This window comes from Cyclobacterium plantarum (assembly GCF_011290685.1).
Taxonomy (GTDB): Bacteria; Bacteroidota; Bacteroidia; order Cytophagales; family Cyclobacteriaceae; genus Cyclobacterium; species Cyclobacterium plantarum.
This window is the reverse complement of the sequence record NZ_JAANYN010000008.1, coordinates 165,449-223,119: the sequence shown is the minus strand read 5'-3', so window position 1 is coordinate 223,119 and position 57,671 is coordinate 165,449. Positions and strand designations below refer to the sequence as shown.

The 57,671-nt window shown below is 41.8% G+C and carries 51 protein-coding genes and 1 pseudogene (2 of these 52 running past the window's edge); 22 read left to right on the top strand and 30 right to left on the bottom strand.

The features are described 5' to 3' along the window. The 4 genes from G9Q97_RS18410 to G9Q97_RS18395 all read left to right on the top strand — a co-directional run. Nucleotides 1-809, top strand: the 3' portion of a protein-coding gene (locus tag G9Q97_RS18410) for a fibronectin type III domain-containing protein (RefSeq protein WP_166149501.1). Its footprint begins 517 nt before the window's first position; 809 of the gene's 1,326 nt are visible here — the last part of the coding sequence; the start codon falls outside the window, past its left edge; it ends in the stop codon at nucleotides 807-809. Between the two features lie 808 nt (nucleotides 810-1,617). Further along, complete coding sequence (locus G9Q97_RS18405) at nucleotides 1,618-3,033, top strand: sensor histidine kinase (RefSeq protein ID WP_166149499.1); 1,416 nt, start codon at nucleotides 1,618-1,620, stop codon at nucleotides 3,031-3,033. A 110-nt stretch (nucleotides 3,034-3,143) separates the two neighbouring features. Next, a complete protein-coding gene (locus G9Q97_RS18400; RefSeq protein ID WP_166149497.1) occupies nucleotides 3,144-4,286 on the top strand; it encodes a 6-bladed beta-propeller in 1,143 nt (380 codons plus the stop codon). A gap of 1 nt (nucleotide 4,287) precedes the next feature. Beyond that, nucleotides 4,288-4,947: a LytR/AlgR family response regulator transcription factor gene (locus G9Q97_RS18395; protein WP_166149495.1), complete on the top strand. Its 660-nt coding sequence runs from the start codon at nucleotides 4,288-4,290 to the stop codon at nucleotides 4,945-4,947. A 116-nt stretch (nucleotides 4,948-5,063) separates the two neighbouring features. On the opposite strand, the gene G9Q97_RS18390 is transcribed toward G9Q97_RS18395, so the two are convergent. Beyond that, nucleotides 5,064-8,285 (bottom strand): PVC-type heme-binding CxxCH protein, encoded by a 3,222-nt coding sequence (locus tag G9Q97_RS18390; protein WP_166149635.1) that lies wholly within the window; start codon nucleotides 8,283-8,285, stop codon nucleotides 5,064-5,066. A 240-nt stretch (nucleotides 8,286-8,525) separates the two neighbouring features. On the opposite strand from G9Q97_RS18390, the gene G9Q97_RS18385 reads away from it, so the two are divergent. Beyond that, complete coding sequence (locus G9Q97_RS18385; RefSeq protein WP_166149493.1) at nucleotides 8,526-9,986, top strand: SLC13 family permease; 1,461 nt, start codon at nucleotides 8,526-8,528, stop codon at nucleotides 9,984-9,986. Between the two features lie 55 nt (nucleotides 9,987-10,041). On the opposite strand, the gene G9Q97_RS18380 is transcribed toward G9Q97_RS18385, so the two are convergent. From G9Q97_RS18380 to G9Q97_RS18350, 7 genes are all read right to left on the bottom strand, one after another. Next, nucleotides 10,042-11,253: a tetratricopeptide repeat protein gene (locus G9Q97_RS18380; RefSeq protein WP_166149491.1), complete on the bottom strand. Its 1,212-nt coding sequence runs from the start codon at nucleotides 11,251-11,253 to the stop codon at nucleotides 10,042-10,044. 34 nt (nucleotides 11,254-11,287) lie between these two features. After that, on the bottom strand, nucleotides 11,288-13,801 hold the full coding sequence (gene gyrA / locus G9Q97_RS18375; RefSeq protein ID WP_166149489.1) for a DNA gyrase subunit A: 2,514 nt from the start codon (nucleotides 13,799-13,801) through the stop codon (nucleotides 11,288-11,290). Between the two features lie 175 nt (nucleotides 13,802-13,976). Next, on the bottom strand, nucleotides 13,977-14,966 hold the full coding sequence (locus G9Q97_RS18370) for a hypothetical protein (RefSeq protein ID WP_246255776.1): 990 nt from the start codon (nucleotides 14,964-14,966) through the stop codon (nucleotides 13,977-13,979). Between the two features lie 94 nt (nucleotides 14,967-15,060). Next, nucleotides 15,061-15,576: a hypothetical protein gene (locus G9Q97_RS18365; protein ID WP_166149487.1), complete on the bottom strand. Its 516-nt coding sequence runs from the start codon at nucleotides 15,574-15,576 to the stop codon at nucleotides 15,061-15,063. 120 nt (nucleotides 15,577-15,696) lie between these two features. Then, nucleotides 15,697-16,350, bottom strand: a complete 654-nt coding sequence (gene rpe, locus G9Q97_RS18360; protein WP_166149485.1) for a ribulose-phosphate 3-epimerase — start codon at nucleotides 16,348-16,350, stop codon at nucleotides 15,697-15,699. A gap of 207 nt (nucleotides 16,351-16,557) precedes the next feature. Continuing rightward, nucleotides 16,558-18,189 (bottom strand): S8 family peptidase, encoded by a 1,632-nt coding sequence (locus tag G9Q97_RS18355; protein ID WP_166149483.1) that lies wholly within the window; start codon nucleotides 18,187-18,189, stop codon nucleotides 16,558-16,560. Next, nucleotides 18,176-18,751, bottom strand: coding sequence for a hypothetical protein (locus tag G9Q97_RS18350; protein WP_166149482.1), 576 nt, complete (start codon nucleotides 18,749-18,751; stop codon nucleotides 18,176-18,178). Before G9Q97_RS18350 ends, G9Q97_RS18355 begins: the two co-directional genes overlap by 14 nt. A 166-nt stretch (nucleotides 18,752-18,917) precedes the next feature. Here G9Q97_RS18350 and trpF point away from each other — a divergent pair, with 166 nt between their 5' ends. Beyond that, a complete protein-coding gene (gene trpF / locus G9Q97_RS18345; protein ID WP_166149481.1) occupies nucleotides 18,918-19,547 on the top strand; it encodes a phosphoribosylanthranilate isomerase in 630 nt (209 codons plus the stop codon). On the opposite strand, the gene trmB is transcribed toward trpF, so the two are convergent. From trmB to holA, 9 genes are all read right to left on the bottom strand, one after another. Next, entirely contained in the window at nucleotides 19,544-20,209 is a 666-nt protein-coding gene (trmB, locus tag G9Q97_RS18340) for a tRNA (guanosine(46)-N7)-methyltransferase TrmB (RefSeq protein WP_166149479.1), read from the bottom strand. The two genes, trpF and trmB, sit on opposite strands and share 4 nt — an antisense overlap. Before the next feature lie 5 nt (nucleotides 20,210-20,214). Beyond that, complete coding sequence (locus tag G9Q97_RS18335) at nucleotides 20,215-21,519, bottom strand: bifunctional folylpolyglutamate synthase/dihydrofolate synthase (RefSeq protein WP_166149477.1); 1,305 nt, start codon at nucleotides 21,517-21,519, stop codon at nucleotides 20,215-20,217. 9 nt (nucleotides 21,520-21,528) lie between these two features. Further along, complete coding sequence (locus G9Q97_RS18330) at nucleotides 21,529-22,482, bottom strand: energy transducer TonB (protein ID WP_166149475.1); 954 nt, start codon at nucleotides 22,480-22,482, stop codon at nucleotides 21,529-21,531. A 3-nt stretch (nucleotides 22,483-22,485) separates the two neighbouring features. Beyond that, a complete protein-coding gene (locus tag G9Q97_RS18325; RefSeq protein ID WP_166149473.1) occupies nucleotides 22,486-22,878 on the bottom strand; it encodes an ExbD/TolR family protein in 393 nt (130 codons plus the stop codon). Nucleotide 22,879: 1 nt separating this feature from the next. Next, nucleotides 22,880-23,581, bottom strand: a complete 702-nt coding sequence (locus G9Q97_RS18320; RefSeq protein ID WP_166149471.1) for a MotA/TolQ/ExbB proton channel family protein — start codon at nucleotides 23,579-23,581, stop codon at nucleotides 22,880-22,882. A 1-nt stretch (nucleotide 23,582) separates the two neighbouring features. Next, a complete protein-coding gene (locus tag G9Q97_RS18315; RefSeq protein ID WP_166149469.1) occupies nucleotides 23,583-24,263 on the bottom strand; it encodes an SPOR domain-containing protein in 681 nt (226 codons plus the stop codon). A gap of 134 nt (nucleotides 24,264-24,397) precedes the next feature. Continuing rightward, nucleotides 24,398-26,077, bottom strand: a complete 1,680-nt coding sequence (locus G9Q97_RS18310; RefSeq protein WP_246255775.1) for a porin family protein — start codon at nucleotides 26,075-26,077, stop codon at nucleotides 24,398-24,400. Further along, complete coding sequence (locus G9Q97_RS18305; RefSeq protein WP_246255774.1) at nucleotides 26,074-29,073, bottom strand: tetratricopeptide repeat protein; 3,000 nt, start codon at nucleotides 29,071-29,073, stop codon at nucleotides 26,074-26,076. The genes G9Q97_RS18310 and G9Q97_RS18305 overlap by 4 nt, the downstream gene beginning before the upstream one ends. Before the next feature lie 14 nt (nucleotides 29,074-29,087). Next, the gene (holA, locus tag G9Q97_RS18300) at nucleotides 29,088-30,110 is read right to left on the bottom strand and encodes a DNA polymerase III subunit delta (protein WP_166149465.1); all 1,023 of its coding nucleotides are present in this window, start codon (nucleotides 30,108-30,110) and stop codon (nucleotides 29,088-29,090) included. Nucleotides 30,111-30,230: 120 nt separating this feature from the next. Here holA and G9Q97_RS18295 point away from each other — a divergent pair, with 120 nt between their 5' ends. Continuing rightward, nucleotides 30,231-30,929 carry a tetratricopeptide repeat protein gene (locus G9Q97_RS18295; protein WP_166149629.1) on the top strand — a complete coding sequence of 233 codons (699 nt, stop codon included), beginning with the start codon at nucleotides 30,231-30,233 and terminating at the stop codon, nucleotides 30,927-30,929. Here the strand turns inward: G9Q97_RS18295 and G9Q97_RS18290 are convergent. Continuing rightward, nucleotides 30,916-31,752 carry a universal stress protein gene (locus tag G9Q97_RS18290; RefSeq protein WP_166149463.1) on the bottom strand — a complete coding sequence of 279 codons (837 nt, stop codon included), beginning with the start codon at nucleotides 31,750-31,752 and terminating at the stop codon, nucleotides 30,916-30,918. The two genes, G9Q97_RS18295 and G9Q97_RS18290, sit on opposite strands and share 14 nt — an antisense overlap. Before the next feature lie 15 nt (nucleotides 31,753-31,767). Next, nucleotides 31,768-32,694, bottom strand: a complete 927-nt coding sequence (locus tag G9Q97_RS18285; RefSeq protein WP_166149461.1) for a 2-hydroxyacid dehydrogenase — start codon at nucleotides 32,692-32,694, stop codon at nucleotides 31,768-31,770. A gap of 235 nt (nucleotides 32,695-32,929) precedes the next feature. Between G9Q97_RS18285 and G9Q97_RS18280 the strand changes: the two genes are divergently transcribed. Further along, nucleotides 32,930-33,778, top strand: coding sequence for a DUF2911 domain-containing protein (locus tag G9Q97_RS18280; protein ID WP_166149459.1), 849 nt, complete (start codon nucleotides 32,930-32,932; stop codon nucleotides 33,776-33,778). Between the two features lie 230 nt (nucleotides 33,779-34,008). Here G9Q97_RS18280 and G9Q97_RS18275 read toward each other — a convergent pair whose 3' ends face one another. After that, complete coding sequence (locus G9Q97_RS18275) at nucleotides 34,009-35,724, bottom strand: sodium:solute symporter (RefSeq protein ID WP_166149457.1); 1,716 nt, start codon at nucleotides 35,722-35,724, stop codon at nucleotides 34,009-34,011. A gap of 72 nt (nucleotides 35,725-35,796) precedes the next feature. Further along, the gene (locus tag G9Q97_RS18270) at nucleotides 35,797-38,301 is read right to left on the bottom strand and encodes a PIG-L family deacetylase (RefSeq protein ID WP_166149455.1); all 2,505 of its coding nucleotides are present in this window, start codon (nucleotides 38,299-38,301) and stop codon (nucleotides 35,797-35,799) included. 174 nt (nucleotides 38,302-38,475) lie between these two features. On the opposite strand from G9Q97_RS18270, the gene G9Q97_RS18265 reads away from it, so the two are divergent. After that, nucleotides 38,476-39,444, top strand: coding sequence for a phytanoyl-CoA dioxygenase family protein (locus G9Q97_RS18265; RefSeq protein WP_166149453.1), 969 nt, complete (start codon nucleotides 38,476-38,478; stop codon nucleotides 39,442-39,444). Here G9Q97_RS18265 and G9Q97_RS18260 read toward each other — a convergent pair. Both G9Q97_RS18260 and G9Q97_RS18255 read right to left on the bottom strand, forming a co-directional pair. Beyond that, nucleotides 39,422-41,632, bottom strand: coding sequence for a DUF5916 domain-containing protein (locus G9Q97_RS18260; protein WP_166149451.1), 2,211 nt, complete (start codon nucleotides 41,630-41,632; stop codon nucleotides 39,422-39,424). The genes G9Q97_RS18265 and G9Q97_RS18260 overlap by 23 nt on opposite strands. A 144-nt stretch (nucleotides 41,633-41,776) precedes the next feature. Next, nucleotides 41,777-42,970 (bottom strand): Gfo/Idh/MocA family protein, encoded by a 1,194-nt coding sequence (locus G9Q97_RS18255; protein ID WP_166149449.1) that lies wholly within the window; start codon nucleotides 42,968-42,970, stop codon nucleotides 41,777-41,779. Nucleotides 42,971-43,148: 178 nt separating this feature from the next. Between G9Q97_RS18255 and G9Q97_RS18250 the strand changes: the two genes are divergently transcribed. Beyond that, a complete protein-coding gene (locus G9Q97_RS18250) occupies nucleotides 43,149-43,841 on the top strand; it encodes a hypothetical protein (protein ID WP_166149447.1) in 693 nt (230 codons plus the stop codon). Nucleotides 43,842-43,947: 106 nt separating this feature from the next. After that, nucleotides 43,948-45,147: an L-2-hydroxyglutarate oxidase gene (gene lhgO / locus G9Q97_RS18245; protein ID WP_166149445.1), complete on the top strand. Its 1,200-nt coding sequence runs from the start codon at nucleotides 43,948-43,950 to the stop codon at nucleotides 45,145-45,147. A gap of 11 nt (nucleotides 45,148-45,158) precedes the next feature. On the opposite strand, the gene G9Q97_RS18240 is transcribed toward lhgO, so the two are convergent. The 3 genes from G9Q97_RS18240 to G9Q97_RS18230 form a co-directional block, all read right to left on the bottom strand. Next, nucleotides 45,159-45,575, bottom strand: a complete 417-nt coding sequence (locus G9Q97_RS18240; RefSeq protein ID WP_166149443.1) for a response regulator — start codon at nucleotides 45,573-45,575, stop codon at nucleotides 45,159-45,161. Nucleotides 45,576-45,771: 196 nt separating this feature from the next. Next, a complete protein-coding gene (locus G9Q97_RS18235) occupies nucleotides 45,772-46,119 on the bottom strand; it encodes a hypothetical protein (protein WP_166149441.1) in 348 nt (115 codons plus the stop codon). 2 nt (nucleotides 46,120-46,121) lie between these two features. Beyond that, complete coding sequence (locus G9Q97_RS18230) at nucleotides 46,122-47,330, bottom strand: BaiN/RdsA family NAD(P)/FAD-dependent oxidoreductase (protein ID WP_166149439.1); 1,209 nt, start codon at nucleotides 47,328-47,330, stop codon at nucleotides 46,122-46,124. 58 nt (nucleotides 47,331-47,388) lie between these two features. On the opposite strand from G9Q97_RS18230, the gene G9Q97_RS18225 reads away from it, so the two are divergent. Together G9Q97_RS18225 and G9Q97_RS18220 are read left to right on the top strand one after the other, a co-directional pair. Next, nucleotides 47,389-48,348 (top strand): DNA/RNA non-specific endonuclease, encoded by a 960-nt coding sequence (locus G9Q97_RS18225; RefSeq protein WP_166149437.1) that lies wholly within the window; start codon nucleotides 47,389-47,391, stop codon nucleotides 48,346-48,348. 94 nt (nucleotides 48,349-48,442) lie between these two features. Continuing rightward, nucleotides 48,443-49,021 carry a molecular chaperone DnaJ gene (locus G9Q97_RS18220; RefSeq protein ID WP_246255772.1) on the top strand — a complete coding sequence of 193 codons (579 nt, stop codon included), beginning with the start codon at nucleotides 48,443-48,445 and terminating at the stop codon, nucleotides 49,019-49,021. 33 nt (nucleotides 49,022-49,054) lie between these two features. Here the strand turns inward: G9Q97_RS18220 and G9Q97_RS18215 are convergent, their stop codons facing one another. Together G9Q97_RS18215 and G9Q97_RS18210 are read right to left on the bottom strand one after the other, a co-directional pair. Further along, a complete protein-coding gene (locus G9Q97_RS18215; RefSeq protein WP_246255771.1) occupies nucleotides 49,055-49,621 on the bottom strand; it encodes a tetratricopeptide repeat protein in 567 nt (188 codons plus the stop codon). 50 nt (nucleotides 49,622-49,671) lie between these two features. Then, nucleotides 49,672-50,487: a 2,3,4,5-tetrahydropyridine-2,6-dicarboxylate N-succinyltransferase gene (locus G9Q97_RS18210; RefSeq protein WP_166149431.1), complete on the bottom strand. Its 816-nt coding sequence runs from the start codon at nucleotides 50,485-50,487 to the stop codon at nucleotides 49,672-49,674. 38 nt (nucleotides 50,488-50,525) lie between these two features. Here G9Q97_RS18210 and G9Q97_RS18205 point away from each other — a divergent pair, with 38 nt between their 5' ends. From G9Q97_RS18205 to G9Q97_RS18175, 9 genes and pseudogenes are all read left to right on the top strand, one after another. Continuing rightward, nucleotides 50,526-51,647 (top strand): glycosyltransferase, encoded by a 1,122-nt coding sequence (locus G9Q97_RS18205; protein WP_166149429.1) that lies wholly within the window; start codon nucleotides 50,526-50,528, stop codon nucleotides 51,645-51,647. Nucleotides 51,648-51,899: 252 nt separating this feature from the next. Then, a complete protein-coding gene (locus G9Q97_RS18200; RefSeq protein ID WP_166149427.1) occupies nucleotides 51,900-52,571 on the top strand; it encodes a metal-dependent transcriptional regulator in 672 nt (223 codons plus the stop codon). Between the two features lie 101 nt (nucleotides 52,572-52,672). After that, the gene (locus tag G9Q97_RS18195; protein WP_166149425.1) at nucleotides 52,673-53,125 is read left to right on the top strand and encodes a thioredoxin family protein; all 453 of its coding nucleotides are present in this window, start codon (nucleotides 52,673-52,675) and stop codon (nucleotides 53,123-53,125) included. Continuing rightward, nucleotides 53,126-54,508, top strand: coding sequence for a tRNA uridine-5-carboxymethylaminomethyl(34) synthesis GTPase MnmE (gene mnmE / locus G9Q97_RS18190; protein ID WP_166149423.1), 1,383 nt, complete (start codon nucleotides 53,126-53,128; stop codon nucleotides 54,506-54,508). Between the two features lie 76 nt (nucleotides 54,509-54,584). Further along, a complete protein-coding gene (locus G9Q97_RS18185) occupies nucleotides 54,585-55,052 on the top strand; it encodes a hypothetical protein (protein ID WP_166149421.1) in 468 nt (155 codons plus the stop codon). A gap of 290 nt (nucleotides 55,053-55,342) precedes the next feature. Continuing rightward, a complete protein-coding gene (locus tag G9Q97_RS25085; protein ID WP_246255770.1) occupies nucleotides 55,343-55,609 on the top strand; it encodes a hypothetical protein in 267 nt (88 codons plus the stop codon). A gap of 5 nt (nucleotides 55,610-55,614) precedes the next feature. Then, nucleotides 55,615-55,692: pseudogene (rhuM, locus tag G9Q97_RS25305) on the top strand (RhuM family protein); the annotation flags it as partial. A gap of 6 nt (nucleotides 55,693-55,698) precedes the next feature. After that, entirely contained in the window at nucleotides 55,699-56,325 is a 627-nt protein-coding gene (locus G9Q97_RS25300) for a type II toxin-antitoxin system death-on-curing family toxin (RefSeq protein ID WP_317168780.1), read from the top strand. Continuing rightward, nucleotides 56,322-56,969, top strand: coding sequence for a hypothetical protein (locus tag G9Q97_RS18175; RefSeq protein ID WP_166149419.1), 648 nt, complete (start codon nucleotides 56,322-56,324; stop codon nucleotides 56,967-56,969). The genes G9Q97_RS25300 and G9Q97_RS18175 overlap by 4 nt, the downstream gene beginning before the upstream one ends. A gap of 409 nt (nucleotides 56,970-57,378) precedes the next feature. Here the strand turns inward: G9Q97_RS18175 and G9Q97_RS25235 are convergent, their stop codons facing one another. Together G9Q97_RS25235 and G9Q97_RS18165 are read right to left on the bottom strand one after the other, a co-directional pair. Then, complete coding sequence (locus tag G9Q97_RS25235) at nucleotides 57,379-57,534, bottom strand: type II toxin-antitoxin system RelE/ParE family toxin (RefSeq protein WP_166149417.1); 156 nt, start codon at nucleotides 57,532-57,534, stop codon at nucleotides 57,379-57,381. Next, nucleotides 57,531-57,671, bottom strand: the 3' portion of a protein-coding gene (locus tag G9Q97_RS18165) for a hypothetical protein (RefSeq protein ID WP_166149415.1). 93 nt of this gene lie beyond the right edge of the window; only the last 141 of its 234 coding nucleotides appear in the window; the start codon falls outside the window, past its right edge; its stop codon occupies nucleotides 57,531-57,533. The genes G9Q97_RS25235 and G9Q97_RS18165 overlap by 4 nt, the downstream gene beginning before the upstream one ends.

The following is a 57,671-nucleotide window of genomic DNA, read 5'->3' as shown; positions in this document are numbered from 1 at the left end:
ACGTGGACCTATGGTATCAGTGGTTTGATGGGATCCGGGAAACGCTTATCTCCGAAGAAGGACGTGTCGTTCCGGTCATTGTAGGCCTGGGCAACCACGATGTCATCAATCACCATTACCCGGCATCGGAAAGTGTGATCAATGCGGAGATGGGCATGCCGGCCTTTATCGCAAAGGTGAAAGAAGGCGAAATGGAGGAACCCACCGATGCCATGCGCCTGGCCAAAGGACCCTTTTTCTATCCCCTGTTCGCTTTTCCCGGCCAGCCGGGCTACGGAGTACTGGATATCGGGGATTACCTGAGCCTGATCATCCTGGACAGTTCCCATAGTAACCTGATCAGCGGTACCCAAACGGACTGGCTGGAAAAAACCCTGCAAAGCAGGCAAGGCCGGCCTCACCTGATTCCCGTTTACCATAAACCGGCATATCCCTCAGGTCGGGTGGAGCCTGGAGGAAAGCGACTTCAATTCTGGTCAGAGGAAGTACTTGATAACTGGATTCCACTCTTCGAGGAGTATGATGTTCGGGTAGCCCTGGAAAACGACGACCATACCTATAAGCGAAGCTACCCGGTAAAAAACAATGCCATCCACCCCAATGGAATTGTGTACCTGGGTGATGGTTCCTGGGGAGTGGAGAAAAAGAAGCCCAAAACCCCGGAAGAAGTCTGGTACCTGACAAAATCCGCGGAAGAAAATTCCGCCATCATCGTCACCCTGCAGGGCCCCCACCAGCACTTCCTGATGATCAATGAAAATGGTAAAATTATCGACGAATATCCGGAAACCTTAAAGGTCAGTCCCTAAATTGGTCGCTGTTCAACCCCTCCCGGGGTTGGAAATTTTTTAGGACTTTGCCAGCCCTGGGTTGACACCCAGGGTTTTTATTGTTCAGGCCCTTCAGGCCTGGTAATATGCTACCACCTTTTCTCAGGAGCCAGTGGTGGGTTTGCGGGGAGATGGATTTTTTTGTCTTGAATTTCCTGCCCTCCGGGAGGCGGGTTTGTTTCTTTTTGTTTCAAAGCCTTTCCCGAATAGCGAAGCGAATCGGGAACAAAAAGAAAGAGAACATAACTTTAAACACTGAAAATAGGGCTAATATAAAAAAGCATTATCCCTATATTTACTTGTACCTTGCATTAGATCTATACCCAGCGTTATTATTTGTCAGGTCCTCGATTTTAAAAAATTATGCTACTTTTAAACTTGAAAAAAATCAAATTTAACGCTTAAAACCAACTAAAGAAAATCAATAAGTTTTAAATGAGTTAGATCGATTACCTACCCTAAATAGTTAACCCCTTAATTTCCATCCCAACTTTCCACCATTTCGTCACATTAATTTGATTAAAGTTTCATCGCAGTTTATTCTTGTGTCATGATTAATGCTTCCGGATACTGGACAAAAAGAAATGACCAAATCCCGAGGTATTTTACCCTGATAATCACCATGACTAAAGCTACAAAGAGAACCTATATTGCGCTTATCCTCGCCGGTTTGTTATACAATATCTATTTGACTTGTGGGGCATGTGAAGCTACAAATCAAAAAATCCCAATTCAAACTGAGTACAGGGTATTCGGAATAAATTTTAATTTTTAATTAGCATATAAAATGAAAAACAAACCGTTAGCGTTTCAGGAAATCGAATGGTGGACAGTCACTTTTGTTTTTTTGATCACTGTTCTGGTCAATATTCTCAGTACAGGCAATATACACCAGCCATATAACTATGGTCCTGCTGCCGGGAATTTTGCCAAGGTGATTATTCCTATAATCTTATTTGTCGTCTTTTACCTGATGCACCGGGTGCTGATTCCCAGGTACCGGCAAGATTCTCGTAAAGGTCCGTTTATCGGATATAGCTTGTTGATTTTTCTGGTCTCCTATGTGCTTGTCACATTGGTGGCTGCCGGCACCGGCATTATCCAGCCCCCATTTACCCCATTCTATTTTACCATCATGGCCCTTTACCTGAGTTACCTGGTTTGGGTGCTGATGATAAAGCAGGTTTTTCTACCTCCAAAAATGAATGATTACCTCACCTATAACTTGTTGAGGCTGTGTAGCATCTTTTTCTTTGTGATCCTGCTACTATTTCAATTTGATTTTTTGGTTTCACAAGATATTTCTGTAGCCCTGGCCCTATTTCTGCCCGCCTCCATTCTGGTAATTCTGTATAATTATTTTTTGATTTACAGGAAGCGTTTGCGAGGGAAAAAGCGGGCTGCCCTATGGTTCAATATCCTTTTAATTCTTATTTTTCCCGGCTTTCTGCTATTTGCCGGGCTCATGGACCAGGAAGCGGTTTTGGTTTTCCTTGGTTTGGGTACGGGTTTGGTCATCCAGTTGGTGGCCCTCCCCCTTTCCGACCTTGCTTTCGAAAAGTACTTTGGAATGAAAGACAAGATTGAAAACCTCAGCCATCAGGTGGACCGGGGATCGGCCGACCTCCGATTTCTCAAATCCCAAATCAACCCTCATTTTCTGTTCAATGCCTTAAATACGCTGTATGGTGCTGCATTGATGGAAAATGCCGAAAAGACCTCGGATGGGATCCAAAAACTGGGGGACATGATGCGCTTTATGCTGCACGAAAACCAACTGGACAAAATCCCCCTACGCCGGGAAATCGAATACCTGCGCAATTACCTGGATCTGCAGATGCTGCGCTTTAAAAAGGAGGATAATTTAGAAATTAGCATTAAATTGAACGAAGAACACTGTGAAGGAACCATTGCGCCCATGCTGCTTATCCCTTTCGTAGAAAATGCTTTTAAACACGGCATCAGCACAAAAAATAAATCATGGATCCGAATTAACCTGCGTTGCCTTGCCGGTTCGGTACACCTGGATGTGGTCAATTCCCTGCATCCGCCGAAGGCCCTGAAAGACCCTACCGATGAATCCGGTATCGGTTTGGACAATGTGCGCAAGCGATTGCAGGTACTGTATTCCGACCGGCATGACTTAACGATTGTTTCCAACGATACGGAGCATTTTGTCCATTTTTCGGTCCAAATAGACTAACCTGAAATCGACCATGACGAGAAAGTCACACCGTGGGATGATTATCAATTGCGAAATTTCCCGTCCGACTGGCTTCATCCGGGCGGGCATCTGACAGTTAAAAAACAAAAATGATGAATCAACGCCAATTACTCTATCTGATCTGCCTATTTATTGGAGGAACTTCTTGTCAAGGACCGAAAAACAAATCCGACATATCCCATGTAACGATCTATTCATTCGATGAAGCGTTACCTTTGGACACCAAGGATTTCGTTGAGAAACAACGGTACGTTCTATTGAGCATGGAAGAGGAGGCTTTGTTTAAGCGGGTGGATAAGTTATTGGCGATGAATGATCAGTTTTACCTTTTTGACCATATCAATAACTCAGGGGTATTGGTCTTTGATGAGCAAGGACAGTTTATACGTAAAATTGGTGATTTCGGTCAAGGTCCCAATCAAATAAATGGCATTGAAGATTTCCAGGTCAGGAAAAACGGTGAAGTTTTGGTTTTAGATGCACTTGAAAATAGAATCATTGTCTATTCTCCAGAAGGAAACTGGGTCGAAAATATTTCCATTCCTGTTAATGCAGGAGGTTTTATAGAAACAGAGACCGGCTGGCTATTTGCTATTAACAATGACAATCAAAATGATGCCATTGCGAATTATCCCAAAGTTGGGAGTTTTGATACTTCTTTCAAGCTAGATAGTTTGTATTTTGGCTACACAGCTATCGGAGGGAATACCAATGTATATTACCATGCAGGTTTGTTGTCTCAAACTTCTGGCATTGTTTATAATCGTCCTCCTGATGATACCGTGCGCCTTTTTTCGAGTGCAGGAAACCTAGAAAAACAAATTTTAATAGACTTTGGAGACAGTAAATTGCCTGAGCACGTTGTCAATGATATTACACTTGCTGATGAATTGAAAGAAAAAGGGCTAAATCACCAGTACCTTCAATTACCTGTTAAGATTACCAATAATTTGATTTTGGGCGTAATTGTTAGTACGAAAAATGATTTCTGGACATTTGCCATTAATTTAAAGACCGATAAATTACATGTTAATAAAATTGACTTTTCCGACGTTCATTTTCCTTCTTTGATGCTTCCCACAGCGATTACTCCCACTGGCGAAGTGGTCACATTGATCGAACCCATTTCATTCGTGTCAGATGCTCAGCCAGAAAACTATCCGGAAGAAGTAATCAATCATTTTGAAAATGACGGTTCCGTGTTGTTACTGCACAAATTGAAACCTAATTGATATGCTCACAGCAATAGCAATAGATGATGAACACATGGCACTTGAAGTCATCAAATCACATGCGGCGAAGGTGCCCTTTCTGGAATTGGAGGCTGTTTTTTCCGATGCCATCAGGGGCTTTGACTACCACAAAACCCAACCCGTTGACCTGATATTTCTAGATATCAACATGCCGGATATTTCCGGAATAGACCTGGCGGGCATGTTACAAACCGAGACAATGGTGGTTTTTACCACGGCCTATTCAGCGTATGCTGTCAAGGGATTTGAACTCAATGCGCTGGACTACCTGCTCAAGCCTTTTTCGCTGAGCCGTTTCCTACAAGCCTGTCAAAAAGCACGGGACTGGAAAGAGTTGCAGCCGGCGGAAACAAACGGCCACGTATTTATTAAAACCTCAGAGGGCCAAATTAAGGTGAATTTTTCAGACCTGTTGTTTTGTGAAGCCACGGGTAACTACGTCACCTTGTATCTGGAAGGGGAAAAGGTCATTACCCGAATGACTTTCAAGGAACTGGAAAAGCTGCTTCCCTCCTTTTTTATCCGGACTCACCGTTCTTTTTTGGTCAATAAAAACCGAATTGAAAAGATTGAAAAACACCAGGTGCAGATCAGAGAACACAGAATCCCCATTAGTCAGTCTTATTCCGGTTTTTTGTAATGGGTTTAACTTTTCCAAAGTTCTAAACTTTGGAAAAGTTTGATTTTGCAACCTTCCGGTTAAATCAAAAAAAACAGCCAGCCCCAATAATGAGCTGGCTGCTTATATACTTTTTACTATTCTCCCGCCTCCATGGGATGCTCCTGGAGCAATTCCGCCGGCGAATAAAATCCTTGTTTTGCTTTGGTAGCTTCCCGTACCTCAGCCACTTTTTCGGGTTTGATAGGGGAAGATTCGTTGCCAAAGCTGTTCCTCACATAGGTTGCCACAGCGGCCACTTCCTTGTCATTCAGCATACCAGCATAAGGAGTCATGGGAACCTGGCCGGGATAATCTTTTCCTAGCACTTCAATGGGGCCCATCAAGCCATTGAGAATGATTTTCACCAGGCGCTCTTCGCTGCCATTTACCCATTTGGTGCCGGCCAGCGGTGGAAAACCGGAAGCACTCAGCCCCTTACCATCTGGCTGATGGCAGGTAATACAAAAACCTTCTCTGCTGTAGATGGCTTTTCCCATTTGAAAAAGCGTCAATTCCTCTCCTTTTAAGCGGCTGTTGGATGGTTTTTCTTCTTGTGGAGCTTCCTGAAAGACGATACTGCCATCTGCATTAACCACCATATTGGTCACAGACATGCCGTTGAGGTGTGCCAATGCGGTTTCAAAGGGTTTTTGCATCCACATATCTTTCGGATGCTCATCGGCTACTTCCAATATGGCCAGGCCATCTTCTTTATCCAGCCAGGAAGCTGCCACAATGGCTTCCAGCCGAACCCTTCCGTGGGGGTCTGCAGCTGCTTTTTTCAGCATTTCTACCTGATCAGGTACCTGATGTCCGGTATAACGAAGAATTCTGGCTACTGCTGCTCTTACCCTGTGGTCATCAGAAGCAAACAGGGTTTTCATCAAATCCTGATCTACCTGATTCAAACCCCAACTCACCCAAAGTGCTTCCAGCAGGTGGTGTTCGTAGCGGGGATCATTGGCATCCAGGTTAGCGACCCACTGCTGCATTTTGTCCAGCACCTCTCCTTTATCCCTACCACGCAATTCGGCACGGGTGCGGTACCTGGCCCGGAATTCGGGTAGTTTCAAATTGTCCAGTAAGGTTTCAACGCTTGCCCCATCAATTTTTGGAGGGCTGACCAAAGGCCTCGAGGGGTAAGTAATCCTGTAAATCCTACCATGCACATGATCTCTCAATGGATCACGCGCATTGTGTTGCATGTGGCCTACCAGGATATTGTGCCAATCTACAAAATACAGGGAACCATCCGGAGCGAATTCCATATCTACCGGACGGAAGTTCCTGTCATCGCTGCGGATCAGGTCTACCCGGTGTTCGCTGTCATATCCCGTCCCGTCTTCCATCATTTTATGCATCTTCATCCCCAGAAACCCAATTGTATTGTTGATCAGCAGGTCTCCCTGAACTTCCTCCGGAAAATGCCTGCTGGACACAAATTCAAGGCCTGAAGTGGGTCGAACACGATGGGCATCTTCGATCAGATTGGGTCCTTTGTGGGTACCTTCGCCATATCTGGGTTTGATGGATCCTGGCATCATCCAACGTACGTCAGGTCCGGAGGTCTCTGCAAAGAAATTTTGCCCCCAATCGTCAAAGGCAATTCCCCATGGATTGGGAATAGGCAATTGAGCAGTTCTTTCCAGGTGCTTCCTTGCGGGATTGTATCGATAAAAACCACCGTTGGTCGCTCGTACCGGTCCGTAGGGGGTTTCCACGTTGGTATGTAAAAATACGCCTTCACCCATGTAGATGGCACCGGATGGATCGGCAACGAAGGCAGAAATATTGTGGTGCGTATCGTGGTCGTCAAAACCGCTGAGCAGGATCTCACGCTCTTCGGCATAATCGTCTCCGTCCTTGTCCCGGAGTATAATGAGGTTTGTACCCTGCGACAAATAAACACCTTCCTCTGCAATTTCCATCCCGATAGGCAGGTGCAGGCTATCTGCAAATACAATTTGCTTGTCTGCTTTGCCATCGTTATTGGTATCTTCAAGGATAAGGATCTTATCGTTGGGTTTGGGGTCTCCCGGTTTGTAATGCGGATAGCTGGGCATTACAGCCACCCAAAGTCTCCCCTTGGTATCAAAGGTCATTTGCACCGGGTTGGCCAGGTCGGGAAATTCCGACTCGGAAGCGAAAAGTTCCACTTTATAGCCTTCGGCCACTTCAAATTTTTCCAGGGCCTCTTCCCCGTAAAGGTATTCCAAATCACCATTTTTCTCCGGGTTGTAATTCGTTTCTACCTGAGGTAGCTCGATGGTGTTCTCGTCAGCAGCTGCCAGGTCAAACGATTGCCCCTGACTCACACTCCAGATGGCCTGGTCCCTGTTATCCGTCATTTGACGGATCTTTTTTAATTCGTAAGGATAATTATCCGGACCAAAGGGGTTGTACCGCCTTCCAAATACATGCACCCCATTGGGGATTTTGTAGTCATTGTGCCACATCCAGTTTTTTTCCAATACGGCAGCATGGATGGCGGCTCTCCTTTCTTCCGCTATGGCATCATCCTCGCCAAACACCTTGTCCGTCAGAAACTGGGAAAACTTTTTATACCCCTCCTCGGTAAGCTGAAATCCATCTATGGTCAGGTAATCATCCGTTGACGCATACCAGGATTGTGAGGGTTCGAAAGCATCGACAAACAAAACCTGATTGGCCTCGGCCACTTCTTTCATGGCCTGGGTGTACATTTCAAGGTTTTGGTTTTCCTTTTCTCCATTTGGAAGATCATAGTCTGCACTTAAATTCTCAAAGGCAATGGGCGATACCAGAGCCAGTTGCGGAGCTGCCTCACCATTATAAATGGTATTTTGGGTATGGTTGATAAAAGCCTCCAGCTCATTTTTATAATTCTCCAGCCCTTCTTCTCCCTGAAAAGATTCATTGTAGCCAAAAAAAGCAATGATGATGTCTGCCTCGTGATTTTTTATCCATTCATCAGGCGATTCAAAATGACCCTCGCTACCGGATTTGGTAGCCAATTCATCCTGAAACTCCTCCGCACCGGGAAAAGCCCAGGGAGACACCCTGCCTGAATGAGGCCTGAAACCTGGTGTATCGCCTGCATCACTCATGTTCCGGATATACAATAAGGAATCCGGGTAGCGAACATGCATTTCTGTTTCAAAATGACCATAATTCATCATTCTGGATCCAAGATTGTTTCCGATTAAGATAATGTGGTCTCCTTTATTCAAGTCCAATTTCGGGCCTTCAGGGCCACATTGAAAAGCAAAAAATGAAATGAATAACAGGATAAATAGCGTTAAGTTTCGTTTTATGAAGTTTATATTGGGTTGGACCATTTGTGTTTTATTAGGTGTGATGTGCTGTATCTTAATGCTCAATATTACTATAATTTTCCAATTAATCTTAAATAAAGTATATAAAATGGTTTATTCTATCCTGCACTGTCCTGTAACATCCATAAATGGAAACCCAAAGAGAAAAACTAATTTTTCTTGTTAAGGTGTTTACGCCCAATTATGGCTAAAATATTTTTGATTTCCATGTTTTATGGTTATTCTTAAGGATTAATATATATTATGCAAACACAAAAAATCGGCTTATTCTTAGGCCCTTTGGTTTTTTTTGGAATTTATTTGACGGCAACGCCCGAAGGTTTATCTGCTTCCGGAGTTGCTTTATTAGCCATCACTTTTTGGATCGGGATATGGTGGGTTACGGAGGCAATACCCATTGCGGCCACGGCATTACTTCCTTTGGTAATGTTTCCCTTTACCGGAGTGATGGATATCAAACCCACAGCAATACCCTACTCAGACCCTATGGTTTTATTGTATATGGGAGGGTTTATGATTGCCGTATGTATTGAAAAATGGAACCTGCACAAAAGGATTGCCCTGAAAATCATTTCCTACCTCGGAACAAACCTTAAAAGAATTATTTTGGGCTTTATGGTGGCCACTGCTTTCCTGTCGATGTGGATATCCAACACAGCGACCTCACTCATGATGCTACCCATCGCCATTGCAGTAGTGGTACAGGTCAGCCAATCCAATGATACCATCAAAACTACATTGGGTCAATCACTGATGTTGGGAATAGCTTATAGTGCTTCCATCGGTGGCTTGTCTACCATTATCGGAACCCCTACCAATATCATTTTGGTGGGCGTGTTAAAGAATACTTATGGGATAGAGATCAGTTTTGGGGAGTGGATGCTTGTGGGGTTACCAATTTCTCTGGGATTATTATTCATTTGCTGGTATTATTTGGTGAATTGGGCATTCGTGTTTCCTAAGACCCTTAAGATAGCAGGTGGAAAAGAGGAGATCAACAGGCAACTTGAGCTACTTGGACCAATAAGCAAGCAGGAAAAGCGTGTTTTGTGGGTGTTTTTGGCTGTCAGTTTCTCCTGGATCAGCCGTAGCTTTATATTACAGGATTTGATTCCATCCCTTGACGATACTATTATCGCACTGACCGGTGTTTTGCTGTTGTTTGTAATTCCTGCTGGAAATGAAAATAAGGAGCAACTACTGGATTGGAAAGTAGCAGAAAAGATACCCTGGGGTATTTTGATATTGTTTGGTGGTGGATTGGCTCTGGCAAAGGGTTTTCAGGAAACAGGATTGGCCAACTGGATTGGCGAACAATTCATTTTGTTACAAAATGTACCTTTTTGGTTGTTTTTGTTTTTCATCATCGCTGCCGTTAATTTTCTTACAGAAATCACCTCAAATGTGGCAACTGCCTCCATGTTATTGCCCATATTGTCAGCTGTAGCATTGGCCATGGGAGTTCACCCTTACGGATTGATGGTGGCAGCCACCATGTCAGCCTCTTGCGCCTTTATGTTACCTGTGGCCACACCTCCCAATGCGGTGGTATTTGGTTCCGGTTATTTGACCATCCCTGTAATGATGAAAACAGGTTTTGCCCTCAACCTCTTATCGATCCTGTTTATATTGATCTTAACTTTATTTTATATTCCCTGGGCCTGGGATTTTAACCTGCTTTCTTTTCCTGACGGCTGGAAATAAAAAAGGCTCTCCGCATTAGCGGAAAGCCCTTAATAAAAATATAAATTTTATAATATTATCGGGTCAACCAATCCTCCCCTAATATTTCAGATAGCATTTGATTGTATTCTTCTGCCTTGGCTTCGTTTTTCAACTGGCTATGGATCCGGAAAAGGATTTCCATAATGTCCGTATTCTCCGGTTGTAATTCAGATGCTTTTGTAAAATAAGGCAATGCCTCTTCATACAGCCCATCTGCTTCGGCCAGCATGCTATCTGATTTTGCTTCCCATTCCTCATCAGAAAGGTTGTTTACCTCGTTGATGATATTTCTGGCCTTGTCCAGATAGATGGCTCCCGCATAGTAATTGCCCTCAAAGAATTCGGGATCAGCTTCCACTGTCCTTTTGTATTCTTTTAGCGCTCCTTCCATATCACCGGATTTTTCTTTCAAATAACCATATCTCAAACGGATCGCGGGGTTATCCGGGTCAGTTTCCAGCGCTTTCTCTATAGATGTCATGGCTTCTTCCATTTTATCCAATTGCAATAACAATTGGATTTCGAATTCTGCCAACCCTTTGTCTTCAGGATAAAGCTCACGGGCCTCTTTCGCCCAACGATATGCTTCCTCAGGATCTTTCTCTTCTGCACTGGCAATCTGAATGAGAAAATAATAGGCATTTAATTTGTTGTATTCTTCAATATCCAACAATTGGGTGAAATACTTTTTTGCTGCTTCGGTATTTCCAATCGAGTTGGCAGTATAGCCTGCATTGAATACCATGGAAGTATCTTTTGGATCAAGGTCAGCTGCCAAAGAGAAAAATTCAAAGGCGCTTTCCATATCATCCGCATCATACCTTTCTGCTCCTTTATTTAATGCAGCATTCTTTAATCGGTAAACACCTTCGCCTTGCATGCTTGCAGGCAATTCAGGAACGACCTCCTTAAAAAGATCCTCACTTACCTTACTGGTAGAATCCATTTCTTCCATTTCGAAGGTAGTCATAAAACTGCTTTCTGCTTCCCTGCCTATTGCAACAGTTTCTTCGTTATTGGAAGAATCAGCTTCAAACATTTGTGTTTCTATTTTACCTTTGATAAAATAAGTTTCTGATTCGCTACCGGTTTCTTCATCATTCACGGCAGCTTTAATATCTGAATAGGCTTCTTCAATATTTCCCTTTCTTAAGTTCCTTTCCGCTGAGCGGACGACCTTTTTCTGGCCAAAGGCAATTGTAGCAGCAATGCTCACCAAAGCCAACGATAAAATTAACTTTTTCATTTTTCGAGTGTGGTTCTTATTTGGTTATAAACTATTATTCTAAATCTGGGTTGATGTCATTTTCCGAATCTTGGGAATCATTATTTTCGGGTTCTTCCTCCAGGATATTCTCTATTTTTTCTACTGAAGAGATTTTATCCGTATCGTTTAGCCTGATTAGCCTGACTCCCTGAGTTGCTCTTCCCATTACTCTGACACCAGCCGCCGGGGTTCTGATAATGATCCCTGACCTGTTGATAATCATGAGGTCATCGGTATCTACTACCTCTTTGATGGCTACCAATCCACCTGTTTTTTCGGTGATATTCATGGCTTTAACTCCTTTGCCACCTCTTTTGGTAATCCTGTATTCAGACAGGAAGGAACGTTTTCCATAGCCTTTTTCTGTCACCACTAGAAGGGTTGCATCTTCTCTTTGAACACAAACCATGCCAATTACATGATTATCTCCCTCCCCTAAATTGATGGCCTTGACTCCTGTGGCTGTCCTGCCCATTGGTCTAACGTCTGATTCATGAAAATGAACCGCTCTTCCTGAGCTGGAGGCAATGACAACATGTGCATCTCCATTGGTCAATTCCACATTCAACAATTGGTCATCCTCTCTGATATTCAAGGCAATAATTCCATTTGTCCTGGGTCTGGAGTATTGTTCCAGGGTGGTTTTCTTGATGATTCCATTGCGGGTTACCATCACGATATTGTTGTTATTAATATAATCCACATCCGTCAGATCAGTCACCTGAATGATGGACCTGATTTTATCTCCACTCTGAATATTGATCAGGTTTTGGATGGGCCTTCCCTTGGAGGTTTTACTGCCCTCAGGTATGGCATAGGTTTTCAACCAAAAAAGCTTCCCCTGATCGGTGAATATCAAAAGATAATTGTGAGTAAGGGCAGTAAACAAGTATTCGGTATAATCGTCTTCCTTGGTGCTTACTCCTCTGGATCCTACTCCTCCCCTGCTTTGTGATTTGTACTCCGTTAGGACTGTTCTTTTGATATAACCCTGATGAGAAACGGTAATGACCACTTCCTCATTGGGAATCATGTCCTCATAATTGAAGTCTTCAGCATTGTGTTCTATCTCCGTTCTTCTTTCATCCGAATAACGGGTTTTCATTTCCACCAGCTCATCTTTGATGATCTCCATACGTTTGTCTTCATTCGCCAAAATTTCTTTCAGCTCCTCAATGAGTTTCATCAGCTCATCGTATTCCTGCTGGATTTTCTCCCTTTCCATACCGGTAAGGCGCTGAAGCCTCATGTCCAATATGGCTCTGGCCTGGATTTCGGAAAGGTCGAACTTCTCCATCAGTCCGTTTCTTGCTGTTTCAGGATCTCTGGAATCCCTGATCAACTGAATGACTTCATCCAGGTTATCCAGGGCTACCAGGTAGCCTTCTAATATATGTGCTCTTTTTTCCGCCTCCCTGAGTTCATACTGGGTCCTTCTGATGACCACCTCATGCCGGTGATTCACATAATGGACGATTAGCTCTTTTAAATTCAGGGTAAAGGGTCTGCCCTTTACCAGCGCCACATTATTGACACTGAAAGAGGTCTGTAGCTGGGTATGCTTGTAAAGGTTGTTCAGGATAACATTCGGAACAGCATCTTTTTTCAATTCATAGACAATCCGCATGCCTTGCCTGTCGGATTCATCCCTGATAGCGGAAATTCCATCCAGTTTCTTCTCATTGATCAACTGAGCGGTTTTCTCCACCATGGATGCTTTGTTGACCTGATAGGGAATTTCGCTGATGATGATCATCTCCCTTCCATTGGATTTGGTTTCAATGGTCGCTTTTCCGCGCATGATCACCCTTCCCCTACCGGTTTCAAAGGCTGCTTTGACGCCATTGTAACCGTATATGATCCCACCTGTAGGGAAATCAGGAGCTATGATGTGCTCCATCAGCTCAGGAATAGTAATCTCATTGTTATCAATATAGGCAATAATCCCATTGATGACCTCTCCCAAATTATGAGGAGCCATGTTTGTAGCCATTCCCACTGCAATTCCTGAAGCTCCATTTAACAATAAAGCTGGAATTTTTGCAGGTAAAACTACAGGTTCTTTTAGCGTATCGTCAAAATTCAATTGAAAATCAACGGTTTCTTTGTTGATGTCAATCAATAATTCCTCTGCGATCCTCCGTAGCCTTGCTTCCGTATACCTCATGGCCGCCGGATTATCTCCGTCAACCGAGCCGAAATTTCCCTGTGGATCCACAAGCGGATACCGCAATGACCAATGCTGTGCCATTCTGACCAGGGTTTCATACACGGCTGAATCTCCGTGGGGATGGTACTTACCCAGAACCTCGCCTACTATTCTGGCAGATTTTTTATAAGGTTTATTGTGGGTGACACCCAACTCCTGCATGCCATACAAAATTCTGCGGTGAACTGGCTTTAAACCGTCTCTTACGTCGGGTAAAGCCCTGGAAACAATTACCGACATCGAATAATCGATGTAGGCACCACGCATTTCTTCCTCAATATTGATTGGGATGATGTTCTCGTTCTCTCCTTGAGCCATATTTAAAATTTCTCGCTAATAACCTGCAAGATAGCAAAAAGAACAGGTTTTGAAAAATATAATTTTTCTAATATTTTAATTTAAAGGTATTCAATTTATTCTCATGGAGTTATTTTATTGATTTTTCAAAAAAATTTGGAATGCACCAGGTTGCATTAGTGGAATTATTCGCATTTTACCATTGACCGACTTTCCTGTTTTGTCTGTGCCAGATGGAACTTCCCCGGTATTCAACCCCATTGTGCAGGTGTTTCATGACTACCCGGCACCCGGGTACCTTGCATTTTTTAGTTCCCGGCAAACTTACGGAAACCCCTACCTGCAAGGAATAAACATGCTGATTGAGGGTTTGAAGTTCCTGCACTTCGGGCAAACCATAGGCATAGGAACGTAACTCAACGGCGGGTCTGACAAATGCTCTGCTGTATTCTGAAAAATCATACTCCAACCTTAATCCTATTCCATAGTAAGGATCTGGAGCAGTGAGATTTTGATCAGGAGATTTTCGGAGCATCATTGATCCAAATTCTCCCTCTGCCACCAACCTCCATGGGTAAATCTGTCTTGCCCGCTGCTTCAGTTCAGACTGCATATAAATATTGTTTCCAGAGAATTTTCTGTAACGCCATCTGAGAAATGAATTTCTTTTGCCTGCATCCCAAAGCACAATTCCCAGGGTGCCATAAAATTTATCATAAATAAAACTTTCTTCCTGAAATTCAAAAACACGTCCTTCTCCGGTCAAGGAAGGTAATTTCCCCCATTCTCTACCGTAACCCGCTCCTAATGTGATGAAATTAAAGACATTGATCCGGACACCCAGGTTCAAAGGATAAGCCATGTTTCCATTTCCAAATGACAATGTATCGCCTGCCTGAATTTCCCCTGCACCATCGATTCCCCTACTTTGAATCGGATAATCCGCCGGCATATCACTGAAAAAAAGCATACTATTGTCCTGGTAAGCAGCCCCGGTAGAAATTTCAAAAGAAAAATTACTGACCATATTTCTGAAAACATTACCCAACTCATTATCACTTTTTCTCCCTTTTATTTTCCGCTCAATACCAAAAATATCTTCCTGGGCCATGGCAGCTGGGGTAATAAAGCCTGAAATAAGGCCAATAATGGCAATAACGAATACCTTTCCTTTTGATAAATTCATGGTTTAAAGCATTTATACCTATTCTTTAACGTATATAACAAAAAAACCCTCTTATCCGGAGGGTTTTTTTTATTATTTGTTGAAAATATACTGGTTATCCTGCATCAGTTCCTGCTTCATCCTCAGTTTCAACTTCTCTTTTTTCTTTTAATTCGGCTATCATGCTATCGACTTTTTCCTGGATTTCAGGATTTTCTTTCATGGCCTTGTTTACCTTGTTATAAGTGGCGACACCAAGAATATCATCATTTTTGATAAGTCCTATTTTTAAATCCCTTACTTCATTGCTAAGGGATCCCATAAATTCAAGAATTTCTTCATATGCGGCCTTCTCTTCTTCAGTAATTTCGATTTCGGTTAATTTCGCTTCATCCTCCCATGCGCCTTTGATTTCATTGTAACGAGCTGCTCCTTCAATCACCTCATTATTTTTGATCATGTCTATTAATTCTTCATTCTTTTGCTCGTAAAATGCCATTACTGAATCTTCTACCGCCGCAAATTTTGCCAATTCTTCATCAGTGATTTCTTCCACAGCCTCTTCCTGGGCATGTGCCTGAAAACCAATTAAACCCAACATTAAGAAAGACAATACAAATAATTTTTTCATAATTTCCATTTCTATTAATTAAACGCTTTATACCTACGAATTAAATCAGAATCAATCTATTTCACAAATTTAAAAGCAAAAAATACGCCATTTATTATACCAAACCCCTAAAATTTGAATTTAAACGATGTTTTTTAGCTTTTTAATGGTTTCCGCTGGACTTTTCGAAGAAAATACAAAATTACCTGCTACAAGGATATTTGCTCCTGCCGAAAATAGCTTGCCTGCATTATCCATACTGACTCCGCCGTCTATTTCAATCCTTGCATGTGATCCTGTTTCAACGATCAATTTAGACAAGGCATTTACCTTTTTATAGGTATTATCTATGAATTTTTGTCCTCCAAAACCAGGATTCACAGACATTAGCAAAACCAAATCCACCTCTCTGATAATGTCTTCCAATAACCTTACAGGGGTATGGGGATTCAAAGCCACTCCTGCTTTGCAGCCCAAATCCTTTATGCCTTGCACAGTACGGTGCAGGTGAGTACAAGCTTCCAGATGTACAGTTAAGTGTGATGCCCCTGCTTTCTGGAAGGTAGACAGGTATTTGTCTGGTTCCACAATCATCAAATGTACATCAAGGGGTTTTTTGGCATGACGGTGAATGGCTTCCACCACAGGTATCCCCAAGGATATATTCGGAACAAAAACCCCATCCATGATATCTACATGAATGTAATCAGCTTCAGAGCTATTGATCATTTCTATAGCAGCCTGTAGGTTGGCGAAGTCAGCAGCCAATATGGAAGGGGCAATTAATGGATTCATAACAAAGGGTTTAGGAACAGATATTATTAATAATGGACATTTCCTCAAATCCGAAGTGAATTTCTTAAGGTAAGTTAATAATTTTAGGGAAAAACCCTCCAGTTTTCACCCATTTGATTGTATCAACCAGTTTATTCATCAATAAAACCAAAAAAGGTTGCGGATTTTGGGAATAATGCAAAAAAAAGAAATTAAACCTGCATTTCCTTATTTCTTCCACATCTTTATGCTACCGGCTACGGCATCATCTTCTAGTTCAAGCCAATAAATACCTGGATGCAGGTTGCCCATGTCTATTCTATAAGGTTCTTCGTTTTCAACCCTATGGAGCGATAAAAGACTCAACATTTTGCCTTGGGTATCATAAAGCTTCATGCGGCAACTAAACTCTCTCCCAAACTCAAGCATTAATTCATTTTCCTCCAGGGGATTTGGATATATTTTTATGGCCTTTTCTACAAGGGTTCCAGTATCCATGTCCATGGTGATTCTCAAATAATTCGGTACCCCATAGCCCAGCTCAAAATCGGGTTGATCTGATTGGGAGCCACTTTCCAATAACTTATCCATTAGCAGGGAACGCGACCATTTCGGATTTGCCTGCCAAATGCCAGCAGCAAGTGCAGCCACCTGTGGTGAAGAAAATGAAGTACCACTGGAAATACTTGTGCCTTCAATTCGCCGCCAAAGCGTCACTCCCGACCCAAATGCCACCAATTCCGGTTTGATCCGTCCATCACTACTGGGACCTGTGGAACTGAAACTAGCCTTGTTTAGGCTATTGTTGATCGCTCCTACGGCCAGAATATCCCTTGCATCCGCAGGAACAGTAATCGTTTGCCAACTGACATTTCCTTCATTTCCAGAGCTACAAACCACCAAAATTCCTTTTTGAGCAGCCATATTGGCCCCTATTGAAATAATAGCTGTACTACCATCGAGATCATCCCTGGAATAATTCATGCCGGGATCATCAAAAAAGTTATAGCCCAAAGAACTGTTGATCACATCTACTCCCAGGCTATCTGCAAATTCGGCTGCCCGGACCCAATTGTACTCTTCTATCCGGTATTCCGAATAAACATCCTCAGTGATGCAAAGGATATAATCTGCAGCATAAGCCCCTCCCACAAGTTGGCTGGGATCATAGGAAGCCATCAAAGAAAGCGACCCTGTACCATGGGTGTCCGTATGGAAAACATCCGTCGACCCCGGATTAACAAAATCCCTGGTGGCGAGGATCCTGTTTTCATTGAACAAATGCTGCAAACCACTGATTTCATCCACATTTAAAAAACCGGCATCAAAAACAGCCACTTTTATTCCCTCACCGTTAAAGCCCGCCCGGTGCATCTCCGGAATACCTAAAATATTGTTTTGAAATTCAAAGGCACTGTTTGCATTGGTGAACATTTCGGTTTTGGAGGAATGTTTTGCCTGAATTGCTTTGGACCCCTCATTTTCATTCTGAAATCCTCCCCTTCCTATCAGGATCACTTTTTCCACGAATGCAAGGTCAATAATCCTTTCAATGGCCTTTTCATCTGCCCGAATCACAGAGGCATTCAACCATTTTGAGTGGTACAAAACCTCGTCTGCCTCCTTTGAAATTATTTGGGTATACTGCTTAGCAACCGGCAAATCCGTACTGTCTGTTTCCAGAATTTCCCTGTTTCTCCGAAGAAGGGCAGCCTCTGTCAATAATTCTTCTGGTCTGTCCAGGCTGTAATCCCTTGTTGGTTTATACTTGTAATGCACCGCATACCTGTCCTGAGCAAACAAGGTAAAACAAGCACCAAAAAGTAGAAATAAGAGAAGTAGTACTTTACCCTTGGCCATAGTCAATCAGTTTTAGATGTGTAAAACGACCTTCCTGAATGATTTGTTCTCCCAGGCAATCATTTCGGGAACAATACCTGAACACTTCATGGTAACTTTCGACCAATCCGATATCTTTTGCAAAGACTTCATACCTATTATCCCTTATGGTAATCAGGTCGTCCTCTTCACTTTGACGCACAGTCACCGTCTCTGGGAAACTCAAATTTTCCAAAATATAATCTCCCAGCCTTTCCACCGAAAAAGTCTGATTTGGAACGTTATTCAGTGCATTTCCATCCCATTCCATACCTATTCCCAAAGGATATACCAAAACGATTTCCTGAAGGTTATTGTAATGACGAATGATGCGGTTTTGACTAAAAGACAGGGTATAGACCCTTTCATTTGTCCAATTGTTTCTATCAGTTGAGGATTGCCTTTGGATTTTATACACCAGCTCATTCTCCGCGTTGAGATATTGACCTACCATTTCATCTCTAAAATAAAAAGTTTTGGATTCAGAATCATTCTCTCCAAAATAAACCGTCTCTGCAACCCTGTATTCCCAAAAATTACCCACTGATAGTGGATAAAAAGGAGAAGAAAACCCTTCCGGTTCCTCCCGTTGTATTTCACAACTGGCTATAAAAATCAAGCACAGAAGGAAGGGCTGCCTTTTAAACAAAATATACATTCTCTATCTTTGAATTCCCGTGGAAATTACGCAAATATTACCCTAAAATAAAATGGCTTTAAAAACTTTTGTGAAGATAAGTAATGTGAATAACCTGAGCGATGCAAGGTATTGTGCAGGGATGTATGTAAACCTGATGGGGTTTTCCCTGGAGGAAAATAGCGAATACTATGTTTCTCCCACAGCATTCAAAGAAATCACAGATTGGTTATCCGGACTGAAGTATGTGGCAGAGTTTCGTATCAGCCATCCGGATCAAATTTTAGAAACGCTCCAGCAATATGAGGGGTTTGACTACATCCAGGTAAAAGAAAAATTTCACTTACAACTCCTACGAAATACTGGTTATGGGCTTATTTACAATTACACCATTCAAGAGGATGGTAATTGGGAGGATATCCTTTCTTTTTCAAAAAGCCTGGCCACCCAACAAGTCATGTTGAATCTGGAAGCAGGAGGCTCAAGACAATTGCATAAAGAAGAATGGAATCACATCAAGGAACTTTCTGAAAGCTGTGACGTTCTGCTGGGTTTTGGATTTGATGAAAATAATGTTGAGGAAATCCTGAATTACACCGGAGTCAGGGGAATCAGTATGAAAGGGGGGCATGAGATCAGCCCGGGGATCAAAGATTTTGACGAATTGGCGGATATTCTGGAAGCCCTTGAAGTAGAGGATTAGCTTTCTGTGAAACAAAACTGCAGGTACTTGATGGTTTCCCCTTTTTCCATAAACATGCTTTCATAACGGGTCATGATTCCATGGTGTTCATCTTTCCATTCAGAAAGGTAAAAATCCGCTGTTTTCCGGATTATCCGGATATCGGGCCTGGAAGAAAGTACCTCTGCGGTATAGGTAAACAGCCCTGTATTGTCCGTTTTTAAGTGAATATTCCCAGCCTTGGCCATCAATTTTTTGTAAATATCCAGAAACCTTGGTGACGTCAGCCTTTTTCTTTCATCACCATCCCTGGGTCTGGGATCGGGGAAGGTAATCCACAATTCATTGATTTCTCCGGGGGTAAAAAACTGTTCCAATAATTCAATTTGCGTACGTAGAAATGCAGCATTCTGCAGACCCTCTGCATAGGCCTGGCTGCTTCCTTTCCAAATTCTGGATCCTTTGATATCCACGCCTACAAAATTTTTCTCCTGGTATTGACGGGCTAGTCCTACCGTAAACTCCCCCCTTCCACATGCCAGCTCCACTACCAAAGGATGATCATTTTGAAATTGCAGGGATTTCCAATTTCCTTTTATTGTTTCAAAGATCTCTTTTCCGGCTTGTACCACATGGGGATTGGCTTCATTTTGCCGGAATCGTTCTAATTTTTTTCTTCCCATTTTATTTATAATTCATTTAATTCTGCTACCACGAATGTACTCCCACCAATAAAAATCAAATCACTGCTACCTGCCTTTTCTCTGGCGAATGCCAGCGCCTGGTTGACATCCGGTATACTTGTTCCCCTTAATCCGTGACTTTTTGCCTTCTCCATCAATTTTTCAGCAGGAAGGGACCTGGGCTGGTCCGCCTGACAAAAGATGTAGACGGCATCCTTTGGTAAAAGAGCAAGAATCTGGTCATGATCTTTGTCCTCTACCATACCAAGCACCAGAAAAAGGTTTTCGGGATTCAGTTCGTTAAGTTGTGTAAGTATTGACTTAAATCCATCAGTATTGTGCCCTGTATCACAGATGGTTAAAGGTTTTTTTCCCAATATTTGCCAACGCCCTTTTAATCCTGTGTTAACCTTTATTTTTGACAAGCCTTCTGCTATATGCTCGTCCCTGATGTCCATACCCATTTCCTGCAATCGCTCCAGAGATTTAAGGATACCGGGAAGATTTTTCATTTGGTATTTTCCCAGCAAATCAAGGGTGATCGTCCTGAGTTTTCCAAAAGCTGGTTGTACTTGATAGGTAGCTTTAAAATCCTGGTCGGCTATTTGTTCCAGTCCATCAAACGTCACTTTTACAGATTGGTCTGCAAAACAGATCGGAGAATGGTTTTCTTCGGCCTTTTTCTTAAAAACAGGTGCAGTCAGGGGATGGGTTTCTCCTATAATGACAGGTATTCCGGCTTTGATGATACCTGCTTTTTCAAAGGCGATTTTATCAAGCGTATTGCCCAGGAATTGCATGTGGTCCATGCCTATATTGGTAATCAGGCTGAGGATGGGTAGGATCACATTGGTACTGTCAAATCGTCCCCCCATCCCTGTTTCAATGACGGCAACGTCTACTTTTTTTTTTGAAAAATAATCAAATGCCAGTGCAACGGTCATCTCAAAAAAGCTGGGCTTCAAGGCTGACAAGTAAAATTGATGGTCCTCCACAAAAGCAATAACCTGGCTTTCGGGGATTTCCATTCCATTGACTTTAATTCTTTCCCGGAATGATTTCAAATGTGGAGAGGTATACAAACCAGTTTTGTAACCAGCCTCCTGCAGAACAGCTGCGAGGGCATGTGCCGAGCTACCCTTTCCATTGGTGCCTGCGATATGGATGCTTTTAAATTTATTTTGAGGATTTCCCAACCTTTCACAAAGCTGTAGGGTATTGCTGAGATCTTTTTTGAAAGCAGGGGCACCAACCCGCTGAAACATAGGAAGTGCATGGTATAAAAAGTCAAGGGATTCCTGATAATTCATGGATTCAACTTAGTCAACCCGTATGATAAAAGTAATTCTTCCGGTGGAATATTCAGCAGTGGGGTTTCCACTCTGCCGTTTGAAGGACAATCCATTGACCACTGTGCGGTAATAATTCAAGACTTCATTGCTGACATTATATTCAAGTGGAATTGCCTGAACAATTCTGCCGTCGTCATTGACTGTAATCCGAAAAACAATCTTTCCGTTTCTATTAGACAAGTTGTCCTGAATATTGGGTCTGGAAGCGAAATCCCAACCTGCCAGATCCAGGTTATAACCGGATCCATCCCCTGTATTACCCCTACCGGATTGCAGAATTGACCGGCCGTCTACCGTACCTTGAGGATTTCCTTCATCTCCCCGTTGGCTGGACTCACCTTGCTGACTTCCGGTGGCGGGTTGATTGGAAGAACCTTTGGTACCGCCAGCTCCAAAAATGGCCCTGGGATCAACAGTAGGTTTTTTTTCTTCTACCTTTTCCGGAGTAGGCTCATTCTTTACCTGATTTTCAGGTGACGCTGTAGGTTTCTCAGTAGTTTCTTTTGGAAGCTCCTTCGCCTCCTTGGGTTGTTCTTCAGCTTTAACCGGACTGGGAACATTGGATTGAGCCTGTACCTGAGGCTGAGTTGGTTTTGGTGTATCCTGAGATGGGTTGGACTGCGGAGGACTGGCCGGCACGATGTTTTCTGAAGGCTGGGGAGCAGGTTCGCCCGGTGCTGCTGCCTCGGTGGCAGGTTCTTCACTACTGGAAGGTGCCGTTGTTGTTTGGTTTTCTCCACTTCCAAGGTCTGAGAAGCCCAGATTCAATTCCAGACCGAATTGAGACATGGGAGGAACCGGCTGCTTCCAAACCACAATAAAATATATACCGGCCAATAGCAGCACATTCATGATGAATGTAATAATAATGGCCTTTCTTTTAGTGCTTGCTTCTTCCCTTTGGTCTTCCCAAACTTCCATGATTTATTTAAATGGTTGCGTTGCTATGGTTACATTGGCTTCCAATGCGGCGGCAATACCTCCTATTTCTACCAGGTATTCCACTGGCACTTCCTTATCGATATGTAAAACCACATATCCTTTATTTTTATTTAGTAACGCAGTAAGTTCACTTTTAATTTCATTTCTATTCACTTGCCGGTCATTGACCGCATACCTCAGATCTTTTGTAATACTGACGGTGATTTCCTGCATCACTATATCCGAACTTTCGCTAGAGGGAAGGTTTACCGGCAACCCGGAAGGAGTGATAAAGGAAGAGGTAAGCATAAAAAATATAAGCAAAAGGAAAATGATATCCGTCATGGAGGACATGCTGAAGGCTGCTTCTATTTTATTTTTAGATTGTAAAGCCATTTTATTTCTTATCCTGAAGTAAATCGATAAATTCTATGGTGGTATATTCCATGTTGTGGATCAATTTGGATACCTGGGTAACCAAATAATTGTAACCCAAATAAGCAACTATACCAACTACCAGGCCGGTTGCCGTGGTAATCATGGCTTCATAGATCCCCGTAGACAAAAGTTTGGGAGAAACCATCCCTTCTTCCTGTGCTACTCCGATAAAGGCCCTGATCATCCCAGCCACTGTGCCCAGGAAGCCTATCATAGGTGCTGCGCCTGAAACTGTCGCGAGAAGACCCAGGTTTTTCTCCAATTTGTATATTTCTATTTTTCCTACATTCTCTATGGCTACTTCAATGTTTTTCAAAGGACTCCCGATTCTTTCCAATCCTTTAGCGATCATATGGGCTACCGGAGTTTCTTCCCCCTGGCAAATCATTTTTGCCTGTTCAATATTGCCACTTTGCACCATCATTTTGACCTGATCGATCATCCCTTTAGGTGTTTTAGAGGCCTTTTTAAGTGTAAGTACGCGCTCAACAAAAATAAAGATGGCTAAAATGAATAAAAGATAAAGGGGTATCATCATGTACCCTCCTTTTATCAATAATTCCAATAACCCAATATCCGTTGATCCATTCCCTTCCATTAAGGCAAGGGAATCCACTGCTTGCTGTCCGTCAGCTGTTGACAAAGTTTGTAATAAGATCATATTAGTATTTCAAAACCCATAAGTTTTCTTCATAATCATTTTGAGAGGATTCCATGGCCTCCAATGCCAGATCTAAATTTTCATATTGCCCAACAGCCAGCCGGTAAAAATGAATATTGCCGTAGGGATGAACCAAAAACGTATTTAATCCGGAATTATTGAGTCGGTTGGAATAATCTCTGGCAAGATCATCATCAATGAAGCTTCCCACTACCAAAAAATACCTGGGTTCCCCTTCTCTACCTTCAATTTCTGTAAGCTGTGGTGTTTGTGGTTCTTCCTGTTCCTCTGTTTCGGCAATGGGTTCATCCGGTTCAGGGCTTGGTTCAGGATCGGGCCTTTCCATGGCCGGAGCTGTAGTTTCTTCTGAAGCAATATCTGGGGTATTCCTGTTGAATTCATCCAAAAGACCAAAATGGTATACACCGTATCCAATGATAAAAATGAAAAGCAAAATGAACAAAATCACCCAATTTGTACGGTCTTTTTTTTCTTTCTTTTCAGGGCTGGATGTTGTACCAGACCCGGGTGTACTTGCTTCCTGGGTTAAGGGTGCGGTCTGCTCGGGTTCAACAGCCTTTGGTGCATCTCTTTTTAATGGGCTTACATTTACTGGCGGAAGCCCAAAGTCCTCATCATTATCGGATTGGCTGTTATGATCCTTGGATTTATTTTCAGACATCTCAAAAATGGTTGATTTAATCCGCTAAGCTAAAGTAAAACCTTCAAATCGCCAATATTGCATCAAATTATTAAAGAATATTTACCTTCAATAAAAACTGCAAATTTGCTGTAGGTTCTATAATATCGAATTTATCAGAATTTAAATCCGATTCCACCCAGAACTTGTATGGCCCTCACCGGATAGTAATTGAATCGTTCGTAGGATTGGTTCAATAGGTTGCTACCTTGAATAAAGGCTGAAAATTTGTTTGTAAATGCATAATCCACACTCAAGTGTAAATCCAAAATCGGATCCAATTTTCGCTGTCTGTCAGTAGCCAGGTTAATGGCCTGAATTCCCCCCATCGCATTCAGGTTGGCATGAAGCGTCCATTGCTCATTCGGTGTAAAGGTATTGTTTAGCTGAAGTTTCCATTCTGGCCTATGCCATGCAGTGGATATTTCATCAAGGGTGTATTGGTAATAATGGGCTGTCGCCTGCAACTGGTAATATAGATCAAATTTATAATCCAATGCGGCATGGTATTCCAAAACCCTTGTATTGTTGTCATAAATAAGCTGAAACCTGGTACTATCTGCGACATTGTTACCGTAAAAATGCATATTGGTGAAATCCCCATACCTAAACCCTGCCTTGTAATTGGCTTCATCATTGGCTTTCCCTGAAATCCCCGCATCAACCTGAAAATTTTGCACTGTATTTCTGAGTTGTTCGGAAGGTCCCAAAAATGGATTTTCCCGTACAAAATCAAAATAGGTGTTTCGTTTTACATCGCCTTCATATCCGGCATAAATCCCAAAGGCAGGCACCAAATGATACGAAAGAGAAACCGAGGGAAAAACGTAAAATTCTTTCAGTTTATTCGGGACAATATCATTTTCATGGATTACATTGGCACCGATTTTTACATGGATGCCATCTTTGATATACGTGGCATAGGGATGCAATTTGAAATAGTTTCTGTTGATCGCTTCATAATTAACGTCCGTTGGAGAGGTAAACGCCAGTAGAGACGTTATTCCGCCTTTGAGGTTTTCATTGGCCCTGAAAAGAGCCCGTACTTTGACCAGTGTTTCGGTTTCCCTGGCATCATACCGGTCATTGAATAACCTCAACGAAAGACTGGCACCATAATCAAATGGCTCAGAACGATCAATTCTTTTGATCCCTACCCTAGTTTTGAGCGTATTAAAAACTTGTTTTATACTATCTGAAGGTATGGTTATTTCGGGATCAGCGGTGTAGCCATAAAAATGATACATGTCTCTCTGGAAATCCAGGTTGCCATAAATTTCAACAAAATCCTTGTACAAACTGCCGCTCAACCCTACTTCTGTATGATCTTCTGCAGAATTTTCCCCATCCACGGGTCCTGTATAAAAACCCTGATGCTTCAAATGCAGACCATAGGACTTTTCAGGATCTGGTAAATTATGTATATCAAGCTGCAGTAATGGGGAGGAATAATTTCCAAATCCAAGTTTGGCGCGACCCAGTGTTTGGTCATACTCAGGCAATGGAAGTGGTTTTTGAAAGGCCTGGGTTTCCAAAACAACAGGTTCCAAGGGAACAAAGAAATCCTTCACCTGGTAATTGTAATTTGTGGTCGCCGCTACCGGAGGAAGAACCGGGCTTTTTTCAAAAACCCTCGATTTCCTGGGTAGGCTCAATACCCTGTCTTTCCGGATAATGAATTCGGTATCTCTGATTTCTCCCCTGTCTGGCTCCTGCTGGTCCTGCCCCTTTGCCAGGCTTGAAACAAACATCCCCAACAAGGTGCATCCTACAAAAAACGATTTTATCTGATTCATTCTCCGCTTTCGTTGATTGTTGCTAATAACTTTTCTGCCTCCCCTTTCACCTCGGCGTCAGTAGAATTTTCGATGATGGACTCCAAAGTTGCTTTGGCCTGGAATTTTTCATCCATTGCCAGGTAATTTTTAGCCAGTTGTACAAATTGCTTCCCGTACCAGTAATCATACTGGCTGAAAGGCTGTGAACGCTCAAAAATCAATTCATTGGAAGCAGTATATTGACCTGCCTCGGTTTTCATGCGGGCCAGCTCATACAGGCCTTCTGCTCCTTGAATGGTTTTATAATTATCCACCAATACCTGAAAGGCTTCTGCTGCTCCTGAGCTGTCATTGATCTCCTGAAGGGATTTCCCTTTGATCAGCCAGGCATTGGGCTCCGCATCGGGAGTGATATTGCCCAATTCAAGGATCTTATCGGCATTTTCAATCGCTCTTTGGTATTTTTCTGTTTCATAATGAGAAATCATCAGACCAAAATAAGCTTCATATTCTTCTGCTATACTTCTTGCATTATCCGCAGTAAACTGGAAATAGGGAATGGATTTGGAAAAATTGCCCCTTTCAAATTCAATGGCAGCAATTTTTTGAAACACCCTGTTTTTCAAATTTACATCTGTGGTATTTTCCAATTCATAAAACAATGCCAATGCCTTGTCCTCATGCTGCATTTTCAAATTGGCATCGCCCAAATAAAATTTGGCTTCAGGGACCTGGGAAGCCTGGGGATAATTTCTCATGAATCCTTCCAGGGCTTTGATGGCTTGTGCATAGGACTGATTGAAAACCAGGCTTTTTGCGGCCTCAAATTCCACATTCTGAAGGTTACTGCTACTGGGGTTGGTAGAGCGATATTCGGAAAGGTAGGTGGAGAACTCCTCAGACCTCCCCTGTAAGGAAAGGCTTTCCTGTAAACCCACCAATGCTGTTTCCCCATTACTTGCATTGGGAAAGCGATTCAATATCTGTTTATAATCTTCAATGGCTTTATCATATTCTTTAAGTGAATAATTGGCAACCGCCCTTCCCTCCAGAGCGAAGGGAATAAAGGGGCTATTGGGTTTGGAGGAAATTAACCTGGAAAAGACGGCTCTACCCTGACTGTAATTGAGGTCCTCCATGTGTATCTGGGCTTTTTGAAAAACCGCATCTTCCCAATAAAGGCTATTGGGGTAATTGTTGATCACCTGATCGAGTTGCCGGATGGCAGCGGTATTGTCATTCTGAAAATTGGCTACCACTCCTCCCCTGAAATAGGCATAGTCGCTAAACTGGTTGTTTTCATTTACGGCTCTTCTGAAGGTAGCAGAAGCAGCATCAAATTTCTTTTGCACATAATAGACGTCACCCAACCTTAGCAAGGCGTCATCATATTGCTGTTTTTCATTACTATTTCTGAGTTTATCGGTATAAATTTTAAACTGGGTTTCTGCTTCTTCGTATTGCCCTTCATTGAAATAAGCATAACCCAATCCATAGTGTGCTTTTATTAAACTTGGATCGTTTCCAGGGGGGCTCATGGCCAACAAACGTTCATAGGCCTGTATGGCAGCATCTGGTTTATTATGGATGGCGTTGACCTCCCCTTTCCAATATTGGGCCTGGTAAAGCAGGCCTTTATCCATAGGGTAACGCATGGATTTATTCAGGAGATCCAGTGTTCCGTTATAATTGTTATCCCGCAAATAGGTCATCGCCTGATAAAATGCCACCTTTTGATAGGCGGATTTGATCCGATCTGATTTTTGCTGCATGCCTTGTATATGGGAAATGGCCCGAAGGTAGTTACTGGTATTGATCAAAGCGTCACTTAATAAACTTTCCGCCTCATTTACCTTTTCCCCGCGGGGATACTGTTCCAGGTAATTGTCCAATCCGGAAACGGCTTCCTGAAATTTGCCCATTTCCAAATTAACTTTGGCATAGTTAAACAATGCCTCCTCCTTAATACCAGGCTTGAAATCCATTTTATAAGCGGAACTAAAGCTATTGGCCGCAAAGGGTAAATTTTTCTGTTGAATGTAGGCATGACCTAAAAAATAACTTGATACCTGGCCCAGGTCATCATTTACCAGGGCCACATCCTTGAAAAAATTGCTGGAAGCCTCATATTGAGCTGTTTCATAATTGGCCACACCTGCCTTGTATTTCTGATCTCTGGACAACTGCCCCCTTTTCTCACCCAGAAATGACTGGTAATGAAATGCTGCCTGGGAAAAATTCCTGTCACTGTAATAAGCTTCTGCCAGCAACAAGTGAATCTGGGCTTTATTTTCCAATCCGGATTTGTCCACCAGCGGGGCGGCATAACGGATCAGGCTGTCGAGTTTATCCTGCTGGTAATAAATGGCAGATAAAATATAGGGCACCTTTAAACTATATTCGCTGGATTTTCCGGCTTCTTTAAGGTCTGCCACGGCCAGGTCAAATTCATTTTCCTTAAAAGAGCTAAAGCCGGAATAATAATACGCACTGGCCAGAAAAGGCCCCCTGTACCTTTTAGCCCGCTCAAAATAATATTTAGATTGTGAATAATTTTTAAGTTGAAAATAGCTGTATCCGGTTTTAAAAAGATATTCGGGATGCCTGTCCTCCATGAGAGGGACGTTTTGCAACAAATTAAAATTTGAGATGGCTTTCCGATAGTCTTTTTTGGCCAAAAAATAATTACCCAGTTCCCAGGCAGCATCATGACTCAAAGGATGTCCGGGATAATCTAAAATAAATGCTTCCAACGCGGTAGGACCTTCGGGAAAATCTCCCCTGAGTGAATTGAGACCGATATAATAAGCCACATCAACAGACCTTCCGTCACCGGCAGCGTCAATATCCAATTTTTCAAAAGCTTCTTTGGAAGAGGCGAATTGGTCTTTATGGAATAATTCCAGTGCATCCTGAAAGTTGGATGTGACATCCCTTTGGTGCTGTGTGCTTTGGGCCATGGACGTTTGAAGTACCAAAATGAAGGGCACCGAAAGCAAAATAAATCTGTTCATTCTATTCATTCTGATCAATGAAGAATTTTAAAAATGAGTTCTTTAAGTATCTGACTTTCTTCCAGATTGTTTCCAGTTACTCCCTTGGAACGTAAATCTGCTTCTCTCAGGTATCCGATGATATCAATAATCTTGCCTAAAGGATAATTTTTTCCCGCAGTGATGTATTCTTTTACAAAATAGGGATTCACTTTGAGCAGTCCTGCCAATTCGTTATCGCTCCTGGACTGGTTTGTTTTGAGCAACAGCAAACGGGTAAAGTGCGTGTAGAGCAAGTACAAAATAGGAATGATCGGATGGGATCTTGGATTTTGGGAAAAATAGCGGATGATGGTATTGGCTTTATTAACATCCTTATAGCTAAGTGATTTTGTAAGTTCAAAATTATTGTAATCCTTGCTGATACCAATATATTTTTGAATGTGTGCCGAATCGATTTGGACGGGCTCATCAAAATTAATGAGCATTTTATCGATTTCATTGGTTAACACTTCCATATTATTGCCGATAGATTCTGCAATAACCTGGCATGCCCTGGGCTCAATGGTAAATCCCTTTGCCTTGATATACTTTTCAATATAAGGACCCAGCTTGTACTCCTGGATTTTATCCGATTTTACCAATACCGCTTTTTTACCCAGTTCTTTGGCCAGGGCCTTTCTGCCATCCAATATTTTGTATTTATAGGCAAACACCAAAATGGTACTGGGCAGGGGATTTTGGAGATAGGACAATAACTGCTGTACACCCTTTTCCCTTGTCAGGTCCTGAAGGTATTGCGCTTCCTTAACGATGACCAGCTGCCGTTCTGCCATCATGGGAAATCTTTTGGCATGGGTAAGGATTGATTCCATGCTGGAATCTTTACCGTATACTATGGTTTGGTTAAATCCCCGATCTTGAGGAGGTAGCGCATGATTTTCAATAAAATCAGTAATTTTATCTATGAAATAGGGCTCCTCTCCCTGAAGAAAATATATCGGAGCAAATTTATTTCCTTCCAGGTCTTTAAGAATACTTTCCGGATTACTGGGCATACCTGAATTAAAAATATCTCTACAAGAGCGTAAATATAGAAAGAATAAAGGATTATCCAGGGTGTGAAGAAACAATCCCTGTATTATTTTTGTATGTATAATGGATCAACATTGAAAACAGTGGAAAGCATAGAAAAAGGAATAGCGTATTACAAAGAAGGGAAATTCAATGAGGCCCTTATTATATTTGATAAATTGGTAAAAACAGATGACCAGAATCCCACATTTCTGCACTATCGGGGTAGGGTTCAATCCCGCTTAGGAGCCTTGGATATGGCGATCAGCGATTTTGATAAACTGATAGCTCTGGATCCATTTAATACTACTTTTATCAGCGATCGTGCAGTCGTCCTTCATTTGTTGAAAAGAAACCACGAGGCCATCGAGGCCTTTGACCAGGCCTTGAATTTAGATCCTGCCAATCCCTACCGCTATTCCAGCAGGGCCTACTTTAAAGACAGAATCGGAGATTTGACAGGAGCCATAGCGGATTATGAGAAGGCCATTGAGCTAGACCCTGAAGATGCCATTGCCTACAACAATAAGGGTTTGGTGGAAGAAAAACTGGGTTATCAGCAAAAATCCAGGAAAAGCTTTTCCGAAGCGGATAGATTGTCCGGCTATGAAAATAGCCAAAATACGGAGAATTCTCTTTCGCCGGAAAAAGCATCAATGCAGGAACCACATTTTATCGAAGAAGATGAAACAAAGCCCATGAGTATGGGCCATTATTTTTCGATTTTAACTGATCTATTTACCAAAAAAACAACACGAGAAGAATTCAAGCAGTTTTTAAGCTCAAAATTCAAAGGTTCTTGATTACAAATAGGGGTTTGTTGATAAAATAAGACATTTTTTTGGAGAGATTTTTGGTAAATAGTTGTTCAAACCAGGATTTCTTCATGCTGAGCGTAAATAATATATCCCCTTTAGCGGTAATCAGATAATTCTCCAGACCAAGACCAGGTTCATCACGGTAGCTTTTCAAAACGAAATTGACCTTTTCATATTGGATAAAAGGATTCAACTCTTCTACCATAAGCAGGTGCTGGGCTTTATCTATGGATTTAACCCGATTACTGACATGGACCACATCCACTTCAGCAGCGTAAAACTTGGCCAATTCAACTACTTTTTGAATGGCTAGTTTGTCTTCCTCCAGGTAATCCGTTGCATAGACTAGTTTCCTAGGTGATTTAAAGAAAACTTTTTTAGGGACAATAAATACATCACAGGCAGCCTTCAACACAACCTTACTGGACTTGGTGCCTATATAGTTCTTTTTGACTTCATTGATACCCTCGGTCCCCATAATGATGAGATCCACTTGTTCATTTTCAGCATAATTCAAAATGGAGGAAATGGTCTTTCCTTCACGCAGTATGCCTTTACAAGCGGATAACCCATTACCGAGACTTTCGTCCAAAACGGTTGCCACCAGCCGGTCTAATTTTCTCCTTGCTGACTGAAGGCTATCATCCAGCATGTTTCCTGGGAAAAGTTTTTGGTAGTCCTCCCTATCAGGGACATGGTACAATATCAATATTGCACCCAATTTCTCACCAATTTTGGCGGCATATTCAATGGCATTTAGGGAGCACTCTGAAAAATCTGTAGGACAAAGAATAGTAAAGTTTTTCATAAAGAATTAATAGGTTTAATAGCCCTGGGTTTTACTAATTTGATTGATCAGGGGTTTGCCAGCCATCAGGTTGTTATAATTCTCCATAATTTGTGGAGCCGCAGCTTTATGGTTGGTGATGCTGGCAATATGTGGTGTTACGGTAATTTTATCATGTTCCCAAAAGGGGTGTGCGGCTGGCAAAGGTTCTTTTTGAAATACATCCAGCAGGGCACCAGAAATAAAGCCCTCATTGATAGCGGGAATGAGGTCTTCTTCCAATAGATGCTTTCCCCGTGCCACATTGATAAGGTAGGTTCCTTTTTGACATTTTTTGAAGAAATCCTTGTTCAGAAAGCCTACTGTCTTTGGTGTCAAAGGAAGCAAGCAAACAACCAGATTCACCTCATTTAAAAAATCCTGCAGCTGATTGCCATAGTAGTAAGGATGTCTGAAAGATGATTTGGGCGAATTGCCATAACCAACTACCGGAAATCCCAAACCTGCAACTTTATCCAGGACATCTCCGCCCAATTCACCAACCCCCATCACTCCTACTGAGACGGGAATCTCAGGCTGGCTCATGTCCCAGGTTTTGGATTGATTGTCTTTGATGTAACGCAGTATTTGACGGTGAAAATTGAGCACACCCATCACCACATAGTTGGTCATGGAAAAGGTCAACCTCGGATCCACTATTCGTGTGACCGGTACGTTTTCCGGATAATAATCTGCCATGATATGGTCAACTCCCGATCCCATGGAACAGACCAAACGCAGGTTGGGAAAATCATGCAATATACCTTTGGGGTGTTGCCAGAGTACAACCACTTCCACTGCCTCCTTATCTTTGATATCAGGAAAAACCTGCAAGTCTAATGTAGGATTGATTTCTTTAAAAACACCTGTCCAGGCGTTGATCTCCTCTGCTGATTTATTTGGAGCAATAATTGCTAGTCCCATTGAAAGAATTTCGATTAAAAGATTAAAATATTCTCAAAAACGATCTCCAAAAAAGCATTTATGTATACCAAGCCCCAAACAATAACTCCCACGTCAATGCTAAGATCACACAGCATTTATTTACAAATGCATATATTTACCTGACAATTAAGTACTGATAAACATGTAATTTCAACTGTGCTGTAAACTCAAATTGTTTCGGATGATCACAACTACAATCTAATTATAAATTTCTATGAAAACAAAAAATCTGCTTTTTCTAATTACAATTTTGTCGTTAATCCACATAAATGGATTTTCTCAGATAAAAATGCCTCAGGCCAGCCCTAGCAGTAAAGTGGTGCAACAAGTAGGGTTAACTGAAATTCATCTCGATTATTCCAGACCTGGAAAAAAGGGTAGAAAAATTTTTGGTGAATTGGTCCCTTATGGACAAGTCTGGAGAACCGGAGCAAACAATCCCACAACGCTTGAATTTGATACAGACATCAAGGTAAACGGACAAAAGTTAGCTGCAGGTAAATACGCATTCTACACCGTACCAAATAAAAACCAGTGGACGCTGATTTTCTCCAATAAAACCGAACTATGGGGAGCTATGGGCTATGATGCCAAGGACGATGCATTGCGGGTAACTGTTCCCGTAAACAAACTAAAAAAGCCTGTGGAAAGCATGACCATTCAATTTGCCGAGCTGACAGATTCCGGTGCTACCGTACAGCTGGCCTGGGATAAAAGTCAGATCGGCTTCAGGATAGAAACTGAAGTGGATCCCATTGTAATGAAACAAATAAGAGAAATGCTTATCGATCAGGACAGTGATAACCCCGGGCTTTATTTTCAGGCAGCAAACTATTATTTCACCAACGACAAAGACCTGGATACAGCTCTGGAATGGATCAATAAAGCTGTAGAGGCCGACCCCAAATATTATATTGTGCACCTGAAAGCAAAAATTCAGGCTGCCCAGGGTATGAAAATGGAAGCCATTGCGACGGCAGAACAATCCATGGAATTGGCCAGAGAAGCCAATAACCCGGATTATGTAAGCTTGAATGAGCGATTGATTTCTTCTTTAAAATAACCTTGTCCTGGACTTCGGTTTTAGCCAATAACTCTTATTTGGTAAAGTAGGATGTTACTGATATATAATACAGAAAATCCCCTCAAATTAAGGAGATCTGAGAAAATGAGTTTAACCTAATTCTCAAATGGTTTACCGGTTAAAGCATTAGCGGTCTTCATCCGAACGTTTCTACTATAGAAAACTGGTTAGTGAGGAGCTACATTTGAGAGTAGCTCCTCATCTATTTTTTAAACTTTTTTTGCCTGAGACATGAATAATTGCAAAAATGCGGCTATTACCATGACCAGAATACAGCCGATGGCATTGTACCAAAGATATCCTACATCTACGGAAATACCGCCAACTGTTTTTCCGTTAAAATAATGGAGGGTAAGGATCAATATCTCGGTTATGATGGCAGCCATAAAAACCGCTCTTCCACCTACCCACTTCATGAAAAAACCAACCAAAAATATGCCCAATATGGTCCCATAAAAGAGAGAGCCCAATAAATTGACCGCCTGTATCAGGTTTTCAAATAAAGTGGCATAAGTAGCAAAGAGTACAGCAAACAATCCCCAAAGCGCTGTAAACCATTTGGATGATAGCATATAATGCCTGGAATCTTCAGATTTTTTAATGGATCTTTTGTAAATATCCATGGTGGTAGTAGAAGAAAGGGCGTTCAGTTCCGAGGCTGTAGATGACATGGCTGCACTAAATATCACAGCAAATAACAACCCGACAATACCCTTTGGCAGATAATCCATCACAAAACGCATGAACACATAGTCTGTATCATTGGTTTCTGCCAAAGGATCATTCTTGACAATCAAGGCCTTGACTTTTTCTCTAAGCTCCTCCTGCCTGGCTGAATGATCAAATACTTCTTCCTGATATTGATTGGTCTGTGATTCATCGTTTGAAGAAATGGCTCCCAGTAGCTGCTGAATACTTTCCGTTTTGTCTTGGAAAACATCCGAATACTCCTCCTCCAATTCGGACAGATCGTCTACATATTCGCTTTGCTTGAGTTTATCCAACTGAATGGTATTGAAAATTACCGGAGGTTGGAAAAATTGGTAAAAAACAAAAACCATCACGCCAATAAAAAGAATGACAAACTGCATGGGTACTTTCAGGAACCCGTTCATCATCAAACCCATCCTGCTTTGCGTAAGCGATCTCCCACTAAGGTACCGTTGTACCTGCGACTGGTCGGTGCCAAAATAAGACAAAAATAAAAACAATGCTCCTGTCACACCAGACCAGAAATTATACCTGTCGGAAAGATCAAACTCGAAATTGACAATATTCAATTTTTCCATTTTTCCGGCCAGGTGAAGTGCCTCAGTAAATTTGACGGGTATCATTTGAATGACAATGATACCAGCTAAAATCATCCCGCCCATCATTACGGTCATTTGTTGTTTTTGCGTGATGGATACGGCTTTGGTTCCTCCCGATACAGTATAAATGATCACCATAAACCCTATGAAGAAGTTGGTGAGTGTGAGGTTCCATTCCAGAAGGGTAGATAAAATAATGGCAGGCGCATAAATGGTAATCCCTGCTGCCAACCCGCGCTGTACTAAAAACAGACAGGCCGTCAGGGTCCGTGTTTTCAAGTCAAAACGGGTTTCCAAAAATTCGTATGCCGTATATACTTTTAACCTGTAGTAAATAGGTAAAAATACAACGGAGATAATGATCATGGCCACAGGCAGCCCAAAATAAAACTGTATGAACCGCATACCATCTGCATAAGCCTGTCCTGGAGTGCTCAAAAATGTAATGGCTGAAGCCTGTGTAGCCATTATGGACAATCCTATGGTCCACCAGTTGAGGTCATTGCCCCCCCTGAGGTACTTTTCCATGTCTTTGGGACCATAAGTTTTGTATATTCCATAGGCAGCTATGGCCAGTAAGGTGCCAAACATGATGGCCCAATCCAGATAACTCATGAAAAAGTTTGGGTTAGTATATAAAATAAAACGACCAAAATTCCCAAAACGATCAACTGAAGCAAGTACAGTTTATTCCAATGCTGATATTCCTTCTCTTTCTTCACCTGCTTGTTCGATTAGGTTGACAAATAATTTAACGGCTCCCGGTACTCCTGCGGGCAATAGTCTAAACCAGGAGATTCCTGAATAGGTAAAGCTTCCCTGACCATAATTGGCAAACAAAAGGGAACCTTTAGTAGGGGTTTCATCGGGATCCTGCATTAGCAATGGTGTTTGGTAGGTGTCATCCCAATTTCCCGGAAAATACAAGCCTCTCTCTTGCACCCATCCGGAAAAATCAACCTGTTCAATTTTATTGGGATGGTTCATTAGGGGATGATCTTTGAGCAGGATCTCCACAGGTGAATCTTCCACAGCTACCCTGTTGCGGGAAAGTTCCAGGGGATAGGGCCCGAAATTTCTCGAAAGTAAGGGAGAACTGGTGTTGTATTGGACGATCAGGTTACCGCCTTCTTTCACGTACTCCATCAATGCGGTAATACTGTTGGCAAAATTCTGGTTGACATTGAATGCCCTGATACCGACGATTATGGTATTATACTTACTGAAAACCGAAGGCCCGAAGTTATCGTTCTCCAGCATTTCAACCGTATACCCTAAATTTCTTAAAACTCCTGGAATATCATCTCCTGCACCAGGTATATAGCCAATGGTCTGATTGCTTATGTCCATTTTCATCCGGATCAGGTTAAAAGCAGCCTCAGGAAAATAGGTCTGATTTGGAATATGCTCGTAAAGAATGCGGTTCATCCCCCGCTTGAATACCATCCCATCTTCCGTCTCGAAATATACGGTATGATGTGATTTTTCTTCTCCATTGGAATTGGATAAAGCTACTTTGTAATAGTACCTGTTATTGACCTCATCTACCAGTCTTTCCTCTATCCGGTAGGCAGCACTATCCAAACCTTCAATGCCCAACTTTCCTTCCTTCATTTCACCTTCAAATGTCACCGTTACCCCTATGATGGATTCCTTTCCGTTAAGCAAAAATACATTGTCCATATCCACCGTTACTGAGGCTTTTGGTACAATGGTAAATGGCTGAATTATTTCCCCATTTACCTGATCATTGTACCGGTATTGGAGGGGAATATTGACTTCATAAGACTGTCCGTTTATGTCGAAATGCAAAATTCCCGATATAGCAGGGTCATTGAAGGCTTTGCCAATCATGGGCTGTTCTTCCACTGCATACAGGTTGTTTTCAGGATCATTTTCAAGCCAATAGGGTTGGGAAATGGGATGATTTTTCGGGATCTGCAAGTCCATCTCCAGTTCAAAAGGTTTGTTGTTGTTCACGGTGGCATCCAATTCAAAGGTGGTATCCAATGTCCTGAATGCATGTAAATTGACTACAGTATTGTAGGGTTGATTTACCAAAAGCCTCCCCTTGATTTGTTCAGAGGGATAAGACAACTCTTTATTGGCCAGGAATAAGGATTTCCAACCCAATGCCGCCAAAATGATTTCATCCATCAACTGTCTTTTTTCTTTGACCCAGGTTAAATTTTCCTGAACATCGTTCAAGGCTGATTTGATGGCGAGTAATTCTGGCAAGTTTTTTTCCGGGTGTATAAAATTAAAATCTTCCAGCAAATCCTGGATTTGATGCTGAATAGTTGAGCCCTTCTCAAGATTTTCCCACCTATTGGGAATCCCGTCAAATGGTCCGCTTTCGAAAGATGCTCCTGCAACCAATTCGATAAAATCACTGCCCTCCCCTATGGCTGCAGTAGCACCAAAACCCTGGGATTTGTGCATGGTTCTGCTGTCAGCAGCAATTTGAGAATATGTGGTACCCAACAATGCGTTGAATTCACCTACCGGAAAACTATGGTACTTTTTATCTGCTTTTGGTTCGTATTGCCCTCCCCAATTGTAAGCATTCCAAAATATTCTTTTGGGAGACCAGGGTTTTACCCATTTCATTTGTTCTGGAAATACATTGGGATCTCCTGCTTTTTCGTAGGCTTCTCTTGCCAGAATAGCAGAAGTGGTGTGGTGCCCGTGGGTGGTTCCGGGAGTAGTGTTAAACCTGGTAATGATGATGTCGGGTTGAAAATTTCTAATTACCCATATTACATCTGATAGCAATTTTTCACGGTCCCAGTTATTAAGCGTTTCATTGGGAGTTTTGCTATAGCCAAAATCAATGGCACGGGAAAAAAATTGTCTGCCACCATCGGTTTCCCTGGCTTTCAATAATTCCTGGGTCCGTATCATTCCCAATTGTATTCCCAATTCTTTACCTATCAGGTTTTGACCCCCATCACCCCTGGTAAGGGACAGGTAACCCACTTCTGCGTTAATGGCATTGGACAAGTAAGCTATCAACCTGGTGTTTTCATCGTCGGGGTGAGCCGCAATGTACAATACCCGTTTGGTCTCTTTTAATTTTAGAAGCTGGTGGTAAATTTCAGAACCACTTTGTGCGCTGGCGAAAGGAGCAGTTAAATATATTCCGGCCAGGTAAAAAACAAGCAACAGGCCTGAGCGTTTGAATAAGTTCATTGGTTGAGGTTTCATGTTTCAAGCTAAGCATTGTAAAAACGAACCTGAAACTAATTTACATTAATGGAAATATAAGCAGATCAAATTGATTAAACAGCAAAATCTTATAAATTTAGGACTTTGTAATATTAAATTTTTAATGCTATATTTTGCTTGTAAGATAAAAATTTTACCATGGCAATTAACAAAAACCACAAAGATATTCCTGGCAACCCCTCAACTGCCACATCGAGCAAGGTGTTTTTAAATGACCGGAGTAATGGTCGACCGTTAAAGGTATTGACCGAAAATGATTGGGATTTTTGGGTGGACAATGGTTATGTCATTATAAAAAATGCAGTACCTAAATCTTTAACTAATCGCCTAAGGAACCTTTTATGGGAATTTGAAGAGAAAAATCCAAAGGATCCTGAAACCTGGTATGGTGAAGAGAGGCCTGAAATGAAAATGAAGGAACTGACCAACAGTGGTATGGTAGAAATTTACAATCACCAATATCTGTGGGATATACGCCAATATCCAAAAGTGTACGAAACTTTTACGGATATATGGGGCATGGATGAGCTTTGGGTGACCATTGACAGAGCCAATCTTAATCTGCCAGCCAGGCCAGATTTTGAGTTCAAAGGCTTTATTCACTGGGATTATGATCCTGAGACAAATCCCCAAAACGTACAAGGCTTGGTAGCATTGAATGAACAGACCGACCCGAATGTCGGGGGATTTCAGTGCATCCCGGAATTATACCGGAATTATGAAACCTGGAAAACGAGCCAGCCTGCAGACAGGGACAGGTTCAAACCTGATATCAGCGGATTTGAGTTGACCAAGGTAAAGCTGGACGAGGGAGATCTTTTGATTTTTAACAGCAAATTACCTCATGGTATCCGGCCCAATATCAGCCGCGACAAGGTCAGAATGGCCCAATACATTTCGATGATGCCGGCAGAAAATGAAAACCAGGAACTCAGAGATTGGCGCATATCTTCCTGGAAAAACAGGATAGCACCCGATGGTTACGCCTTTCCCGGTGACCCCAGAAACTGGGAACAAACAAAATACAAAACGGCCATCCTCAGTCCTTTAGGTCGAAAACTGCTTGGATTGGATCCCTGGTATATCACAAGGTCCACCAGTAAGTAAATTTCAAGGCCAATGTTCTGTTTTTCACATAAAACGGGGCTGGCAGGTAATTATCCGTGAAAACGAGGTAAAGGTCAGAAGCAGGCTTAAACCGCCATTGAAATCTTGTATTTAAGTTGATATTATCTATCTGCTCATTATACTGCGCAAAGGCGGTGAAAAACAAGGTATTGGTAAAGGTTACATCTACCCTTGGACCCACCAGCCAAAATCTGGTATTTCCCCAGGGTTCCGGCAAATCAATCTGGTTATAATTTCCTGTCATGGAAAGCCCTACGTATGGCTGAAACCTGTATCCAAGCTCACCGGCAACATTGAACCTTTCTCCCTGAGCAAAATACCCCCCGTATTGGGAAGAGACAGTATAGGTAAAGAGACTTTGGGGTTTGGACACGTATTCCATACCTATGGCATTCCAGGTATGGTCAGTAAATGCCGCCAATGTATCACCACTAAAGTTGGTGGGATCAAATGCCTGTTGCAACAATATCCTGTTGTAGGTATATTTCGCGGTCAAATTACTTTGGCTTCTGAACCTAATCGTGTAACCCAGTTCTGTGATATTATCCGTTTGCTCCCTATCCATATTATAAAACAAGGAAGTATTGAAAGTGGGGCCATGTCGGAGGATCTTCTTACTTTTTGGGAAAAAGAGGTAGGCCGCATTGGGGTTGATCCTGTAATAACCGTTTCGGGGCACATACCCCACTTCTGCCGTATAATTCGGGGATACATATTCGTGTTTCCATTCCCAGGTCAGGTTACCACTGGAATACCTGAGATTGGCAGCATGAACCATGCTCTCTCCTGATTCCACAGGACTAAAAGATTTTAGGAACAGTGCTTTACCTGTCCAAAGGTTATTGGATGAGGCCAGGTTGTATTCCAATCCAATATTTCTATTGTAAGCAGGAACAGGTTCCGTGTCTGTTCCGTTGGTACCGGGTATCTGACTTGAATTGGCTTTGTTGACGAAAATTGCGGCAATATTGGAACGTTGTCCCACCCTTCTTTGAGCAGACATTACCGTAAAATTTTGTGCAGGGGTTGCCGTTTCTTCTACTTGTCCCGTCTGCATGTTCATGGCACCTATTCGCCAATCGCGGTTGATTTTGCCGCTTAGCCTGGCACCAAACTGAATTGGCGCATTTAAACCAATCCGCCTTGAAAAGAAAGGTCTGATGGTTTCATAACCAAAATTGGCGAAAAGGTCGCCGTTTTCCAGAAAAAATTGCCTGCGTTCCGGGAAAAACAATTCAAAGCGATCCAGATTGGTGATTTGCCGGTCCACTTCAACCTGTGAAAAATCGGGGTTTACGGTGAGGTCCAGGTTTAATGAAGAACTCACCGCAATTTTAGCATCTACTCCTACCCTGTTCTGGTAGTCGGTAGGTATTCCCCCTTCATTGTTTTTTACACTACCCCCCATCACATAAGGGATTATAGACACATTCATGCCTGCCTCCGGGGGTGCCTCATCCCAAACAAGGATACCCGTGTAGGCAAGGGATGCCGAAGGAAACTGCCTTGGAACAGGAGCCCAGGCAGATTTCTCGGTGGTTTTCAGGTCTAGCCTGCTGAAGTTGATCCCCCACTCTTTGATACCCTTTTTGTACCTGATGGATTTGAAGGGTATGGCGGCCTCAAAAACCCACCTGTCATCGTAATTCTGAACCTTGGATACCCATTTATTGTCCCAGCTTAAATCTACCTTTCCCCCTTCATACATGATACCATCCCATTGGGCTCCGGCAGCATTTGCCCCAAACGAAAAGCCATTGGTCTGGTCATCAAAGGTGTCCATGAACAACAGGAAATTATCATTTTTACCAAAGGAAAAATCACGGCGCAATGACTCTACGTAATAGGGTCCGGGGACGGCATGGTGGTTGACCACCAGCAAATACAGCCGTTCATCATCGTATGTCATCATGACATCCGTATCCACCTGGGAAAAGCTGGTATCCATGGGCAGGATCATGTAAAAGTCACTGGCCACTTCAGCATCCTTCCAGGCCTTTTCATCCACCTTCCCGTCAATGACTACCGGAGAACTGGCCCGTTTTATATGCAACCTGTATGCATCATTAATTTTCTGACCCAAAACAGGAACTGACAAAATCAACGCAAAAAGCAACAAACAGAACTGTCTGACGCTAAAATCTCCTGCTGTAAAACTACGAACCATACCGTAAACCCAATATTTTCCTTTAAAACAATTAATTTTGAAGGGCAATATTAAGGTAAATAATCCTATTGTAGCCTTTTATTTCTACAATTTTCCGGAAAAACAGGGTAAATTATATTGGTTGTCACATTTAGGTATCAATGGTTAATTTCTTTTCGTTTCCTGCTTTACTTCACCCGTTATTTTGTCCTTTAGTATTAATTTCTCGTCACCATTTGGCAAAAGCTCCTTTTTGATCAGGTAGTACTTTTCATCGTGGGAAGCGTAGGATTTTTCATGCCGGGGGTCCGATTTTCCTCTCCAGTCTTCCAAAATAACTTTTTCCCAATTTTTGGTTTTTGCCGATAAAAGCGCAGCATCCAGGATGGCATTCACCACATATCCATCATAAAAAGTCTCCAGGGGTGCCCTGCCCTGCTCCATGGCATCAAACATATCCGTAAACATGTGCGGGTAGCCCAATTCATGGGCTTCATCTCCCACAGGAAATAACCATCCGGAATCTGACTCAGCTTTTTCTGCCACATATTTCCCCCCTTTTCCGGTAGTAAACATGTCAAAACCTGTTCTCAAAAAGCTGTTCAGCCAAATAGTACCCTCTGTTCCCATGACTTCATCCCTCAAATCCATGCCCCCGCGAAAAGTCCAACTGACTTCAAATTGACCAATGGCACCATTTTCATACCTCACTAGTCCGATAGCATGGTCTTCTGCTTCAATAGGGTGTACCTGGGTATCAGCCCAACACATGACTTCCACAGGTCGAACGGATTTGCCGATAAAGTTTCTTCCGATTTCCACACAATGACAGCCCAGGTCAATGATGGCTCCCCCGCCTGAAAGGTCTTTGTCCCAAAACCAATCACTATGTGGGCCGGGATGGGCTTCCCTTGATTTGGTCCACAATATCCTTCCCAAACTGCCTGCCTGTACGCTATCAACAGATTTCAGAAACTTGGGGGTATAGCAAAGATCCTCCAGATATCCGGCAAAAACCCCCGCTTGTTCAACAGCATCCAACATGCGCTTGGCTTCGCTGGCATTTCTACCAAGCGGTTTGGTACACAAAACTGCTTTACCATATTTGGCGCAGGCCATCACAGCTTCTTCGTGCAGGTGGTTGGGCAGGGCAATGATAACAGCATCGATGCTTTCATCTTTGATGACTTTTGCCATTTTGGTGCTGTAAGCATTCAATCCATAATCTGAGGCAAATCTTTTCGCATTTGTTTCATTTCTGGAATATACAGCGGTGATTTGATCTCTCCTTCTTTGGGCATGTAGCGTATCCGCATAAAATCGGGCAATAAACCCGGATCCGAGCATAGCAATATTCATGGGTTTTTATAAATTGGTTGCTTAAATGTACCAAATTTGATGAAAAATGAAAATTTAGAGTACCCAGCATCAAACCGTCCTATTAACTTTAATTTTGATTGGTTTTCCCGAAATATCCCGGATTTGATTCTCTCAATAAGCATAACAATTTCATGACAATCACAACTTTAATACACCCATGCACTTACTGAGCAAAGCCGAAGAAATAGTGCATTTTTTGGAATGGGCCGAGGAAAACGGTATGCTTTTCGAATACGATGGGTCAAAGCATAAGATCCGCATCACTTACGAAGATGCAAGGATTGCCGAGCTGAGGCTCCCTATATTAGCAGAATATATACCTGAGACTGGCCAATTAAAGTTTGAAGAAAAAAATTACATCTTGTGCATGGTGAGAGCCGGGATGGCCGCAGTGGGATATTTTGAAAATGGCATCAACATATCCCACAAAGTTTTCAGAGCCTATATGGTCAGAAAAAAACAGGGCAAAAGTCAGATTAAATACCTGAAAACAAAAGGGAAATCCAGGGCTGGATCCAGGGTAAGGCTGGGAGAATCAGAAAGCTTTTTCAATCAGATCAATGATAGAATAGCATCTTACATGAACAGTTACCATGTCGACCACATCGGCTATTCCTGTTCAAAAACCTTATGGCCCTTTCTCTTTACACCAGACTCAGCCTTGCAAAAAAACAAAAATCTGCTGTACAAAATCCCTTTTCATATCCAACAACCCACTTACGATAAACTATTAGAAATCAATAGGTTAATTCATTTAGCAGCAATTAAAGTTGAAGAAAGTGAGAAAGCTCATTTTGCCACCTACTTCAAGGAAGATTCGGATTCATCACAGGAGGATGAGCTTTGGTAACTGCCTGGATGACGGTAATTTAAAGCCCTTCCAAACATTTAGTGGATAAAACTATAAAGAAGTTACCCTACTACCCTTTATATTTGCCAATATAGATTCAAAAATTATGCAATACGATATTACCATTATAGGGGGAGGCATTGTCGGACTCGCAACAGGATTAAAAATAAAAATCCAAAAACCTGATTTAAAAGTAGCTATTCTTGAAAAAGAGGAGGCCCTGGCCAGGCATCAAACAGGAAACAATAGTGGCGTGATCCATTCGGGCTTGTATTACAAGCCCGGAGGTCATAAAGCCAATAATTGTATTGATGGGTACCGACAGCTGGTACAATATTGCCAAACCCATGATATTCCTTTTGAAATAACCGGCAAGGTGGTTGTTGCTACTGAAAAAGAGCAGTTGCCTCAGTTAAAATTCCTGATGGAAAGGGGCTTGCAAAATGGTCTGGCTGGGATAAAATCCATAACCATGGATGAGCTAAAGGATTTGGAACCTTATTGTAACGGACTCGGTGCATTGCATGTGCCTCAAACCGGAATTGTAGATTACAAAGCGGTTGCCCTTAGCTATGGGAAAGAGTTCCAGGCATTGGGTGGAGAGATACTTCTTAGTCATAAGGTGCAGAATATAGGTAGTTTGAAAAATAAAATCGTTATTAAAACTTTAAATAGTGAGTTGACTACCAAAGTGCTGATCAATTGTGCCGGTTTATATGCTGATAAAATTGCCGAACTCCACGAAAAAACGACCTTGCCCATCAGGATCATTCCTTTCAGGGGTGAGTATTACAAAATCAAAAAAGAAAGGCAGTATCTCGTAAAGAACTTGATTTATCCTGTTCCAGACCCAAATTTTCCTTTTTTAGGGGTCCATTTCACCCGAATGATGAAAGGCGGAGTAGAAGCCGGCCCCAATGCTGTACTTGCTTTTAAAAAAGAAGGTTACCGCAAAAGCGATTTTAACCTGAAGGAATTTTTGGAAGCCATTACCTGGCCCGGGCTACAAAAAGTGGCTGGAAAATATTGGAAAACAGGTTTGGGAGAGTACAAACGATCCTTTTCAAAAAAGGCCTTTACTGCGGCACTTCAGCAATTGATACCCGATATCCAGGAAAGTGATCTGGAAAGTGGTGGTGCTGGTGTGAGGGCACAGGCATGCGACAGGAACGGAGGGCTTTTGGATGATTTTGCGATACATGAGACGATCCAAGCCGTTCATGTGATCAATGCACCTTCTCCAGCAGCCACCAGTGCCCTTTCTATCGCAGATAAAGTGGCGGGACTTGCATTGGCCAAGCTGTAAAGCAAAAGTATTCAGGAATGATGGTGGTGCCTCCAAAATTCTATAGTGGCACATATCAGTTGCTGATAGGCATCAATCTGAAGGGGTTTTGTCAGATAAGCATTGGCACCCAACGATAAAGATTTGAAGGCATCACTATGACTGGAACTTGAGGAAAACATGATGATGGGAACCAGGGCCAGGTGTGCGTTTGCCCTGATCCGCTCCAGCATTTCAAACCCGTTGATTTTGGGCATGTTGATATCAGAAATAATAATGAATTTTTCCATTTGAAAAATTTCCGGATTGATTCCTTCAATATAATTCAAAAATTTCTCGGGATGAGAAAAGCTCTTAAAATTAATAGGGTATGAAATATCAGAGATAGCGTCTTCGATGATTAAAATATCTACATCACTATCATCCACTACTACCAGATTTATGCACATGTGTGGACCAGAACGTTTTCGTTAATTGGATTAATTAAGGTATGTTTTTTACTTTCAAAGATAAACTTCACCCCAATCCCGCAAAGATATTACATCCCTTTCACTTCCACTACACATTAATAAAATCATTGGCTGTTATCCGCTCAATATAACAAAAATTCAAAACCTGGCTGGACTAAAAGATTTTCAGCAAATACTACCTGTATGCCTTCACTTCCTCAAGTACATCATTTGTTGCTTCAAGGAATTCTTTCTTATGCGTCTCAATGCCATCAGCAAAACCCTTTTCCAACATTAACCGCTTTCCATTTCCTATGATAACGGCTAATTTTTCCAAATCAAACAGACCTAGGGTAGGTTTGATTTTGTGTCTTGCCTGTTTGATCGTCGGTAGACTCTCCTCTTCTATTCCCCTGATATAGGCAGTCCGGAGTTCTTCAACGGCAACTTGAATGGCATCTAACAATTGATTTCTAAAAACCATATCGTCTTCAACCATTTCTTCAATTTTTTTGAAATCAATATTTTTATACTTTTTCTCCATAATTATAATTTAGTTGAAGATTTCCCAGCCAGAAATCCGGTACTCCAGGCTGCTTGAAAATTATATCCTCCGGTTATCCCATCCACGTCAATTACCTCGCCTGCAAAAAACAATCCTGGTATCAACTTGCTTTCCATGGTGTTGGCATCGATTTGCTGGAGATCCACTCCCCCCGCAGTGACAAATTCTTCCTTAAAGGTAGTTTTTCCTGAGATTATTAATGAAAAGTTGAATAGGTTTTCTATCAATTTATTGATTTTTTTTTTGCTTATTTCTCCCCAAATCAAATGGTCCTCAATAGCGGCATGAGCGACTAAATATTGCCATAGCCTTGCTGGCAAGTCAAAAAGTGCATTTTTTAGGATATTTTTTTTGGGGTGGGCCTGCTTAAAGGCATTCAAGGCTGCTTTTAATCCGGGCTCGGTAAAGCTTTCATCCCAATTGATTAATACCGTAGCTTTATATTGATGATCATACAGCCAATCGGCTCCAAAAGCGGAAAGTTTCAGGACAGCCGGACCAGAAATCCCCCAATGGGTAATGAGGATTGGTCCCGAATATTGGAGTTTTGTCCCCTCAAACCTGATTTTACCATGAGGAACACTGATTCCCTTTAACAATTTTAATCCCGAATCAGGGGTGTTGAATGTAAATAACGAAGGGATGGGGTCTACTATCGAATGTCCCAACTTTTCTAAAAAGGAATAACTTTCCTTTTTGTTGCTTCCCCCTGAACAAATGATCAAGCGATCTACTTTTTCTTCAAATCCATTCCCCTGAAGCAAAAAACCACCATCAAGTGGTAGAACCTTTTGAATAGCCTGACGGGTCTCCACTTCTACCTGATATTTCCTAGCTTCGTCTAAAAGTACATTAACAATGGTCCGGGAATCATCACTTTGTGGGAAAACCCGTAAATCCGCTTCCGTCTTGAGCAGAACACCTTTGCTTTCAAACCAGGCCATGGTGTCGGATGTACTGAAATAGCGGAACACTTTTTTCAAAAATCGGCTGCCTCTAGGATATCCCTTTAACAATTCGTTTGAAAAAATGGTCCCCTGAGTCAGGTTGCATCTCCCTCCTCCGGACACCAATACTTTCGAAAGTACTTTCGGACTTTTTTCAAAAAGTTTAACTTTATTGCCGGTGTATGCTGCGTGAATGGCTGCAAAAAATCCAGCCGCACCGCCACCAACTACTCCTATTTTCATATTATATGTAAGGTATTCATAAATTGCACCGTTAAATTATTCATTTTTAGAATAACAAATGACAAAACAGCATAAAATTAAATCAAAAAGACTTAATAGATCCAATAAAAACTTTTCTTTATTTTATTTTTCCATTCTGGTTTTGATTGTGCTTCTGGCTTTTTTTGCCAGGAAGGAATGGAAAAAGAACAAGGATATCCTGGTAATCGCTAATCCTCAGGAAAATGTAGAAGCGGATTCTACAGAAAATCAAAAGGGTAAGGAGCAATTCTTTGGAGAAAAGGAACCAACAAAAGAGGAAACCCATTTTTTCATGGATAGTGACTACATCCAATCCCTTTTGTTACCAGCCTGGTCTGATGAAAAAAGGCTTCAGGTAGTCCACCATGGCTATTATTCCCTTGGTTACGATGAATCATTGGAACAAGCCTCCTGGGTAGCTTACCAGTTAAGCCCTGAGAAGCTCAGGGGAATTCACAAGCGTACAGATGATTTTTCCGAAGATTTTCTAATAGTTACCGGCTCCGCACATCCTGACGACTACTACAGATCGGGATATGACAGAGGCCATCTGGCTCCTGCAGCTGATTTCACTTATTCAGAGAAGGCCATGGAAAGCAGCTTTTATATGAGCAATGTTTCGCCCCAGCAGCCTGGTTTTAACAGGGGCATTTGGAAAAAAATAGAAGAACAAGTCCGTTCCTGGGCCATAGCTTATGAAAATGTCCTTGTGATCACAGGACCGGTAGTCAAGCAAAATGAGCGCCTTGTCATAGGAGAAAATCAGGTGCTTGTCCCGGACTATTTTTTTAAAGTGATCTTTGATATTCATCCCCCTGGGTATAAAATGTTAGCTTTTTTGTTAAAAAATGAAAAATCAGACCGACCTTTATTGGATCATGTAGTTTCTGTGGATAGTTTAGAGCAATTTTCCGGCTTGAATTTCTTCGAAGTACTACCGGATAGCCTGGAAATGGTATTAGAAAATGAGATTAAATATGACAATTGGTTTGAATAGATTGAGGAAATACGCCTTTATTTTTCTTTTATGGATGCTTTATTGGCCCTCATATGCACAGCTTCAACCTAACCTTGGGTCAACTTCCAGATTGATGGACAATGCTGTTAATGCCATGGAAAATAAAAACTTTACGGTGGCCAACAATTACTTTAGGGAAATCATCAAAAGCAATTTGCCAATTCCTCCGGAAATGCCTTACTTTTTTGCTACCACCCTGTTTGAACTCGGTCAGTATCACAATAGCAGCAGCTTTATCCAAAAGTACCTTGATCTCAACGGATTTGAAGGAGAGCACTACGATGAAGCCAGAGTCCTTATAGAAAAACTGGAAGCACCACTTGCCGAAATAGCCAGTTGTAATCGCTGTGATAGTAAGGGGTACCGCTATCAAACATGTCAAACCTGCCATGGCGAAGGACACACCGATCAAGAGTGTTCGTTATGCAAAGGGCTTGGAATCATTGGTTGTAGCCGCTGTACCGGTGATGGTCTGGTGACTAAGAGAAATGTTTTCAATATATTGGAATATTTTGAATGCGACCGTTGTGAGGGGAAAGGGAGACTTACCTGTACCAAATGTGAGGGTAGTTTGGTGGAGCATGGAGAATGCCGCACCTGTCAGGGAAAAGGTCAAATAGAATCAGAGATCGTTTGTAACCACCTTGATTGAAAAAAAAAAGTCTGGATTTACCAGACTTTTTTGTTAAGGACAATAATTTTTTATGGCCTCATCAGCCGGATCATAACCATTTTCTGCAGCAGTTCTAAAGTCGCTACAGGCTTTCGAAGCTTCCTCTGTTGCTACATAAAGCATTCCCCGGTAATAATACGTTTGTCCGTTTTTAGGACTCATTTTAATCGCCGTATTGTATTCCCTAAGCGCTTCCTTAACATTCCCAAGGCGGTGCATGGACCTGGCCTTCAGAAAATAGGCCATAGCAGGAGCGCCAGCGACTTCTACAGCATTGTCGGCATACATTAAAGCCAATTCCGGCTGTTCATTTTTGTGGTATAAATTTGACAAACTCAGCAAAACCTGAATGTTTTTGGGGTCTTGCTTCAAAGCCAACTTGAAACTATCTTCTGCCTTTTTCAACTCATTCAATTCCTCATGTGCCCTACCCTTATTGTAAAGTGCTTTTACATTATTTGGCCTGTTTTCCAAATAACTGGCGTAAGCCATTATGGCTTCCTCATATTGACCCTCACTGTAATACACATCTCCTTTTGATGAAGAATTTTCATTACAGGATGCCAATAAAAGGGCCATTAAAAAAATGTTTAATAGGTTTTTTACCGAAATCATAATACTTTTTACGTTTAAACTGCAACACTGTTTTCTCTAAGCGCTTCATTGAGAGAAGTCTTTAAATCAGTGGAAGCTTTTCTTTGACCAATGATCAAAGCGCAAGGAACCATAAACTCGCCGGCACTAAAGGATTTTTTTATGGAGCCGGGTATGACTACAGATCTGTCCGGTACATAACCTTTGTATTCCTTTGGTGCATCTCCGGTCACATCTATGATCTTTGAGCTTGCGGTCAGGGTGACACCTGCTCCAATGACGGCTTCCTTCCCTATCCTTACTCCTTCCACGATAATTGCCCTGGACCCAATAAAGGCACCATCTTCCACGATAACAGGAGCGGCCTGTATAGGTTCCAGTACTCCTCCTATGCCAACGCCACCGCTCAGATGTACATTTTTACCAATTTGAGCACAGGAACCTACTGTCGCCCAGGTATCCACCATGGTACCCGAGTCAACATAAGCTCCGATATTGACATAGGAAGGCATCATCACTACACCCTTAGCAAGAAATGCGCCATATCTTGCAACAGCATGTGGAACTACCCGAACACCCTGTTTGGCATAATTGGTTTTAAGGGCCATTTTATCATGGAATTCAAAAGGTCCAATTTCTATGGTCCTCATTTTTTGAATGGGAAAATAAAGAATTACAGCTTTTTTTACCCAATCATTTACTTTCCAAGATCCGTCTTCCTGCGGTTCAGCAACCCGTAATGTACCATTATCCAAATCTGCAATAACAGTTTTGATGGCAATCTGTACATCCTTTTCGTTTAACAAATCCCTGTTATCCCAGGCTTTTTCTATAATGTGCTGTAATTCCATAAAGTTTTAAATATTAGCTTTGTTTGAATGATTACCGAATGATGAGAAAAAAAATCCCTATAGTCCTGGCTTCCATCCTTAAACCTGTAAATGATTCCAGAATGTTGTTTAAGCTGGGATTTTCATTGCGTGAAACAAATAAATACCACCTTAACATCATAGGTTTTTCTTCAAAAAAAATACCAATTAGTGAAAATATTAATTTTAAGGTGATTTTTTCCAAAAACAGGACTCACCCTACCAGGATTTTGGTACCCTTCAAATTCTTTTTTCAGCTTTTAAAGATCAAACCCAGGATAGTTATCGTCAGCACCTATGAGCTTTTGCCAATGGCTGTATTGGGGAAAGCAATCCTGTCGTACAAGCTGGTTTATGATGTTCAGGAGAATTATTTGTTGAACCTGCAGCACAACCAAACACTATTTGGATTTAGAAAATTCCTGGCTAAAATGCTTGTCTTTTTTTTTGAAAAACTGAGCCATCCCTTTATTGACCATTTTCTATTTGCTGAGAAATGTTTTGTGCAGGAAATGCCAGCCATTAAAAACCATACAGTGATCCAAAATAAGGCCCATTTACCAGATAAATTTTTGCCTTCTTTTCGGATCGAAAAGGTCCAATCACCGCATTTTTTGCTGACCGGCACCATTGCCAGGGTGTATGGAGTTTCTGCTGCGATCGACTGGTTTATTGAACTCAGGCGTATGGTACCTGGAGCCAGCCTGTATGTAATCGGCCATTGCCCCTTGCCCTCTTATGCATCCGAACTTCAATCAAAGGTCAAAACGCAGCCTGGTATTCACCTTCAACTTTCTCCGGATCCATTACCTCATCCCCACATCCTGCGGGAAATCCAAAAAGCAGACATACTCCTTCTTCCTTACAAGTTACTTCCCAGTATCAGGGATAAAATCCCGACCAAACTTTACGAAGGAATTGCCCATCAGAAACCCATACTTATTACAAAAAATAAAATCTGGGAAGATATGATACAAAAATATCCCGCAGGTATAGTGATCGACTTTGGAGATACGAAAAGGATAAAGGCGAGCTGGGAAAAATTTTCCAGTATGTATTTTTACAAAATCCCACCCGGGATTGAAGTCAGTTGGCAGGCAGAAAAAAAATCTTTTCAACAGTTGATTGAAGCTTTACTTTAGCGCTAACCGGGGTAAATTGTACTTTTCTTATACCCGGAAAAACGCTCTCATTCAGGCTATTCCTAAGTTTTATAATTGTTTAAAATGCAATAAATCAACTATTTATATTATTTTTAGACAGGGCTAAAATATTTTATAGTTCAATCTTAAAATTCCAAAACATTAAATACGGACTTATCCACAAGCATTTTAGTCGCTGATTTAATTTTTTTTTAGATCAGTCTAAATCTTATTTTTGTCAAAAATATAACCATGAAAAAACTTACCCCTGCTGAAGAAAACTACCTCAAAGCGATTTACCATTTACTGGAAGAAGGGCCTGAAAAAGTATCCACCAATGAGATTGCCTCCCTCATCCAATCCAAGGCCGCATCAGTCAGCGACATGCTGAAACGATTGGCTGAAAAAGAATTGATCGATTATAAGAAATACCACGGTGTAAGCCTGACGGATTCGGGTCACAAAACGGCCCTTCACATCATCCGTAGAAACAGACTTTGGGAAGTGTTTTTGGTAGAGAAGTTAAAATTCAATTGGGATGAAATTGATACCCTTGCTGAAGAATTGGAACATGTAAATTCTCCCCTACTTGTAAGGCGCCTGGACGAGTACCTGGGATTTCCCAAATTTGATCCCCATGGAGACCCCATACCTGATGAATTTGGAGAACTAAGCAGCAAACCGAGGATTGTACTGAGCGAGGTACGCAGCGGTCAAGTCGGAAAAATAGTGGCTGTCAATAACAGTAGTGCCGCCTTTTTGAAATACCTGGATAAGGTAGGCATTTATATTGGTGCAAAGGTTGAGGTTTTAGATACCATTGAGTTTGATGGTTCTCAGGAGTTGCTTATAGATGGGCAAAAGAAAGTATTTGTTTCTAAGGAAGTTTCGGCCAATATACAGGTGATGTTGCACCCGGCCTGAGCTCGTGGAACCAGGGAGCTGCAATTTTGGTTTTAAGTCAAATTTACCTGATAAAAAAAGGAACAGAAATTGATATATTTGTCGCGTTAATCATGAAACATATGAAAAAAATATTGGGGATTGTGATGTTGGGGCTAATGGTTTCACTCCCTTTGAAAGCGCAGAAGGAGGCCATTACCTGGTATAGTTTTGAAGAGGTAATCGATAAGGTGGAAGAAAGTCCTAAAATGATCCTCGTTGATGTCTATACAGATTGGTGTGGTTGGTGTAAAAAAATGGATAGGGAAACCTTTACCGATAAAAAGGTCATCAGTTATGTGAACGAAAATTTTTATGCCGTAAAACTGAATGCTGAGGACGCAAAAAAGAAATTTGAATTCAGGGGAAAGGAATATTCAGAGGAAGAAATGGCCCGTGCCATGCGGGTAAGATCCTACCCCAATTTTGTCATCATGGATGCAACTATGGAAAACATCACCCAATTGCCTGGCTATAGGGAAGCCAAACCATTTGTTGAATCGCTGATGGCCCTGCTTGAAAATTTCAAACATTAAATGCCACAAATTCACAGTCAAAAAGAAGATACCATCATAGCCCTGGCCACTCCTCAGGGAGTAGGTGCCATTGCCGTAATCCGGCTTTCCGGTAAAGATGCCATCCGGCTCACAAACCAGGTATTTTTTGGTAAAAATCTGGAACAGCAAAGCAGCCATACCATCCACCTTGGCACCGTACGCGATGGGGAAAAGGTAATCGATGAAGTGCTGGTTTCCCTTTTTATCGCACCAAAATCCTTTACCAAAGAAAATGTGGTGGAAATATCCACACATGGCTCCTCCTATATTGTCAACCAGGTGATTAAACTGATGATCCGAAAAGGTGCCAGGCCTGCCCTGCCCGGGGAATTTACCCAAAGGGCTTTTCTCAATGGTCAGTTTGATCTGGCCCAGGCAGAGGCAGTGGCGGATCTGATCCACTCCGATTCAGAAGCATCCCATCAGGCCGCCATGAATCAGATGCGTGGCGGATTTTCGGGAGAAATAGCAGGCTTGCGAACGGAATTGATCCATTTCGCCTCCATGATCGAACTGGAACTTGATTTTACAGAAGAGGATGTGGAGTTTGCCAGCAGGGATGATTTGCGGGTATTGGTTGAAAAACTGCTGCGGGTAGTAGAAAACCTGATCAGCAGCTTTGACCTGGGCAATGTGATCAAAAACGGAGTGCCCACCGTCATCGCAGGAAAACCCAACGCGGGAAAGTCCACCCTGCTCAATGCCCTTCTCAATGAAGAAAAGGCCATTGTTTCAGAGATAGCTGGCACCACCAGGGATTTTATTGAAGATGAAATCAATATAGGCGGGGTAATTTTTCGCTTTATAGATACTGCAGGCTTGCGGGAAACCACCGACACCATAGAGGCCATGGGCGTAAGCCGTACGCGGGAAAAAATGAAGGCGGCTTCTTTGATCCTGTACCTCTTTGACCTGGGCGATACCGATATGGTGGAAATCCACCGTGACGTCAACTTATTGGAAAATTTAGGAGTTCCCTTCCTTAAAGTAGCCAATAAAATGGATAAAGGTAATCATCAATTGATCAATGAGTTAAAGGATATTTTCCCAGACACGATATTTATCTCATCCGGAAAAAGGGAAAATCTGGATGGATTGAAAAAAAAGATACTGGAATTGGTCAATCTGGACAAATTCAAAACCGGCAATACCATTGTCACCAATATCCGGCATTACGATTCTCTGAACCGGACCCGGGAGTCTTTGTTAGATGTGCTGAACGGACTGGAGCAGGAAGTGACCAATGATTTTCTGGCCATGGATATCCGCCGCTCCCTGCACTACCTGGGCGAGATCACCGGAGAGATTACCACGGATGATTTGTTGGCGAATATTTTTAGTAAGTTTTGTATCGGAAAGTAACCTTTGAGGTTTTCAAAACCTCGAAGGTTTCACCGTGAAAATTAGTGATTGATCCTCGATTTTATAAATATCTAAAATGACCGTCGAAGAATTAGCCCAGTACCTTTCCTCCAAAAAACCCGGATTCCAAACCCAAAATGGCCTGTCCATTTATTTGATTGACGGGTCGATTTGTTCCAATTATGATTTTGAAATCGAAGAACTGGAATTTTCCTTTAATTTGTTCACTGAAGAGGAAAGCCTTCACGAGTTTATTGAGGGGTTTAGAATCCAGAACATCAATGATTTTGAAGCATTGGGTTACAATAATAGTTGGATCCGGTACCTCAACCGGGAAGCCGATATGGAGGTTACCCAGATGGAATTCGAAGAGGGCCCGCTATGTTTTCGATTACACAAAATGAAAACCCTGGTATTTTCTGCCTCCTTACATTTCTATGATGAAGTGTATGATCACCTGACCTTACCGGAAGATTTTATTTCTTATTTTTTCAAGAATAAATCAAAGATTGCTACTGCTATGGCAAATCGGTATCAATTTTAGGGATAACTCCCATTGGCATGATGCATTAACACAAAAAACGTGCTTACCATCGGCAGGATCAGAAAGATTTAAGAAAGGATGCGCTTACCATTTGAGTTGCTTATTCAAGCTTATGAAATGGACGGTAGATAAGAAACAATAAAATAAGCATTATTTTTTTACTACAGGATGTCAGTTCATCATCACCCTTGATATTCGTAAATTGCTATATTTGGAAATACCTATGCTCCATGATGTGTGAAAGACAATGAATTGAAGGAATTCGAGTAAAATTTTAGGGAAAATCTTTTATGGAAAGCCAAATCGAAATCTACAAAGGTAGTGATGGTCAAACTAAAATAGAGGTAAAGTTTGAGCAGGATACTGTGTGGCTATCTCAAGAACAAATTGCAGACCTCTTTGACAAAGGAAGAAGTACTATCACTGAGCATATTGGAAATGTATTTAAAGAAGGGGAATTAGAAGAGCAAGTGGTGTGTCGGGAATTCCGACATACCACTCCCCATGGCGCTATCGTGGGTAAAACCCAAAAGAAAATAATAAGCACTATAATTTAGATGTTATCATTTCAGTCGGCTATCGCATCAAATCACAACAGGGGACTAGATTCCGCCAATGGGCCACCCAGCGACTTAAAGATTACCTGGTGCAGGGCTACGCCATCAATGAAAAAAGACTGGCACAAAAACAACAAGAAGTTCAAACGCTTAAGGATGGAATTAGAATACTAAGCCGGGCAATTGAACAAAAAGCAGATGATCAAAACCTGGATTGGCTTAACCATTTTGCCAAAGGGCTGGAATTGCTTGATGATTATGACCATGAAAACCTGGATAAAAAAGGATTAACTAAGAAAAAGACGAATTATCCGGGATTAGCTGATTACCAAAGTGTAATTTCTTCCATGAGGTCCGAGTTTGAATCCGGTGTTTTTGGCATAGAAAAAGATGGAAGCTTTGAAAGTGCTGTTTCACAGATCGGCAAGGGCTTTGACGAAGAAGACTTCTACCCTACCCTGGAAGAAAAAGCGGCCACCCTTCTTTACCTGATCATTAAAAACCATAGTTTCGTTGACGGCAACAAAAGAATTGCCGCAGCCTGCTTCCTTCTATTTTTGAAGCAGAATAATATTCTTCATAACAGCGAAGGCATCCCGATAATCAGCAATGATGCCTTGGCCAGTTTAACCTTATTCATTGCCTCAAGCAAACCAGAAGAAATGGATGCGGTGAAAAAATTGGTGATCAGTGTTCTTAATCGGAATAGAGAATGACAGTAGAACAATTTCATTATCTGATTGACAATATAACCTCCCTATGGGATTCAGGAATGATTACCATTCAAACTATTTTGATTACAGTAGCCGGATGGATAGCCTATCAACAATTGGTGTTGCAAAAGAAAAATAAGTATTATGCACCTGCAAAAGAACTTGTAAAGTTAAACCATGACCTTAATGAATACATTAGGAAATTAATTAGTACCTCAATTACAAGAAAGATGGAGGGCAGTGAGTATCAGCAAAAATTTGGAAACCTTCCTCCATCGTTTTCAAGGACGATTAATAAAATTTGTCAGATTTGTGAAAAAATTGATCCTGAAAAAGACATATTGTCAGATTTTTATATTCTGTTTGAGAAAGAAATAGAAGTCCTTGGAAATCAAAAATTATCAGAGGCGAATTATTTCAAAATCGGTTCAGCTCGATCAATTGAATCAGAATTCCTAGATACGCTAACTTATATTGAAATGTTAAATGAAAAGGCTCCATATATTGATAAAAAGGAGCTATTTAACGAATTTAATTCATATGTCACTAAATTGCCCCGGTTTGTAGGTGATAAAAATTCTCAAGAAATGAAAAACTTTTTGGAGGCTGATCTTGAAATAAGGAATGAAATACACAAATATTTATAGGAGAACTTTTCAAATAATCCGGGCAAGATGTATTCTAAAGTGAATCGAGGAACTACTTTCTGTTCCCTAAAACATAGGAAATAAAGAAGCGAAGGGGTACGTGGAGCTGAATTTGCTTTCCGATTTGGTGGCGAATTATGAGTAATTGCCCAATCCAATCTACTACCCTTTCGGAGGTCATAAAACTGCGAATGCATGAGCATAATAAAAAGCACTTCTCAATATTTGGGGGTAAGCAGTTCCAGAATCAACGAATATCTTAAACCCTTGTACTGGCTGGATCCTTTCTGGTATCTACCACCGCTTCAACATACAAGGCCTTTCCTTCTACACTATATATGATCTTGTAATTTCCTTCAACCAAGTAGCGGTATGAACGGCTTACTGTTTTATCTGTATCTTGAGGTGCTCAAGATTCTGGAAAAGTTTCCAATTGACGGGTTCTTGCCAAAATAGATATGGCCACCTTCTTCGCCGCTTGGGGAGATTTGGCAACAAGAAAATCATAGATGGCTTCTAAATCGCCTAACGATTCATCAGTCCAGATTACTTGTACTTTCTTCACTGATTAAACTTGCTTTCGAAGTAAGTCTCCATATCTTCCTGGCTATGGGTCCTCCCGCTTTCTATGTCAGCCTCTGAGCGTTTTAATTTGGATTCCAGTTTTTCTCCCATTCTCGAATGATATGCCGATTCCATGGA

Excerpts from the sequence above, each read along its gene's own strand:
- G9Q97_RS18305 (WP_246255774.1), bottom strand. The coding sequence starts at position 29,073 with ATGAACAGATTTATTTTGCTTTCGGTGCCCTTCATTTTGGTACTTCAA.
- G9Q97_RS25085 (WP_246255770.1), top strand. The coding sequence starts at position 55,343 with ATGGAAAGCCAAATCGAAATCTACAAAGGTAGTGATGGTCAAACTAAA.
- G9Q97_RS18390 (WP_166149635.1), bottom strand. The coding sequence starts at position 8,285 with ATGGTCCAACCCAATATAAACTTCATAAAACGAAACTTAACGCTATTT.
- holA (WP_166149465.1), bottom strand. The coding sequence starts at position 30,110 with ATGCCCAGTAATCCGGAAAGTATTCTTAAAGACCTGGAAGGAAATAAA.
- trmB (WP_166149479.1), bottom strand. The coding sequence starts at position 20,209 with ATGGGAAGAAAAAAATTAGAACGATTCCGGCAAAATGAAGCCAATCCC.
- G9Q97_RS18380 (WP_166149491.1), bottom strand. The coding sequence starts at position 11,253 with ATGAAAAAGTTAATTTTATCGTTGGCTTTGGTGAGCATTGCTGCTACA.
- G9Q97_RS18225 (WP_166149437.1), top strand. The coding sequence starts at position 47,389 with ATGACAAAACAGCATAAAATTAAATCAAAAAGACTTAATAGATCCAAT.
- G9Q97_RS18365 (WP_166149487.1), bottom strand. The coding sequence starts at position 15,576 with ATGAAAAAATTATTTGTATTGTCTTTCTTAATGTTGGGTTTAATTGGT.
- G9Q97_RS18175 (WP_166149419.1), top strand. The coding sequence starts at position 56,322 with ATGACAGTAGAACAATTTCATTATCTGATTGACAATATAACCTCCCTA.
- G9Q97_RS18185 (WP_166149421.1), top strand. The coding sequence starts at position 54,585 with ATGACCGTCGAAGAATTAGCCCAGTACCTTTCCTCCAAAAAACCCGGA.
- rpe (WP_166149485.1), bottom strand. The coding sequence starts at position 16,350 with ATGAATCCATTAATTGCCCCTTCCATATTGGCTGCTGACTTCGCCAAC.
- G9Q97_RS18275 (WP_166149457.1), bottom strand. The coding sequence starts at position 35,724 with ATGAGTTATCTGGATTGGGCCATCATGTTTGGCACCTTACTGGCCATA.
- G9Q97_RS18205 (WP_166149429.1), top strand. The coding sequence starts at position 50,526 with ATGATGAGAAAAAAAATCCCTATAGTCCTGGCTTCCATCCTTAAACCT.
- lhgO (WP_166149445.1), top strand. The coding sequence starts at position 43,948 with ATGCAATACGATATTACCATTATAGGGGGAGGCATTGTCGGACTCGCA.
- G9Q97_RS18290 (WP_166149463.1), bottom strand. The coding sequence starts at position 31,752 with ATGAAAAACTTTACTATTCTTTGTCCTACAGATTTTTCAGAGTGCTCC.
- G9Q97_RS18270 (WP_166149455.1), bottom strand. The coding sequence starts at position 38,301 with ATGAACTTATTCAAACGCTCAGGCCTGTTGCTTGTTTTTTACCTGGCC.
- G9Q97_RS18335 (WP_166149477.1), bottom strand. The coding sequence starts at position 21,519 with ATGAATTATCAGGAATCCCTTGACTTTTTATACCATGCACTTCCTATG.
- gyrA (WP_166149489.1), bottom strand. The coding sequence starts at position 13,801 with ATGGCTCAAGGAGAGAACGAGAACATCATCCCAATCAATATTGAGGAA.
- G9Q97_RS18395 (WP_166149495.1), top strand. The coding sequence starts at position 4,288 with ATGCTCACAGCAATAGCAATAGATGATGAACACATGGCACTTGAAGTC.
- G9Q97_RS18405 (WP_166149499.1), top strand. The coding sequence starts at position 1,618 with ATGAAAAACAAACCGTTAGCGTTTCAGGAAATCGAATGGTGGACAGTC.
- G9Q97_RS18265 (WP_166149453.1), top strand. The coding sequence starts at position 38,476 with ATGGCAATTAACAAAAACCACAAAGATATTCCTGGCAACCCCTCAACT.
- G9Q97_RS18235 (WP_166149441.1), bottom strand. The coding sequence starts at position 46,119 with ATGGAGAAAAAGTATAAAAATATTGATTTCAAAAAAATTGAAGAAATG.
- G9Q97_RS18370 (WP_246255776.1), bottom strand. The coding sequence starts at position 14,966 with ATGAATTTATCAAAAGGAAAGGTATTCGTTATTGCCATTATTGGCCTT.
- G9Q97_RS18220 (WP_246255772.1), top strand. The coding sequence starts at position 48,443 with ATGGACAATGCTGTTAATGCCATGGAAAATAAAAACTTTACGGTGGCC.
- G9Q97_RS18280 (WP_166149459.1), top strand. The coding sequence starts at position 32,930 with ATGAAAACAAAAAATCTGCTTTTTCTAATTACAATTTTGTCGTTAATC.
- G9Q97_RS18260 (WP_166149451.1), bottom strand. The coding sequence starts at position 41,632 with ATGGTTCGTAGTTTTACAGCAGGAGATTTTAGCGTCAGACAGTTCTGT.
- G9Q97_RS18315 (WP_166149469.1), bottom strand. The coding sequence starts at position 24,263 with ATGTCTGAAAATAAATCCAAGGATCATAACAGCCAATCCGATAATGAT.
- G9Q97_RS18285 (WP_166149461.1), bottom strand. The coding sequence starts at position 32,694 with ATGGGACTAGCAATTATTGCTCCAAATAAATCAGCAGAGGAGATCAAC.
- G9Q97_RS18210 (WP_166149431.1), bottom strand. The coding sequence starts at position 50,487 with ATGGAATTACAGCACATTATAGAAAAAGCCTGGGATAACAGGGATTTG.
- G9Q97_RS18330 (WP_166149475.1), bottom strand. The coding sequence starts at position 22,482 with ATGGAAGTTTGGGAAGACCAAAGGGAAGAAGCAAGCACTAAAAGAAAG.
- G9Q97_RS18255 (WP_166149449.1), bottom strand. The coding sequence starts at position 42,970 with ATGAATATTGCTATGCTCGGATCCGGGTTTATTGCCCGATTTTATGCG.
- G9Q97_RS18250 (WP_166149447.1), top strand. The coding sequence starts at position 43,149 with ATGCACTTACTGAGCAAAGCCGAAGAAATAGTGCATTTTTTGGAATGG.
- G9Q97_RS18200 (WP_166149427.1), top strand. The coding sequence starts at position 51,900 with ATGAAAAAACTTACCCCTGCTGAAGAAAACTACCTCAAAGCGATTTAC.
- mnmE (WP_166149423.1), top strand. The coding sequence starts at position 53,126 with ATGCCACAAATTCACAGTCAAAAAGAAGATACCATCATAGCCCTGGCC.
- G9Q97_RS18240 (WP_166149443.1), bottom strand. The coding sequence starts at position 45,575 with ATGTGCATAAATCTGGTAGTAGTGGATGATAGTGATGTAGATATTTTA.
- G9Q97_RS18325 (WP_166149473.1), bottom strand. The coding sequence starts at position 22,878 with ATGGCTTTACAATCTAAAAATAAAATAGAAGCAGCCTTCAGCATGTCC.
- G9Q97_RS18310 (WP_246255775.1), bottom strand. The coding sequence starts at position 26,077 with ATGAATCAGATAAAATCGTTTTTTGTAGGATGCACCTTGTTGGGGATG.
- G9Q97_RS18355 (WP_166149483.1), bottom strand. The coding sequence starts at position 18,189 with ATGGCCAAGGGTAAAGTACTACTTCTCTTATTTCTACTTTTTGGTGCT.
- G9Q97_RS18230 (WP_166149439.1), bottom strand. The coding sequence starts at position 47,330 with ATGAAAATAGGAGTAGTTGGTGGCGGTGCGGCTGGATTTTTTGCAGCC.
- G9Q97_RS18215 (WP_246255771.1), bottom strand. The coding sequence starts at position 49,621 with ATGGCCCTTTTATTGGCATCCTGTAATGAAAATTCTTCATCAAAAGGA.
- G9Q97_RS18195 (WP_166149425.1), top strand. The coding sequence starts at position 52,673 with ATGAAAAAAATATTGGGGATTGTGATGTTGGGGCTAATGGTTTCACTC.
- trpF (WP_166149481.1), top strand. The coding sequence starts at position 18,918 with ATGGCTTTAAAAACTTTTGTGAAGATAAGTAATGTGAATAACCTGAGC.
- G9Q97_RS18320 (WP_166149471.1), bottom strand. The coding sequence starts at position 23,581 with ATGATCTTATTACAAACTTTGTCAACAGCTGACGGACAGCAAGCAGTG.
- G9Q97_RS18385 (WP_166149493.1), top strand. The coding sequence starts at position 8,526 with ATGCAAACACAAAAAATCGGCTTATTCTTAGGCCCTTTGGTTTTTTTT.
- G9Q97_RS18400 (WP_166149497.1), top strand. The coding sequence starts at position 3,144 with ATGATGAATCAACGCCAATTACTCTATCTGATCTGCCTATTTATTGGA.